50 protein-coding genes (2 of these 50 running past the window's edge) are annotated in these 56460 nt (G+C 71.7%); 20 read left to right on the top strand and 30 right to left on the bottom strand.

All coding sequences use genetic code 11. The features are described from left to right. The 4 genes from ACNJ93_RS20975 to ACNJ93_RS20960 all read right to left on the bottom strand — a co-directional run. A protein-coding gene (locus ACNJ93_RS20975) for an NADP-dependent oxidoreductase (RefSeq protein WP_418958957.1) crosses the window boundary here: on the bottom strand, window positions 1-261 show its 5' end (the start). It extends 666 nt beyond the left edge of the window; only the first 261 of its 927 coding nucleotides appear in the window; the start codon lies at window positions 259-261; its stop codon lies off the left edge, out of view. Window positions 262-399: 138 nt separating this feature from the next. Continuing rightward, window positions 400-1029: a hypothetical protein gene (locus ACNJ93_RS20970; protein ID WP_418958956.1), complete on the bottom strand. Its 630-nt coding sequence runs from the start codon at window positions 1027-1029 to the stop codon at window positions 400-402. Next, complete coding sequence (locus tag ACNJ93_RS20965) at window positions 1026-1319, bottom strand: DUF397 domain-containing protein (RefSeq protein ID WP_418958955.1); 294 nt, start codon at window positions 1317-1319, stop codon at window positions 1026-1028. Before ACNJ93_RS20965 ends, ACNJ93_RS20970 begins: the two co-directional genes overlap by 4 nt. After that, window positions 1291-2130, bottom strand: coding sequence for a helix-turn-helix domain-containing protein (locus ACNJ93_RS20960; RefSeq protein WP_418958954.1), 840 nt, complete (start codon window positions 2128-2130; stop codon window positions 1291-1293). Before ACNJ93_RS20960 ends, ACNJ93_RS20965 begins: the two co-directional genes overlap by 29 nt. Window positions 2131-2590: 460 nt before the next feature. Between ACNJ93_RS20960 and ACNJ93_RS20955 the strand changes: the two genes are divergently transcribed. From ACNJ93_RS20955 to ACNJ93_RS20945, 3 genes are read left to right on the top strand one after another with little or no spacing between them, the layout of a single operon-like run. Then, window positions 2591-3577 (top strand): hypothetical protein, encoded by a 987-nt coding sequence (locus ACNJ93_RS20955; RefSeq protein ID WP_418958953.1) that lies wholly within the window; start codon window positions 2591-2593, stop codon window positions 3575-3577. A 21-nt stretch (window positions 3578-3598) separates the two neighbouring features. Next, window positions 3599-3871, top strand: coding sequence for a hypothetical protein (locus ACNJ93_RS20950; RefSeq protein ID WP_418958952.1), 273 nt, complete (start codon window positions 3599-3601; stop codon window positions 3869-3871). Window positions 3872-3907: 36 nt separating this feature from the next. Next, window positions 3908-4363 (top strand): hypothetical protein, encoded by a 456-nt coding sequence (locus ACNJ93_RS20945; RefSeq protein WP_418958951.1) that lies wholly within the window; start codon window positions 3908-3910, stop codon window positions 4361-4363. A 76-nt stretch (window positions 4364-4439) separates the two neighbouring features. Here the strand turns inward: ACNJ93_RS20945 and ACNJ93_RS20940 are convergent, their stop codons facing one another. The 4 genes from ACNJ93_RS20940 to ACNJ93_RS20925 form a co-directional block, all read right to left on the bottom strand. Then, window positions 4440-6542, bottom strand: coding sequence for a hypothetical protein (locus ACNJ93_RS20940; RefSeq protein ID WP_418958950.1), 2103 nt, complete (start codon window positions 6540-6542; stop codon window positions 4440-4442). Between the two features lie 174 nt (window positions 6543-6716). Then, on the bottom strand, window positions 6717-7103 hold the full coding sequence (locus ACNJ93_RS20935) for a DUF6113 family protein (protein WP_418958949.1): 387 nt from the start codon (window positions 7101-7103) through the stop codon (window positions 6717-6719). Beyond that, the gene (mshB, locus tag ACNJ93_RS20930) at window positions 7100-7987 is read right to left on the bottom strand and encodes an N-acetyl-1-D-myo-inositol-2-amino-2-deoxy-alpha-D-glucopyranoside deacetylase (RefSeq protein WP_418958948.1); all 888 of its coding nucleotides are present in this window, start codon (window positions 7985-7987) and stop codon (window positions 7100-7102) included. The genes ACNJ93_RS20935 and mshB overlap by 4 nt, the downstream gene beginning before the upstream one ends. A 25-nt stretch (window positions 7988-8012) precedes the next feature. Beyond that, complete coding sequence (locus ACNJ93_RS20925) at window positions 8013-8207, bottom strand: hypothetical protein (protein WP_418958947.1); 195 nt, start codon at window positions 8205-8207, stop codon at window positions 8013-8015. 130 nt (window positions 8208-8337) lie between these two features. Here ACNJ93_RS20925 and ACNJ93_RS20920 point away from each other — a divergent pair, with 130 nt between their 5' ends. Then, entirely contained in the window at window positions 8338-10503 is a 2166-nt protein-coding gene (locus ACNJ93_RS20920) for a prolyl oligopeptidase family serine peptidase (RefSeq protein ID WP_418958946.1), read from the top strand. A 129-nt stretch (window positions 10504-10632) separates the two neighbouring features. On the opposite strand, the gene ACNJ93_RS20915 is transcribed toward ACNJ93_RS20920, so the two are convergent. From ACNJ93_RS20915 to ACNJ93_RS20860, 12 genes are all read right to left on the bottom strand, one after another. Beyond that, entirely contained in the window at window positions 10633-11673 is a 1041-nt protein-coding gene (locus tag ACNJ93_RS20915; RefSeq protein ID WP_418958945.1) for an ABC transporter ATP-binding protein, read from the bottom strand. Further along, window positions 11666-12649, bottom strand: coding sequence for an ABC transporter ATP-binding protein (locus tag ACNJ93_RS20910; RefSeq protein WP_418958944.1), 984 nt, complete (start codon window positions 12647-12649; stop codon window positions 11666-11668). The genes ACNJ93_RS20915 and ACNJ93_RS20910 overlap by 8 nt, the downstream gene beginning before the upstream one ends. Window positions 12650-12655: 6 nt before the next feature. Then, complete coding sequence (locus ACNJ93_RS20905) at window positions 12656-13645, bottom strand: ABC transporter permease (protein WP_418958943.1); 990 nt, start codon at window positions 13643-13645, stop codon at window positions 12656-12658. Further along, window positions 13638-14561, bottom strand: coding sequence for an ABC transporter permease (locus tag ACNJ93_RS20900; protein WP_418958942.1), 924 nt, complete (start codon window positions 14559-14561; stop codon window positions 13638-13640). Before ACNJ93_RS20900 ends, ACNJ93_RS20905 begins: the two co-directional genes overlap by 8 nt. 77 nt (window positions 14562-14638) lie before the next feature. Continuing rightward, the gene (locus ACNJ93_RS20895; RefSeq protein ID WP_418958941.1) at window positions 14639-16270 is read right to left on the bottom strand and encodes a peptide ABC transporter substrate-binding protein; all 1632 of its coding nucleotides are present in this window, start codon (window positions 16268-16270) and stop codon (window positions 14639-14641) included. Window positions 16271-16421: 151 nt separating this feature from the next. Further along, window positions 16422-17570 (bottom strand): ABC transporter ATP-binding protein, encoded by a 1149-nt coding sequence (locus ACNJ93_RS20890; protein ID WP_418958940.1) that lies wholly within the window; start codon window positions 17568-17570, stop codon window positions 16422-16424. Next, the gene (locus ACNJ93_RS20885; RefSeq protein WP_418958939.1) at window positions 17563-18621 is read right to left on the bottom strand and encodes an ABC transporter ATP-binding protein; all 1059 of its coding nucleotides are present in this window, start codon (window positions 18619-18621) and stop codon (window positions 17563-17565) included. Before ACNJ93_RS20885 ends, ACNJ93_RS20890 begins: the two co-directional genes overlap by 8 nt. 11 nt (window positions 18622-18632) lie before the next feature. Continuing rightward, window positions 18633-19595 (bottom strand): ABC transporter permease, encoded by a 963-nt coding sequence (locus tag ACNJ93_RS20880; RefSeq protein WP_418958938.1) that lies wholly within the window; start codon window positions 19593-19595, stop codon window positions 18633-18635. Beyond that, window positions 19588-20517 (bottom strand): ABC transporter permease, encoded by a 930-nt coding sequence (locus ACNJ93_RS20875; protein ID WP_418958937.1) that lies wholly within the window; start codon window positions 20515-20517, stop codon window positions 19588-19590. Before ACNJ93_RS20875 ends, ACNJ93_RS20880 begins: the two co-directional genes overlap by 8 nt. A gap of 132 nt (window positions 20518-20649) precedes the next feature. Continuing rightward, a complete protein-coding gene (locus ACNJ93_RS20870; RefSeq protein ID WP_418958936.1) occupies window positions 20650-22269 on the bottom strand; it encodes a peptide ABC transporter substrate-binding protein in 1620 nt (539 codons plus the stop codon). Between the two features lie 429 nt (window positions 22270-22698). Next, the gene (typA, locus tag ACNJ93_RS20865) at window positions 22699-24600 is read right to left on the bottom strand and encodes a translational GTPase TypA (protein WP_418958935.1); all 1902 of its coding nucleotides are present in this window, start codon (window positions 24598-24600) and stop codon (window positions 22699-22701) included. A gap of 231 nt (window positions 24601-24831) precedes the next feature. Continuing rightward, entirely contained in the window at window positions 24832-27117 is a 2286-nt protein-coding gene (locus ACNJ93_RS20860) for an ABC transporter family substrate-binding protein (protein ID WP_418958934.1), read from the bottom strand. Window positions 27118-27368: 251 nt separating this feature from the next. Between ACNJ93_RS20860 and ACNJ93_RS20855 the strand changes: the two genes are divergently transcribed. The 5 genes from ACNJ93_RS20855 to ACNJ93_RS20835 all read left to right on the top strand — a co-directional run bounded on the left by ACNJ93_RS20855 (window position 27369) and on the right by ACNJ93_RS20835 (window position 31842). Continuing rightward, a complete protein-coding gene (locus ACNJ93_RS20855; protein WP_418958933.1) occupies window positions 27369-27596 on the top strand; it encodes a hypothetical protein in 228 nt (75 codons plus the stop codon). 102 nt (window positions 27597-27698) lie between these two features. Further along, the gene (locus ACNJ93_RS20850; protein ID WP_418958932.1) at window positions 27699-28526 is read left to right on the top strand and encodes a hypothetical protein; all 828 of its coding nucleotides are present in this window, start codon (window positions 27699-27701) and stop codon (window positions 28524-28526) included. A 1-nt stretch (window position 28527) separates the two neighbouring features. After that, a complete protein-coding gene (locus tag ACNJ93_RS20845; RefSeq protein WP_418958931.1) occupies window positions 28528-30417 on the top strand; it encodes a fumarate reductase/succinate dehydrogenase flavoprotein subunit in 1890 nt (629 codons plus the stop codon). After that, window positions 30414-31193 carry a succinate dehydrogenase/fumarate reductase iron-sulfur subunit gene (locus ACNJ93_RS20840; protein ID WP_418958930.1) on the top strand — a complete coding sequence of 260 codons (780 nt, stop codon included), beginning with the start codon at window positions 30414-30416 and terminating at the stop codon, window positions 31191-31193. The genes ACNJ93_RS20845 and ACNJ93_RS20840 overlap by 4 nt, the downstream gene beginning before the upstream one ends. A 91-nt stretch (window positions 31194-31284) precedes the next feature. After that, the gene (locus ACNJ93_RS20835) at window positions 31285-31842 is read left to right on the top strand and encodes a Uma2 family endonuclease (RefSeq protein ID WP_418958929.1); all 558 of its coding nucleotides are present in this window, start codon (window positions 31285-31287) and stop codon (window positions 31840-31842) included. A gap of 29 nt (window positions 31843-31871) precedes the next feature. On the opposite strand, the gene ACNJ93_RS20830 is transcribed toward ACNJ93_RS20835, so the two are convergent. Continuing rightward, window positions 31872-32891: a hypothetical protein gene (locus ACNJ93_RS20830; protein WP_418958928.1), complete on the bottom strand. Its 1020-nt coding sequence runs from the start codon at window positions 32889-32891 to the stop codon at window positions 31872-31874. A gap of 113 nt (window positions 32892-33004) precedes the next feature. Between ACNJ93_RS20830 and ACNJ93_RS20825 the strand changes: the two genes are divergently transcribed. Both ACNJ93_RS20825 and ACNJ93_RS20820 read left to right on the top strand, forming a co-directional pair. Continuing rightward, window positions 33005-35086, top strand: coding sequence for a TPM domain-containing protein (locus ACNJ93_RS20825; protein WP_418958927.1), 2082 nt, complete (start codon window positions 33005-33007; stop codon window positions 35084-35086). Between the two features lie 64 nt (window positions 35087-35150). After that, window positions 35151-35858, top strand: coding sequence for a PspA/IM30 family protein (locus ACNJ93_RS20820; protein ID WP_418958926.1), 708 nt, complete (start codon window positions 35151-35153; stop codon window positions 35856-35858). 33 nt (window positions 35859-35891) lie between these two features. Here ACNJ93_RS20820 and ACNJ93_RS20815 read toward each other — a convergent pair whose 3' ends face one another. The 5 genes from ACNJ93_RS20815 to ACNJ93_RS20795 all read right to left on the bottom strand — a co-directional run bounded on the left by ACNJ93_RS20815 (window position 35892) and on the right by ACNJ93_RS20795 (window position 40920). After that, a complete protein-coding gene (locus tag ACNJ93_RS20815) occupies window positions 35892-38453 on the bottom strand; it encodes a SpoIIE family protein phosphatase (protein ID WP_418958925.1) in 2562 nt (853 codons plus the stop codon). 147 nt (window positions 38454-38600) lie between these two features. Then, window positions 38601-39032: an ATP-binding protein gene (locus ACNJ93_RS20810; RefSeq protein ID WP_418958924.1), complete on the bottom strand. Its 432-nt coding sequence runs from the start codon at window positions 39030-39032 to the stop codon at window positions 38601-38603. A 232-nt stretch (window positions 39033-39264) separates the two neighbouring features. Continuing rightward, window positions 39265-39690 (bottom strand): (deoxy)nucleoside triphosphate pyrophosphohydrolase, encoded by a 426-nt coding sequence (locus ACNJ93_RS20805; RefSeq protein WP_418958923.1) that lies wholly within the window; start codon window positions 39688-39690, stop codon window positions 39265-39267. Between the two features lie 43 nt (window positions 39691-39733). After that, window positions 39734-39913, bottom strand: a complete 180-nt coding sequence (locus ACNJ93_RS20800) for an SPOR domain-containing protein (protein ID WP_418958922.1) — start codon at window positions 39911-39913, stop codon at window positions 39734-39736. A gap of 254 nt (window positions 39914-40167) precedes the next feature. Further along, window positions 40168-40920: a GntR family transcriptional regulator gene (locus ACNJ93_RS20795; RefSeq protein ID WP_418958921.1), complete on the bottom strand. Its 753-nt coding sequence runs from the start codon at window positions 40918-40920 to the stop codon at window positions 40168-40170. 247 nt (window positions 40921-41167) lie between these two features. Here ACNJ93_RS20795 and ACNJ93_RS20790 point away from each other — a divergent pair, with 247 nt between their 5' ends. Continuing rightward, complete coding sequence (locus ACNJ93_RS20790; RefSeq protein ID WP_418958920.1) at window positions 41168-42343, top strand: serpin family protein; 1176 nt, start codon at window positions 41168-41170, stop codon at window positions 42341-42343. Between the two features lie 103 nt (window positions 42344-42446). Here ACNJ93_RS20790 and ACNJ93_RS20785 read toward each other — a convergent pair whose 3' ends face one another. Beyond that, window positions 42447-44021: a S8 family peptidase gene (locus ACNJ93_RS20785; RefSeq protein ID WP_418958919.1), complete on the bottom strand. Its 1575-nt coding sequence runs from the start codon at window positions 44019-44021 to the stop codon at window positions 42447-42449. Window positions 44022-44199: 178 nt separating this feature from the next. Between ACNJ93_RS20785 and ACNJ93_RS20780 the strand changes: the two genes are divergently transcribed. After that, window positions 44200-45315 (top strand): pyridoxal-phosphate dependent enzyme, encoded by a 1116-nt coding sequence (locus ACNJ93_RS20780; RefSeq protein ID WP_418958918.1) that lies wholly within the window; start codon window positions 44200-44202, stop codon window positions 45313-45315. A gap of 1 nt (window position 45316) precedes the next feature. Here the strand turns inward: ACNJ93_RS20780 and ACNJ93_RS20775 are convergent, their stop codons facing one another. Both ACNJ93_RS20775 and ACNJ93_RS20770 read right to left on the bottom strand, forming a co-directional pair. After that, window positions 45317-45799, bottom strand: a complete 483-nt coding sequence (locus ACNJ93_RS20775; protein ID WP_418958917.1) for a cupin domain-containing protein — start codon at window positions 45797-45799, stop codon at window positions 45317-45319. 32 nt (window positions 45800-45831) lie between these two features. Beyond that, the gene (locus tag ACNJ93_RS20770) at window positions 45832-47697 is read right to left on the bottom strand and encodes a DUF4132 domain-containing protein (RefSeq protein WP_418958916.1); all 1866 of its coding nucleotides are present in this window, start codon (window positions 47695-47697) and stop codon (window positions 45832-45834) included. A 297-nt stretch (window positions 47698-47994) separates the two neighbouring features. On the opposite strand from ACNJ93_RS20770, the gene ACNJ93_RS20765 reads away from it, so the two are divergent. The 6 genes from ACNJ93_RS20765 (at window position 47995) to ACNJ93_RS20740 (ending at window position 53288) form a co-directional block, all read left to right on the top strand. After that, the gene (locus tag ACNJ93_RS20765; RefSeq protein WP_418958915.1) at window positions 47995-49224 is read left to right on the top strand and encodes a sensor histidine kinase; all 1230 of its coding nucleotides are present in this window, start codon (window positions 47995-47997) and stop codon (window positions 49222-49224) included. Beyond that, on the top strand, window positions 49221-49622 hold the full coding sequence (locus ACNJ93_RS20760; RefSeq protein WP_418958914.1) for a roadblock/LC7 domain-containing protein: 402 nt from the start codon (window positions 49221-49223) through the stop codon (window positions 49620-49622). The genes ACNJ93_RS20765 and ACNJ93_RS20760 overlap by 4 nt, the downstream gene beginning before the upstream one ends. Continuing rightward, a complete protein-coding gene (locus tag ACNJ93_RS20755; protein ID WP_418958913.1) occupies window positions 49619-49999 on the top strand; it encodes a DUF742 domain-containing protein in 381 nt (126 codons plus the stop codon). The genes ACNJ93_RS20760 and ACNJ93_RS20755 overlap by 4 nt, the downstream gene beginning before the upstream one ends. After that, window positions 49974-50576, top strand: a complete 603-nt coding sequence (locus tag ACNJ93_RS20750) for a GTP-binding protein (protein ID WP_418958912.1) — start codon at window positions 49974-49976, stop codon at window positions 50574-50576. Before ACNJ93_RS20755 ends, ACNJ93_RS20750 begins: the two co-directional genes overlap by 26 nt. 6 nt (window positions 50577-50582) lie before the next feature. Further along, window positions 50583-51926, top strand: a complete 1344-nt coding sequence (locus ACNJ93_RS20745) for a cytochrome P450 (protein ID WP_418958911.1) — start codon at window positions 50583-50585, stop codon at window positions 51924-51926. A 237-nt stretch (window positions 51927-52163) separates the two neighbouring features. Next, on the top strand, window positions 52164-53288 hold the full coding sequence (locus ACNJ93_RS20740) for a tryptophan dimethylallyltransferase family protein (protein ID WP_418958910.1): 1125 nt from the start codon (window positions 52164-52166) through the stop codon (window positions 53286-53288). 78 nt (window positions 53289-53366) lie between these two features. Here ACNJ93_RS20740 and ACNJ93_RS20735 read toward each other — a convergent pair whose 3' ends face one another. After that, complete coding sequence (locus tag ACNJ93_RS20735) at window positions 53367-54668, bottom strand: flavin-containing monooxygenase (protein WP_418958909.1); 1302 nt, start codon at window positions 54666-54668, stop codon at window positions 53367-53369. 643 nt (window positions 54669-55311) lie between these two features. On the opposite strand from ACNJ93_RS20735, the gene ACNJ93_RS20730 reads away from it, so the two are divergent. After that, a protein-coding gene (locus ACNJ93_RS20730; protein ID WP_418958908.1) for an ATP-grasp domain-containing protein crosses the window boundary here: on the top strand, window positions 55312-56460 show its 5' portion. The gene runs 96 nt beyond the window's last position; 1149 of the gene's 1245 nt are visible here — the first part of the coding sequence; it begins with the start codon at window positions 55312-55314; the stop codon falls past the right edge of the window.

The following is a 56460-nucleotide window of genomic DNA, read 5'->3' as shown; positions in this document are numbered from 1 at the left end:
CATGCCGAAGACCTCGTCGCCCACCTTGAACCGGGCACCGGGTCCGACCTCCTCGACGACACCGGAGATGTCCCAGCCCACCCCGAACGGCGGCTCGCCGAGCAGCGGGTAGTCGCCGGAGCGCACCGCCACGTCGACCGGGTTGACGCCGCTCGCGTGCACGCGGACGAGGACCTCGCCGCCGAGCGGGGCGGGCTTGTCGGTCTCGGCGAGCTGGAGGACCTCGGGGCCGCCGAAGGACTTCTGGATGACAGCACGCATGGTGAACTCCCTTTTGCAGTCGTGGAATCGGGGCGAGCGCCCCTCGTCTGCGTCCACATTAGGAAGATCGAACGAGCCGCTGAATGTCCTCCAGTCTTCGAAAGATGTCCCAGCGTCCACGGGGACGCCTCGACGGGCTCATGCCCGTACGCGGGCCAGTGCGCGGCGCATCGCCGGGAGGTCGCGCGGTTCGCCGTCCCGGCGGCCGCCCAGGCGCTCCAGCAGGTCCGGGGTGAGCGCGCCCGCCTCGGCGGCGTGCACCAGCTCCTCGGGGCCGGGGCCCTCGCCCTTCCCGACGCAGTCGAACATCATCAACTGCAGCTCCGCGCGCTCCACGAAGCGGCTCATCCCGCAGTCCAGGCCGTCGTCGTCCAGGTCGTCCGGGTACGCCGCCCGGGCCCAGGACCCGTTCTCGTACCAGTACACGCAGCCCAGCTCGTTGCCCTTCAGCCGGTCGCGCAGCTCCTCGTACGGGAGCCAGTCCGGGCCGCCGGCCAGCATGTCGATCTCCGGCTCGTACCACTTCACGCCGCTCGACTCGTCCTCGCCGTACAGCACGTACCGCCCGTCGCCGAGCCGCGAGAACGTCCACCACGTGCAGCCGCAGTCGTCGAGGTGCAGTCCCTCGTCGTCGATCCAGACGCCGACGGGGTACCGCTCGGTCTCCTTGGCGCTCGTCGCCTCCAGCACGGCGATCAGACCCCACCGCGCCCACAGCAGTTCGGCGGGCGGCAGGTCCCCCGGCCGCCCCGGCCTCTCGATCGTCACAGCGCCGCGAACCCGTCCCGCTTGACCGCGTCCACGAACGGCGCCCACGCGGCGACGCCGATCAGCAGCGCGGGACCGGTGGGGTTCTTGCTGTCCCGGACGGGGACGTGGGCGGGGCAGGCGGCGTCGTTCACTTCGAGGCACGCGCCGCTTTCGCCTCCGCTGTACGACGACTTGCGCCAGGCGTCGCTGACTTCGAGACAGTCACCGCTGTTCCCACCGCTGTAGGAGGACTTGCGCCATGCGGGAAGGACCGAAGCGTCAGGGATGCTGGTCGTGACGTGCTGCATGCTCGTAAACCTCCGCTGCGGACCTGATCAGGGCAAGCGACTCGCGATGGGAGAGCGCGTCGCCGAGAGCATGATCGTAGGCCAGCTGACATTCCCGTACTACGGACGGAGTCTCCCAGACACGGCCGGACTTGAGACCCTCGACGTAGGCGATTGGCGGCATGTCCTCAAACCACATCAGCTTGACCTCGCCCTCCAACAGGGCGTGGTAGCCGACCGAGAACGGCAGGACGTGCACGCGAATCCGGCGGCTCTCCCCGAGCGCGAGGATGTGACGGAGCTGTTCGCACATCACAGCAGGCCCGCCGACGTGACGCCGTACGACCGCCTCGTCCAACAGGATCCAGACCACGGGGGAGTCGAAATTCCCTAGGATTCTGGCTCGCTCCAGGCGTGTGACAAGGAGCTTGTCACGTTCCTCGTCACTCTTGGGCGACGAGCCCGAACTCAGCACTTCCCTCGCGTACGCCTCTGTCTGGACGATGCCGGGAACCATCTTCGGCGCGTACTCGCGGATCACCGTCGCCACGCCCTCGAACTCCAGCGCCTCCGCGAAGTGTTCCGCCACCGCCTTGCCGTCCAGGGTCGGCAGGAAGCGCTCGAAGAAGTCGTCGGGGCCCAGCGCCTTGTCCAGGCGTCTGGCGTCGTCGACGCTCGGGCGGCGGCGGCCCGCTTCCATGTGGGCGATGTGGGTGCGCGAGATGATCGTGATCTCGCTCAGCTGCTCCTGCGTGAGGCCGGCCGCCTCGCGGCGGCGGCGGAGTTCCTCGCCGTACTTGCGGCGGGTTTCCGGGTTGTCCTCGATCGCCATCGCGCCCCACCCCTTTGTGACTTCTGCGTTGTCACACGCGACCCCCTACCGAGCGTAGCGCCGTTCGTCTCAGTCTGTAGCCGGTTCGGTACAGAAAGCGAAAGGAGCCGAATCCATGGAACAGGGTGACTTCGTCGCTCACACCGGGACGGACGTGTACGGACCCGGCAAGGTCATCGGTGTGGACGGCGAGCTGCGGCGGGTGCGGTTCGTGCACTTCGTCGCGACCATTCAAGGCCGCCGACCTGCGGAAAGCCTCGCAGGCGGAGACCGAGGTCATCGAGCACTGGCTTCGCATGAAGCAGGAACGGTACGGAGGCACGTGGTGATGAAGCGGCCGTCACATGAAGTGACCACGCGAACACGGAAGTTGCTGTACGGTGAGCACAAATCGGCCCCCGACGCGGCTGCAACCGACGTCGAGGGCCTTCACTCCGAGTGTCGTAAAGGGGCACCCGAAATGCTTCCGCATGCTACCGCGCCGGCTGCGCGGTTCATCCAGATCCCGCACGACATCGTCCGCCACCCTCGGCTCAACGCCGAAGCCGTGCGGCTTCTCGTCTGGCAGCTCTCGCTTCCCGAGGGCGTGTACGAACCCCTGTGGAAGACCGCCGAACGGGCGGGGGTGAAGAACTCCGCGTTCACCCGGGCCAAGAAGCAGCTGAAGGAAGCCGGTTACGTCCACGAGTGGCGCGAACAGGGCGCGCGGGGGCGGTGGCAGACCGTCCAGCTCGCGTCCAACGTGCCGCTGTCGCCGGAGGAGGCCGTCGTGGCCCGGGCCGTCCAGGAGGCGAAGAGGAACGGGGGCGAACCCCCGGAGCCCCCGGCTCCTCCCGCGCCGCCCACACCCCCCGCGCCGCCCGCCCCACCCACTCCCCCGGCTCCCCCCGCTCCCCCGACACCCGCCTCTCCGGCTGCCCGCACCCTGGCTGTCGGTGATCCAGAGGACCGGTCGGTCGGCGACTATCCCAAGAACACCCTTGAGAACACCTCCAACCATCCCGCCCCCGAGGCACGCCGCGTCCTGGACGCGGTGACCGCGCTGGACCCGCGGCTGCGGGTGCCGCGGGGGATGGTTCCCGAGCTGGTGCGGCTCGTGGGGCGCTGGCTGGAGGGAGGGCACAGCGCCGAGTCCGTACGGGAGGAGGTCCGGCGCTGCCTGCCGGGGCGGGACACGGTGATCCACCGGCCCGGCGGCCTGCTGCGGTACGTGCTGCGCGAGGTCGCGCCCGTACCGGTCGCGCCGGAGCCGCCGCGGCCGCCACGGGTGGCCTCGATGCGGGAGTGCGAGGGCGGCGGGCACATCCAGCCGCTGCTGTTCACGCCCGTCGGCGACGAGGTGCTGTGCCGCGACTGCCGCAGCGAGCGGGCCGCCGTGGCGACGCCTCCGGCGGCGGCCGCGGCGCTGCGCGGAGTGGCGCTGCTGCGGGCCAGTCTGGCGCGCTGAGGGCGGCAGTACGCTGGCTGTATGGCCAAGACGCACATCTCGATCAGCCTTGATCCGGAGGATGCGGAACTGATCCGCAACGTGGCCAAGGAGAACGGTCTCGGGGTCTCGGCGTTCCTCGCCCTGGCCGGCCGCAAGGAAGCCGCCCGGCTGGAGCGCGTGGCGGCGGCCTTCTCCGACCTGGACGCGGCGATCGCCGCGGCGGAGGCCGAGGCCGAGGTCATGCCGTGGCCGAACGATCCGGAACCGGTGAAGCCGGAGCGGACGAAGGACGCCCCCGCACCGCCCGGCTGACCGATCTGCCCCGGCCTCCCGCCCCGGCGGACGCCTATGATCACGGCGGACGTCGACGTGGGGGTGGGCATGGCGGACGGACGTGCGGGGCCGCGCAAGTGGTCGCTGGACGAGGAGAACTGGTCGCGGGCCTGGTGGGTTCCCCTGGTGGTCGTCGTCATGGCGGCCCTGACGTGGGGGCTCCTGGGGTACGTCGAGGGCGGCTGCGAGCGCGGGCCCCGGGGCGGCTGCGTGGCCGCCGACGGGTACGAGCTGCGGGGCTGGGTGTTCTTCCTCGCGGCGATGCCCGCGTACTTCGTGGTCGTCACGGGCCTGACCGCCGACCGGTGGCCGCCCGCCCTGGGCGTGGCCGCCGGGGGCGTGGTCTGCGGGCTCGGCACGCTCACGCAGGGCCGGACGACGGGGCATCTCGTCGTCGCCGGCGTGCTGCTCGCCCTGGCCGTCACCGCGCCGGTCCTGGCGCACCGACGGCGGCGGGCTGCTCGCGCCTAGGTGACGGGCTCCGTACGGCGACGCGCCCGCCTCCGACCCTGAGGTCGAGGGCGGGCGCGTCGTACGCGAGGGCGGGTCAGCCGTTGCCGTCGAGGTCGATCGTCTTCGTCCGCTCGGCCTTGGTCTTGCCCAGCAGCGCGTCCTTCATCACGAAGGCCACGTCGTCGGCGGAGACCTGGTGCTTCTTGCCGTCCGCCTTCGTGATCATGATGCCGTCGAAGACGCCGTCCAGGAGCTCGTCGATGGCCTTCTTGTCGTAGACCTCGACCAGGCGGCCGTCGACGGCCTTCATGGACAGGATCTTCGGCAGCGAGCGGGCCGGGCCGAAGTCGATCTTCTTCGGGCCCGCCTTGATCGTGATCAGGCCGGACATCGCGGGCTTGGCGAACTCCTTCATCGCCCGGTCCAGCTCGGCCTGGGTGATCGTGGGCTCGACGGTGGTGACCGGGAGCTCGACCACGTTGGACTTGCCGGTCTCGACCTGCGCCCGGTACGCGTCCTTGACGGAGACGACCGAGCGCGCCACGTCCAGACCCTTGCCCGCCTTGCCCGGTACGGCGACCGCGCGGTTGGGCTCGAACTTGATCGTGCCCTCCTTGACGGAGCCCGAGGTGCCGGCGAGGTCCGCGAGGGCCACGGCCAGCTTCTCCTCGTCGACCGGGATGACCGGGTCGGCCTCGCGGACGCCGCCGAAGAGGGAGCCGATGACGGAGACCGGGTTGTAGTCGGTGCCGGCCGCGTTGCGGACGGTGGTCTGGCTGTCCAGGCTCAGTCCGGCCTTGTCCGGGGCGAGCTGCTGCGTGCGGCCCTCGACGGCCAGCTGCAGCGGCTTCACGGCGCGGGCGCCGAAGGCGGCGTCGAGCTTGCCGACGGCCTCCTCCTTGGTGCCGCCGCCGATGTCCACGCCGAGGACCGTGGTGCCCTTCGGCACCTCGGAGTGGTTGAGCAGCAGGCCCGCGCCGTACGCGACGCCCGCCAGGCCGACGAGGCCGAACGCGGCCATCGCCAGCTTGGAGCGGCCCTTCTTCGCCGGGGCGGCGGAGGCCGGGGCGGCCGGGCGGGGCGCCGGGGCGGGGGCGGGGGTCGCCGGGCCGGCGGGGCCGGGGTAGTCGGGGGCCGAGAACTGCATCGGCTCCGGGCCGTCGAGGCGCGGGGCCAGCGGGTTCGGGCCGCGGCTCTCCGGGGTGACGACGGGGATGCCGCTGGTCAGGGTGTCGCCGGAGACGTGGCCGCTCGGGGCGGGCGGCGGGGTGTCGTCGGTGATCGGGGTCAGCTGGAAGGTGTCGTCGGCCATGCGCGGCGCGGGCGCGCCGCCGCCGAGGGAGGCGGTGCCGGTGACGCCGGTGGTGGGTCCGCTCGGGCCGGGGAGGCCCGGCGGGCGCAGGCCGAGGGACGGGGTCGGGCGGTCGGACGTGCCGGGCTGTCCGACGCCGGGGGCGAAGGGGTCGGCGGGCGCGCCGCCGGGCTTCTGCAGGCCCGGGCCGCCGAGGCCGGCCCGGGGGCCGGAGGCGTCGGGGCGCTGCGTGCCGCCGGGGGCGCCGGTCGTCGCGCCGAGGCCGCCGGCGACACCGCCGGGCATGCCGGGCGCGGCCGGGGCTCCGGGCTCGGAGCCGTACGACGGGCCGGGCTGTCCGTTCGCGCCGGGGCCGGAGTCGGAGCCGTACGACGGGCCGCCGTTCGCGCCGGGGCCGGGCTCGGAGCCGTACGCCGAGCCGGGCTGCCCGTTCGCGCCGGGCGGCGTCGGGGCGGGCTCGGGGGCCGCCTTCTTGCGGGGGGCGAACCACGAGCTGGTCGGCTTGTCCTCGTCGCGGGCCGGCGGCTCCGCCGCCTCGGGCTCCGCGGGCGGCGCGGCGGCGGGCTCCGGTGCGGAGGCGGACTCACGCTGCGCCTTCTCCGCCTCGGAGACCGGCTTGCGCACGACGACCGGCGGGATCGGCCGCGAACCCGGGATGTTGATCCGGATGCGCGTGGTCAGCGTGGTCTCGGTCCTGGGCTCGTCCGGCTGCTGCGGCCGGCTGCCGCCGTCGGCGGCGTCGGCCGGGCCGTCCTGCGTGGGGTGGAGCGACGGATACTGGCGGGATCCGTACGGCGGCGTCCCGGAGGGGTACGCGGCTCCCCCACGCCCCTGAGCGGCGCCGGAGGACGAAGTGTCGGTCTCTCGACCAGTTTCACGACTCAAAGCAGGCTCTCCCGGTTGGCTCCGCCGCCCGCTCTTGCTGGTGCACCTGTGCCCGGGCGGCTCGGCGGCGCGCACCACCATACTGGCCGCGGCCGACGCGTACCCGGCGGCCGGGTCGACGGGACCGGGCAATCCGGCCGAAGTCCGGGCAGGTCACGCACGAAGTAGGCGAGTTCAGGACGTCCGGGCCACAGCCCTTGACTTCGTGGCGCAGATCACAGCCAGGGCGAGTCCGCCCAGCAGATAGACCGCTTCGCCCAGCGCGCCGGCGAACGCACCGTCACCTTCCGGGCGGCCGACGCCCAGCAGGACGATCGAATACAGCCAGCCCACGCCCGAGGCGGCGACGGCGAACTGACTGCCCGTGGCGCGGACCCCGCCGTAGAAGAGCGCGGCGGTCGCGAGCAGCGCGAGGAACAACCCGGCCGGGAGCCAGGCGGCTTGGACGAGGACGCCGGCGATGCCGACCACGAAGCCGAGGACGGCGAGGAGGAGGTGCGCGGCGATGCGCCCGGCCGTGCCGAGCGCGCCCCGGCCGCCGCCGTCCGCCCGGGTGCTCATGCGTGGACTCCCGCGAACAGGTCCGTCTCGCGCGCGCCGGCCGGCGCGCCGGGGACGCCCCTGACCAACTCGTAGTACTCGGTGGTGAAGAGCGGCTGCCCGAGGTTGTTGGAGAGGGCGAAGTAGGGGCCCTCGACGGCGATCTGGGTGGCGTGGGCGCGCATCGCGGCGGCCTTGCGGGCGGCGTAGGCCGTGCCGTCGATCTCGGTGGTGATCAGGGCCTCGTCGACGACGCCGGGGACGTCGTCCACCTCGGCGACGCCGGGGAACCCGGGGTCCTCGGCGCGGAGTCGGTCGAAGGCGGCCTCGGCGACGGGGCGGGGCACCCGGTTCCAGTAGATCTTGGCGATCGTGTGGGCGGGGCCGAGGTCGGGGCGGTACGCGGGGTCCGCGGCCAGGTCGGCGGCGCGCATGGCGACGCGGTGGGTCTGGATGTGGTCGGGGTGCCCGTAGCCGCCGTCGGGGTCGTAGGTGACGAGGACCTGCGGGCGGGTCTCGCGGATCACCTCGACGAGGTGCGGGGCGGCGTCGTCGACGTCGGTGTTCCAGAAGGCGCCGGGTCGGTGGTTCTGCTCGACGCCCATCATCCCGGAGTCGCGGAACCGGCCGGGGCCGCCGAGGAAGCGGTGGTCGGTGACCCCCAGCTCCTTCATCGCGGCGGCCAGTTCGGCGACGCGGTGCTCGCCGAGCCGGTCCTCCCGGTCGGGGGCCAGGTGCGCCAGCTCGGGCGGGATGACCTCGCCCTCCTCGCCGAGGGTGCAGGTCACCAGGGTCACCCCGGCGCCCTCCGCCGCGTACCTGGCCATGGTGGCGCCGTTGTTGATCGACTCGTCGTCCGGGTGCGCGTGCACCAGGAGCAGACGACGGCCCGGGAGTTCCGTCATGCCCCCCACCCTACGAGAGGGCCGGTCAGAACTTGATGCCGCCGATCATGCTGGCCACGTTCGTGGTGAAGGTGCTGATCGTCGGGGCGACCGTGGAGCTCGCCAGAAAGAATCCGAGCAGCATGCAGACCGCCGCGTGTCCCCCCTTGAGACCTGATTTCTTGATCAGCAGGAAGACGACGATCCCCAGCAGCAGCACCACCGAGATCGAGAGTGCCACGGCGGTTCACCTCCACACGTCATCGGAGCCATCGGAACGGGACCCAGCGCTACCGATCCTAACTGTGGGTGGCCATGCATCCTTCGGTGTACGGGGGCACGGGGGGCGCACGCACCGCTAGGTTCGGCGCATGACCACGAACGAGCCTTCTCCGAACGAGTCCTCTCCGAACGAGACTTCCGCCCCGCTGTCGTTCCCGCGCCAGTACGCCCGGACGCAGAGGTTCACGCTGGGCGCCCCGCGCGGATTCACCGTCTCTCCCGACGGGGAGCGGGTGGTGTTCCTGCGGTCGTCGTCCGGCACGCATCGGGAGCAGTTGCTGTGGGTCCTGGACCTGGCGGAGGGGGCCGCGCCGCGCGAGCGGGTGGCGGCCGATCCGCGGGAGCTGCTCGGCGGTGCCGCGGAGCGGCTGTCGGCCGAGGAGCGGGCGCGGCGGGAGCGGAGCCGGGAGGGCTCGGCGGGGATCGTGTCGTACGCGGTGGACCGGGCGGTGGAGCTCGCGGCGTTCGCGCTGTCGGGGCGGCTGTTCACGGCGGAGCTGCGGGCCGGGACGGCGCGCGAGCTGGCGGTGCCGGGTCCGGTGATCGACCCCCGGCCATCGCCGGACGGGCGGCACGTGGCGTACGTGGCGCGGGGGACGCTGCGGGTCGTCGGCGCGGACGGCGACGGGGACCGGGCGGTGGCCGAGCCGGAGGAGGCGGAGACGGCGTACGGGCTCGCGGAGTTCGTGGCGGCCGAGGAGATGGGGCGCGGCCGCGGGTTCTGGTGGTCGCCGGAGTCGGACCGGCTGCTTGTGGCGCGGGTGGACGAGTCGCCGGTGGCGCGCTGGTGGATCGCGGATCCGGCGCGGCCGGAGGCGGAGCCGCAGCGCGTGGCGTACCCGGCGGCGGGCACGGCCAACGCGGACGTGGGGCTGTTCCTGGTGGGGCTGGACGGGGACCGGGAGGAGGTGCTGTGGGACCGGGCCCGGTACCCGTACCTGGCGCGGGTGCACTGGTCGGCCGACGGGCCGCCGCTGCTGCTGGTGCAGGCGCGCGACCAGCGGACGCAGGTGCATCTGGCGGTGGACGCGGCGACCGGGGAGACCCGGACGGTGCACGTGGACGAGGATCCCGTGTGGCTGGACCTGCATCCGGGGACGCCGGCGTGGGATCCGCAGGGGCGGCTCGTGCGGATCGCGGACGAGGGTGGGGCGCGGGTGCTGGCGGTCGGGGACCGGGCGCTGACGGGCGCCTCGCTGCAGCTGCGGGCGGTGCTGGACGTGGGCGCGAACGACGTGCTGGTCGCGGCCGCCGCCGGGGCGGAGGCGAAGGATCCGGAGCTGGGCGAGACCCATGTGTACCGGGTGAACGAGCTGGGCGTGGAGCGGGTGTCCGAGGGGCCCGGAGTTCACTCGGCCGTGCGAGGCGGCGCGGTGACGGTGCTGTCCTCCGCGCGGGTGAACGTGCCCGGGAGCGTGACCCGGGTGCTGCGGGACGGGCGGGAGCTCGCGGTGATCGCCTCGTCGGCGGAGCAGCCGCTGATCTCGGCGCGGGTGCGCCTCGTGGAGGGGGGCGCACGGCGGATTCCGTGCGCCGTCCTGCTCCCCTCCGGCTACGAGGAAGGTGACGGACCGCTCCCCGTGCTCATGGACCCGTACGGCGGTCCGCACGGGCAGCGGGTGGTGGCCGCGCACAACGCGCACGTCACCTCGCAGTGGTTCGCGGACCAGGGCTTCGCGGTGGTGGTGGCGGACGGGCGGGGCACGCCGGGCCGGTCGCCCGCGTGGGAGAAGGAGATCGCCGGGGATCTGTCGAAGACCCTGGAGGACCAGGTCGAGGCGCTGCGGTCGCTGGCCGGCTCGTTCCCGCTGGACCTGGGGCGGGTGGCGATCCGGGGCTGGTCGTACGGCGGGTTCCTGGCGGCGATGGCGGTGCTGCGGCGCCCGGACGTGTTCCACGCGGCGGTGGTCGGCGCGCCGGTGACGGACCATCGGCTGTACGACACCCACTACACGGAGCGGTACCAGGGCGGGACGCCGCAGGACCTGCCGGAGGTGTACCGGGCGAACTCGCTGGTGTGGGACGGGGAGCTGACGGAGGCGCGGGAGCCGGCCCGGCCGATGATGATCATCCACGGGCTCGCGGACGACAACGTGGTGGTCGCCCATTCCCTGCTGCTGTCCTCCGCCCTGCTGGCGGCCGGACGGCCCCATGAGGTGCTGCCGCTGACGGGGGTGACGCACATGACCCCGCAGGAGCAGGTCGCGGAGAACCTGCTGCGGCTGCAGGTGGACTTCCTCAGGCGCTCGCTGTGAGCGGCGGCCGGCCGGAGCGCCTTGGCGCGCTCCGGCCGGCCCACGGCACCCGCACGGCCGCACGTCGACAGCGTGGCCGGTCCGTATATCGGAGCCGGGTCGGCGGAGTTGCCTGCGGGTAAATCCGGTTCAGCCGAGCTCGCCCTCCGCGGGGACGACGTGCTTCTCCTCGGCGAAGTGGCAGGCCGAGTCGTGCGCGGCCGGGCCCTGCGTGTCGCGGAAGACGGCGGGCACCGCGAGCAGGGGCACCTCCAGTTCGCAGCGCTTCTGGGCCTTCCAGCAGCGGGTGCGGAAGCGGCAGCCGGAGGGGATGTTCGCCGGGGAGGGCACGTCGCCGGTGAGGATGATCCGCTCGCGGTGCTCGCGCGCCTCCGGGTCGGGCACGGGGACGGCGGAGAGCAGCGCCTGCGTGTAGGGGTGCGTGGGGTGCTCGTAGATCTCGGTGCCCGTGCCGATCTCCACGATCCGGCCCAGGTACATCACGCCGACGCGGTCGGAGATGTGCCGGACGATCGACAGGTCGTGGGCGATGAACACGTACGACAGGGCGAACTCGTCCTGCAGCTTCTCCAGGAGGTTGATCACCTGGGCCTGCACGGAGACGTCGAGGGCGGAGACCGGTTCGTCGGCGACGATGACCTCCGGCCGCAGCGCGAGGCCGCGGGCGATGCCGATGCGCTGGCGCTGGCCGCCGGAGAACTGGTGCGGGTAGCGGTTGATGTACTCCGGGTTCAGGCCGACGACGTCCAGCAGTTCCTGCACGCGGCGCCGGCGGTCGCCCTTCGGGGCGACCTCGGGGTGGATGTCGAAGGGCTCGCCGATGATGTCGCCGACGGTCATGCGCGGGTTCAGCGAGGTGTACGGGTCCTGGAACACCATCTGGATGTTGCGGCGCACGGCCTTCAGGGCCCGCGGGGAGAGCTTGGTGAGGTCCTCGCCCTTGTAGAGGATCGAGCCGGACGTCGGCCGCTCCAGGTTGACCAGCATCTTCGCGACCGTCGACTTCCCGCAGCCGGACTCGCCGACGATGCCGAGGGTCTCCCCCGCGTGCAGTTCGAAGTCGACCCCGTCGACGGCCTTCACCGCGCCGACCTGCTTCTTGAACAGGACGCCGCGGGTGAGCGGGTAGTGCTTGTGCAGGTCCCGGACCTGGATGATCGGCTCAGCCATGCAGGCACTCCTTCCAGAAGTGGCAGGCGCTGGAGCGCGGCACGGGCGACTCGGTCACCTCGTACAGCGGCGGCTCGTCGGTCCGGCAGACGTCCTGGGCGAGCGGGCAGCGCGGGTGGAAGGCGCAGCCCGGCGGGATGGCCAGCAGGTTGGGCGGCAGGCCCTTGATCGCGTACAGCTCCTGGCCCTTCTGGTCCAGGCGCGGGATCGATTCGAGCAGGCCCCGGGTGTAGGGGTGGGCGGGCGCCTTGTAGATCTCGTGGACGGGGGCCTGTTCGACGATCCGGCCCGCGTACATGACGGCGATCTTGTCGGCCACGTCGGCGACCACGCCGAGGTCGTGGGTGATCAGGATGAGCCCCATGTTGTACTCGCGCTGGAGCTCGGCGAGCAGGTCCATCACCTGGGCCTGCACGGTGACGTCCAGGGCGGTGGTCGGCTCGTCGGCGATGATCAGCTCGGGCTCCAGGGCCAGCGCCATGGCGATCATGATGCGCTGGCGCATGCCGCCGGAGAACTGGTGCGGGTACTGGCCGACGCGTTCCTTGGCAGCGGGGATGCGGACCCGGTCCATCAGTTCGACGGCCTTGGCGCGGGCGTCCTTGCGGGACATCCCGCGGTGCACCCGGAACATCTCGCCGAGCTGGTCGCCGACGGTCAGGACGGGGTTGAGGGAGGACAGCGCGTCCTGGAAGATCATCGCCATCTTGGCGCCGCGGATCTTCCGACGCTCGTCCTCCTTGAGGGTGAGCAGGTCCTGCCCCTGGAAGACGATCTCGCCGCCGGTGATCCGCCCGGGCGGGATGTCGAGGATGCCCATGACGGCCTGGGCGGTGACGGACTTGCCGGAGCCGGACTCGCCGAGCACGGCGAGGGTCTCGCCCGCGTCCACCGCGTAGTTGACGCCGTTGACCGCCTTGGCCACGCCGTCCCGGGTGTGGAACTCCACGTGCAGGTCGCGCACTTCGAGCAGCATGGGCGGCTACCTCAGCTTCGGGTCGAGGGCGTCGCGCACCGCGTCGCCGAGCATGATGAAGGCGAGCACGGTGATCGCGAGCGCGCCGGCCGGCCAGAGCAGCATGTGCGGGGCGTTGCGGATGTACTGCGAGGCCGAGGAGATGTCGATGCCCCAGGAGACGGAGGGCGGCTTCAGTCCGACGCCGAGGTAGGACAGGGTCGCCTCCAGGGCGATGTACGTGCCGAGCGCGATGGTGGCGACGACGATGACCGGGGCGACGGCGTTGGGCGTGATGTGCCGCAGCAGCATCCGGGAGTTGGAGGCGCCGAGGGCGCGGGCGGCCTGCACGTAGTCGTTCTGCTTGGCGGTGATGACCGAGCCGCGGGCGATCCGGGAGATCTGCGGCCAGCCGAGCAGCACCATGAAGCCGATGACGGGCCAGACCGTGTTGCTGGTGACCACGGACAGCAGCACCAGGCCGCCGAGGACGACGGGGATGGCGAAGAAGACGTCGGTGATCCGGGAGAGCACCGAGTCCCAGACGCCGCCGAAGAAGCCGGCGAGTCCGCCGAGGACGCTGCCGAGGACCGCCACGCCGAGGGTGGCGAGCACGCCGACGGCGACGGAGGTGCGGGCGCCGTAGACGGTGCGGGTGTAGACGTCGCAGCCCTGGCCGTTGAAGCCGAAGGGGTGGCCGGGCTGGGAGCCCTCCTGCGCCTTGGCGAGGTCGCAGTCGAGCGGGTCGCCGGAGGCGATCAGCGAGGGCCAGATCGAGATGACGACGAGGAAGAGGATGATCAGGCCGGAGACGATGAAGACCGGGTTGCGGCGCAGGTCCCGCCAGGCGTCGGACCACAGCGAGCGGGGCTTCTTGTCGGGGCCGGTGCCTTCGGGGCCGCCCGGCGTCTTCTCCAGGGTCTCGGCCTCGTCCATGGCGAGGTCGGTCGCGCCACCGGCTCCCGTCGCGGCGATGGCGGCCCCCTCGTCGTGGTAGGGATCGGGCTGCTCAGGCATAGCGGATCCTCGGGTCGAGTACGGCGTACAGGAGGTCGACGAGCAGGTTGGCCAGCAGGAACACCAGGACGAGGACGGTCACGAAGCCGACGACGGTCTGGGTGCTCTGGCGGACGATGCCCTGGTAGAGCTGGTAGCCGACGCCGTGGATGTTGAAGATCCGCTCGGTGACGATGGCGCCGCCCATGAGCGCGCCGACGTCCGCGCCGATGAACGTGACCACCGGGATGAGGCTGTTGCGCAGCAGGTGCTTGGTGATCACCCGGCGACGCGGCAGGCCCTTGGCGACGGCGGTGCGGACGTAGTCGGCGCGCTTGTTCTCGGCGATCGAGGTACGGGTGAGCCGGGTGACGTACGCCAGGGAGACGGAGGCGAGCACCAGGCCGGGGACGATCAGCTCGTCGATGGGGGCCTCGGAGGAGACCGCCGGGGAGATCCAGCCCCACTTCACGCCCAGCAGCAGCTGGACCAGCAGACCGGTGACGAAGGTCGGCACGGACAGCACGACCAGGGTGAGCAGCAGGACGCCGGTGTCGACGGGGCGGCCGCGGCGCAGACCGGTGATCACGCCGAGCGTGATGCCGATGACGATCTCGAAGAAGATCGCGACGAGGGTGAGCCGGATGGTCACCGGGAAGGCCGTCCCCATCAGTTCGGTGACCGGCTGGCCGTTGAAGGCGGTGCCGAAGTCGCCGGTGAAGAGGTTGCCCATGTAGGTCAGGTATTGCTGCCAGACCGGCTTGTCGAGGCCGAACTCCTTGCGCAGCTGGGCGGCGGTCGCCGGGTCGCAGGCGCGGTCGCCGCACAGGCCGGCGATGGGGTCGCCCATCACGTTCACCATGAGGAAGATCAGCAGCGTGGCGCCGACGAAGACGGGGATCATCTGCAGCAGACGCCGGATCACATATCGACCCATGAGGGGCTCCTGGGGTTCGAGGAAGCCGTACGGCCCGGCGCGGATGCCTCGCCGGGCCGTACGTCACCGCATGGACGTCACTTGACCTTGATCTCGTCGTAGACGGGGACGCTGAAGGGGTTCAGGGCCACGTTCTCGATCCGGTCCGAGTAGCCGGCGCTGCCGTTCTGGTACCAGAGCGGGATGGCGCCCATCTGGTCGCGCAGCACCTCCTCGGCCTTCTGGAAGGTCTCGACGGCCTTCTTGATGTCGGTCTCGGCGTTCGCCTGGTCGACCAGCTGGTCGAACTGCTTGTTCGTCCACTTGCCGTCGTTGGACGAGGCGCCGGTGTAGTACAGCGGCTGGAGGAAGTTCTGGATCAGCGGGTAGTCCATCTGCCAGCCGGCCCGGAACGGCCCCGGCATCTTGGACTGGGTGATCTGGTTGCGGAAGTCGGCGAAGGTGCCGATGGGGTTGCCGACGCAGGCCTTGGTGTTGCCGAGGGCCCGGTTGATGGAGTTGCAGACGGCGTCCACCCACTCCTTGTGGGAGCCGGTGTCGGCGTTGTACGAGATCTTCATCGTGCCGCCCGGGATGCCGCCCCCCTCGGCGACCAGCTTCTTCGCCTCGGCCGCGTCGTACTCGCAGGCCTTGCCGCAGAGCGTCTTGCTGTAGCCGCCGTCCTCGCCGAGCACCGGCGAGGTCCAGTCGGTGGCGGGGGTGCGGGTCTTCTGGAAGATCGTCTCGGTGATCTGCTTGCGGTCGATGGCCATCGACAGGCCCTGGCGGAGCTTCTCCTGACCGGGCTTGTTCCAGGCCGGGTCGTAGAAGGGGAAGGCGAGGGTCTGGATGATGCCGGCGGGCTGGTTGATGTAGCGGTCGCCGAGGTCGGCCGAGACGTTCTTCAGCTGGGAGGCGGGCACGTCGTCGACGAGGTCGAGGTTGCCGGCCGTCAGGTCGGTGTAGGCGGTGTTGTTGTCCGTGTACACCTTGAGGGTGACGCCGCCGTTCTGGGCCTTGTCGGGGCCGGGGTACGCGTCCCACTTGCGCAGCTCCATCTGGGAGCCCTTGGCGTAGGACTGGATGGTGTACGGGCCGTTGCCGACGGGCTTGGCGACCCAGGCGTCATGGTCGTCGAAGAATGCTTTCGGCAGCGGGGCGAAGGCCGCGTAGCCGAGGGTGTCGGGCCAGGTGGAGAACTTCTGGGTGAGCTTCACCGTGAAGGTCTTGTCGTTGACGAGCTTGAGGCCGGACATCGTCTGGGCCTTGGGCTGGCCGGACTCGGGGTGGACCTGGTCGTAGCCCTCGATCTGGGCGAAGAAGAAGGCGTTGCGCTGGTTGTTCTTCAGGTTCGCGCCGTAGTTCCAGGCGTCCACGAAGGACTTGGCGGTGACCTTCTCGCCGTTGGAGAACGTCCAGCCGTCCTTGACGGTGATGGTGAAGGTGGTCGAGTCGGTGGTCTCGATCTTCTCGGCGAGCATGTCCTCCGCCGCGCCCGTCTTCGGGTTGTAGCGCTTGAGGCCGCGGAAGATCATGGACAGCACCTTGCCGCCCTGGACCTCGTTGGTGTTGGCCGGCTCCAGCGGGTTCTGCGGGTCGCCCCAGGAGGAGCTGACGATCCCTTCGGCGCCGCCACCACCGCCGCCGTCTCCCCCGCCGCCGCAGCCGGTCGCCGCCAGGGCGACGACCGTGGCCACTGCGGCCCACTTGGCGTGCGTGGCTCCGCGCATGGAGTGCCTCCTGAGTGTCCTGATGCTCACGTAGGCCCCAATATCACCCCATATCGCACGCTGTGCACGTCCGCCTCGCCCGGACGCGCGAAGGCCCCGGCACCCACTCGGGTGCCGGGGCCTCGGGCCGCCGGGGGCGTCGTACCGCGGGTCAGCCCGCGTGCACGACGTCCTTCTCCTCGGCGAAGTGGCACGCGGACTCGTGCGCGGCCGGGGTGTCCTGGCCCTGGTAGCGCTCCGGGACCGCCAGCAGCGGGACCTCGGTGGAGCACTTGTCCTGCGCCTTCCAGCAGCGGGTGCGGAAGCGGCAGCCCGACGGCGGGTTGGCCGGCGAGGGGACGTCGCCGGTGAGGATGATCCGCTCGCGGTGCTCGCGGGCCTCCGGGTCCGGGACGGGGACCGCCGACAGCAGCGCCTGGGTGTAGGGGTGCGTCGGGTGGTCGTAGATCTGCGCGTCCGTGCCGATCTCGGCCATCTTGCCGAGGTACATCACGCCGACCCGGTCCGAGATGTGCCGGACGATCGACAGGTCGTGCGCGATGAAGACGTAGGACAGGTTGAACTCGTCCTGCAGCTTCTCCATCAGGTTGATCACCTGCGCCTGGACCGACACGTCCAGCGCCGACACCGGCTCGTCGCAGATGATGATCTCGGGGTTGAGCGCGAGACCGCGGGCGATGCCGATGCGCTGGCGCTGACCGCCGGAGAACTGGTGCGGGTAGCGGTTGATGTACTCCGGGTTCAGACCGACGACGTCCAGGAGCTCCTGCACGCGGCGCCGGCGGTCGCCCTTCGGGGCCACCTCGGGGTGGATGTCGAAGGTCTCCCCGATGATGTCGCCGACCGTCATGCGCGGGTTCAGCGAGGTGTACGGGTCCTGGAACACCATCTGGATGTTGCGGCGCACGGCCTTCAGCGCGCGGCCGGACAGCTTGGTGATGTCCTGGCCCTTGTAGAAGACCTCACCGGCGGTGGCCTTCTCCAGGCTCATCAGGAGCTTGGCGACGGTGGACTTGCCACAGCCGGACTCGCCCACGATGCCCAGGGTCTCGCCCTGGTACAGGTCGAAGGAGACCCCGTCGACGGCCTTGACCGCGCCGACCTGCTTCTTGAAGAGGATGCCCTGGGTCAGCGGGAAGTGCTTGACCAGGTTGCGCACCTGGAGGATCGGCTCGCCCCGCTCGACGGGCGCCTCGATGGCGGCCACGGCCTCCGCCTCGTCGTGCGCGTCGACCGTGTGCACCTCGGTGACGTTCGGAGTCTCGTCCGTGGCGTCGTCCTTCTTGCTGAGCTCAGCCATGGATCGTCTCCTTCCAGAAGTGGCACGCGCTTCCGCGGCCGGGCAACTCGGTGCCGTCCTGCTCGGTCACCGGGTGCAGGGCCGGGATCTCCGTACGGCAGATGTCGTCCGCCTTCGGGCAGCGCGGGTTGAACGCGCAGCCGGTGGGGATGCGCGTCAGGTTGGGCGGCAGGCCCTTGATCGCGTAGAGCTCCTGGCCCTTCTGGTCCAGGCGCGGGATCGAGTCGAGCAGACCCCGGGTGTACGGGTGCGCGGGGCGCTTGTACAGCTCGTGCACGGGCGCCGTCTCGACGATGCGGCCGGCGTACATGACCGCGATCTTGTCCGCGACGTCGGCGACCACGCCGAGGTCGTGGGTGATCAGGATCAGACCCATGTTGTATTCCTGCTGGAGCTCCGCGAGGAGGTCCATGACCTGGGCCTGCACGGTCACGTCGAGCGCGGTGGTCGGCTCGTCCGCGATGATCAGGTCCGGCTCCAGGGCCAGCGCCATGGCGATCATGATGCGCTGGCGCATACCGCCGGAGAACTGGTGCGGGTAGTCCGAGACCCGGGCCGCGGCGGCCGGGATCTTGACCTTGTCCATCAGCTCGATGGCCTTGGCCTTGGCCTCCTTCTTGGAGAGGCCCTGGTGCACCCGGAACATCTCGCCGAGCTGGTAGCCGACGGAGAGCACCGGGTTGAGGGAGGACAGCGCGTCCTGGAAGATCATCGCGATCTTCCGGCCGCGGATGCGGCGGCGCTCCTCGGCGGACATCTTGAGCATGTCCTCGCCGCGGAAGAAGATCTCGCCCTGCGGGATGCGGCCGGGGGGCATGTCGAGGATGCCCATGATGGCCTGCGCGGTGACGGACTTGCCGGAGCCGGACTCGCCGAGCACGGCGAGCGTCTCGCCGGCCTTGACCGAGTAGTTCACTCCGTTGACGGCCTTGGCCACGCCGTCGCGGGTGTGGAACTCCACGTGCAGATCGCGGACTTCAAGGAGCAGGTCGTCGCCGTCGGAGGCGTCACGCGGCGCGGGTACGTCCGCGGTCCTGTCGATGATGGTCATGTACGCCTCCCTCAGCGCAGCTTGGGGTCGAGGGCGTTGCGCACCGCATCGCCGAACATGAGGAACGAGAGCACCGTGATCGACACCATGATCGACGGGATGATCAGGACGTACGGAGCGTTCCGGATCTGCTGGAAGCCGTCGGAGACGTCGATGCCCCACGAGACCGTCGGCTCGGCCAGACCGATGCCGAGGAAGGACAGCGTCGCCTCGGCGCCGATGTAACCGCCGAGGGCGATCGTCGCGACGACGATGACCGGCGCGAGGGCGTTGGGCAGGATGTGCTTGAGCATGATCCGCGAGGTGGAGGCGCCGAGCGCACGGGCCGCCACCACGTAGTCGGCCTGCTTGACGGTGATCACCGCGCCGCGGGCGACACGGGCGATCTGCGTCCAGCCGAGGAAGGCCAGGGCCAGGATGACGACCCAGACCTCGCGCTTCTCGAAGCTGGTCAGGATGACCATCGCGCCGAGCAGGAACGGGATGCCGAAGAAGATGTCGGTGATCCGGGACAGCAGGCTGTCGATGAGGCCGCCGTAGTAGCCGGCCAGCATGCCGAGGAAGCCGCCGATGATGGTGACCAGGATGGTGACCGTGATGCCGACGGTGATCGACGCCCGGGCGCCGTGGATGACGCGGGCGTAGATGGAGCGGCCCTGGATGTCGTAGCCGAACCAGTCGGGGGCGAAGAAGTGGCCCCAGTTGGGCTTCTGCAGGTAGTGGTTCACCAGGTCGCCGTCACGCGGCGAGGCGCTGGTGAACAGACCCGGAGCGGCGGCCATGACGACCAGCAGCAGGATCAGCACCGACGAGATGATGAACAGCGGGTTGCGCCGCAGGTCGTGCCAGGCGTCGGACCAGAGGCTGCGCGCCTTCGCGGGCGACGGACCCGCCTCGGTCACCGTGACGCCGTCGACGACCTCCGCGGTCGCGACCACGGTGCCCTCCGCGGTCTCTGCGATCTTCTCAGGCATAACGGATCCTCGGGTCCAGAACCGCGTAAAGCAGGTCGACGAGCAGGCTGGCGATGAGGTAGACGAGCACGATCAGCGTGACGACGCCGACGACCGTCGCGCCCTCACGGTGCCGCAGCGCATCGAAGATGAGGCTGCCGACGCCCTTGATGTTGAAGATGCCCTCGGTGACGACGGCGCCGGCCATGAGCGTGCCGAGGTCGGTGCCGAGGAAGGTGACGACCGGGATCATCGAGTTGCGCAGCAGGTGCACGCTGACGATCCGGCGGCGCGGCAGGCCCTTGGCGACCGCGGTGCGGATGTAGTCGGCGCGCAGGTTCTCGGCGATGGAGGTGCGCGTCAGACGGGCCACGTAGGCCAGCGACAGCGCGGCCAGCACCGAGGCGGGCAGCAGGAGTTCGCTGAGGTTCTCGTCGAGCGACACGTTGGGCTCGACGAGGCCGAGCTCGAACGCGAAGAAGTACTGGGACATGCGGCCCAGGACGAACGAGGGGACCGAGATCAGCAGCAGCGTGAGAATCAGCAGTCCGCGGTCGCGCAGCGTGTCGGGCTTCAGGCCCGCGATCACGCCGAGGCTGATGCCGGCGACCACCGTGAAGGTGAACGCGAACAGAGTCAGCTGAATGGTGACCGGGTACGCGTTCGCGATGACTTCGGAGATGGGCAGACCGCTGGCGATCTGGGTGCCGAAGTCACCCTGGAGCAGATTGCCCAGATAGATCGCGTACTGCACCAGCAGCGGCTTGTCGAGTCCGAGGTCGCTTCTCAGAGCTGCGATCTGCGCCGGGTCCACGTTCTGTTCGCCGGCGAGCGCGCGCACGGGGTCGCCGGGCAGCACGTACATCATCGAGAAGATCAGCAGGGTTGACCCGATGAAGACCGGGATCATCTGGAGCAGTCGTCGTGCGACGTAGCGCCCCATGGGTGCCTCCGTGAGGGGTGAACGACGGTCAGGGGGCCGCCCGTGCCGGACGGCCCCCTGACCTCCGCCGCCGTCGGAGCTCCGACGGCGGCGGGATGACGGCCGAGTGGGGGGTTGAGGCCCGCAGGCTGGTTACTTGACGGTGACGCCGGTCAGCTCGAGGTCACCGTGGAAGTCGACCTGGACGTTGTCGACGCCCTTACCGTGGCCGCCGTTGATGCGGTAGTACCAGAGCGGGATGGCCGGCATCTTCTCGAGAAGCTTCTTCTCGACCGTCTGGTAGGCCTTGACCGACTCGTCGAGGGAGTTGGCCTTGTCGCCCGCCGCCATCAGCGCGTCGATCTCCGGGTCGTTGAAGCGACCGTTGTTGCTCTCCGCCTTGGAGTGGTAGAGCTCCTTCAGGAAGTTGACGTTGACCGGGTAGTCGGCAACCCAACCACCGCGGTACATCGACTTGACCTGGTTGTTGTCGCGCGCCTCGAGGTCCGTCGGGAAGTCGGGCTTCGCGTCCGGGATGCAGTCCACACCGGTGGCCTTGCGGATCGACTCGCAGACCGCGGTCACCCACTCCTTGTGGCCACCGTCGGTGTTGTACTGGATGTACAGCTTGTTCTCCGGGACGCCGCCGCCCTCGGTGACGAGCTGCTTGGCCTTGGCCGGGTTGTACGTGAAGACGTCCGTGCCCAGGTCCTGGTTGCCCTTGACCGACGGCGGGGTGAAGCTCTTCGCCGGGGTACGGGTGTTGTTCAGGACGGTCTTGGTGATCGTGTCACGGTCGATCGCCATGGACAGACCCTGCAGGACCTTCGGGTTGATGTCCTTGAAGGTCTTGCTGTAGAAGGCCGGGACCAGCGACTGGATGGCCGCGTACGACTGCTCGATGGCGCCGTTGCCCAGGTCCTGCTTGTACTTCGGCAGGTCCGTCGGGCCGACCTGACGGATGATGTCCAGGTTGCCGGACAGGACGTCCTGGTACGCCGCCTCGACGGTGGCGTAGTTCTTGAACTGGATGCCCTTGTTCTTGGCCTTGTTCGGACCCTTGTAGTCCTCGTAGGCCGCGACCTGGATGAGCTTCTTGTGGGTCCAGGACTCGAACTTGTACGGGCCGTTGCCGATCGGCTTCTGGCCGAACGCCTTCGGGTTGTCGTAGAAGACCTTCGGGAGCGGCGCGAACGTCGCGTAGCCGAGCTTGTAGTTGAAGTACGGCACCTTGTCCTTCAGCGTGATCGTGAAGGTGGTGTCGTCGACGACCTTGAGGCCCGACATCGCGGTGGCCTTCGGCTCGCCCTTCTCCGGGTGGACCTCGTCGTAGCCGGCGATGTCCGAGAACCAGAAGGCGTTCTGCTGGTTGTTCTTGACGTTGGCGTACCAGTTCCAGGCGTCCACGTAGGACTTCGCGGTGACGGCCTCGCCGTTGTGGAACTTCCAGCCGGACTTCAGCTTGACGGTCCACACCTTGGAGTCGGTCGTCGAGACGGACTCGGCGTTGGTGTAGACGATCTCGCCCTTGGCGTCGAAGTCCAGCAGCTGGGTGAAGACCGACTGGATGACGTAGGAGCCGAGGCTCTCGTTGGTGTCGGCCGGGATCAGCGGCTTCTGCGGCTCGCCGACGTCGATCGAGACGTAGCCCTCGGGCTTGCCCGAGGTGTTCTTCTTGCCCTTGTCCTCGCCATTGCCACCGCCACAGGCCGTGGCCGCCAGGGCGACGACGATCGCACCCGCTACCCACTTGGCGCTCTTGGCACCGCGCATGGGTTCCTCCTCATGAGTCCACTTGTCACTACAAGAGGGGCACCCCGAGTTCGCCGACACCCCTGACGGCGAGGACTCATGTACCCCGAGTGTGCTCGTGAGTCGGCACTCCCCACAGTGCGTGACCCATTGACCCGAGCTCAATGGAGCCAACTATTAAGTACGTCAGGGCCGTAAACCACACTTAAGTGGTCTCGGTTTGACAACATCAGGACCGGCCATGAGACCGAAATCCGGACAAAGCGAGCACAGACAGACACCCCCGAAACGGACCGTTAACACACGTTCCGGAGAGCGACGATCGATTACCGGACACCCGGCCTCGCCAAATGATTTGACGAAGGGCCCGGTTCCCCGCAATGTCTGGCGGGAAACCGGGCCCTTCGCTGATGCACCGTCAAGAGGCGGTGACCTACGTCACATCAGAGGTCAGCCGTTCTTGGCGCGGGAGGCGGCGCGGGCACGCTCGCGCTGGTCGAGGTTCACCTTGCGGATGCGCACGGCCTCCGGGGTGACCTCCACGCACTCGTCGTCGCGGCAGAACTCCAGCGACTGCTCCAGGGAGAGCTTGCGCGGCGGGACGATGGCCTCGAAGGAGTCGGCCGACGAGGAACGCATGTTCGTCAGCTTCTTCTCCTTGGTGATGTTCACGTCCATGTCGTCGGAGCGCGAGTTCTCACCGACGATCATGCCCTCGTAGACCTCGGTGCCCGGCTCCACGAAGAGGACGCCGCGCTCCTGCAGGTTGGTCATCGCGAAGGCGGTGACCGCGCCGGCGCGGTCGGCGACCAGGGAGCCGTTGTTCCGGGTCTGCAGCGGGCCGAACCACGGCTCGTGGCCCTCGTGGATCGAGTGGGCGATGCCGGTGCCGCGGGTCTGGGTCAGGAACTCCGTACGGAAGCCGATGAGGCCACGGGACGGAACGACGAACTCCATGCGGACCCAGCCGGAGCCGTGGTTCGACATGTTGTCCATGCGGCCCTTGCGAACGCCCATGAGCTGGGTGACGGCGCCCATGTGCTCCTCGGGCACGTCGATCGTCATGCGCTCGACCGGCTCGTGGACCTTGCCGTCGACCTCCTTGGTGACGACCTGCGGCTTGCCGATGGTCAGCTCGAAGCCCTCGCGGCGCATCTGCTCGACCAGGATGGCGAGCGCGAGCTCACCACGGCCCTGGACCTCCCAGGCGTCCGGGCGCTCGGTCTCCAGGACGCGGAGCGAGACGTTGCCGATCAGCTCGCGGTCCAGGCGGTCCTTCACCTGGCGGGCCGTGACCTTGCGGTCCTTGACCGCGGCCTTGGCGTCGGCGCCCTTGCCGGTGCCGCCCCGGCCGACCAGCGGCGAGGTGTTCGTACCGATCACCATGGAGATGGCCGGCTCGTCGACCGTGATCAGCGGCAGCGCGATCGGGTTCTCCGGGTCGGCCAGCGTCTCGCCGATCATGATGTCGGGGATGCCGGCGACGGCGCAGATGTCACCGGGGCCCGCCACCTCGGCCGGCTTGCGGGTGAGCGCCTCGGTCATCATCAGCTCGGTGATGCGGACGTTCTGGATCGAGCCGTCCCGCTTGATCCACGCGACCGTCTGGCCCTTGCGCAGTTCGCCCTGCTCGACGCGGAGCAGCGCGATGCGGCCGAGGAAGTTGTCGGCGTCGAGGTTGGTGACGTGGGCCTGGAGCGGCGCGTCCTCCTCGTACGTCGGGGCCGGGACGTGCTCCAGGATCGTGGAGAAGAAGGGCTCCAGGTTGGTGGAGTCCGCCGGGACGGTTCCGTCCTCCGGCTTGGTCAGCGAGGCGATGCCGTCACGACCGCAGGCGTAGACGATCGGGAACTCGATCTGGTCCTCGTCGGCGTCCAGGTCCAGGAACAGGTCGTAGGTCTCGTTGACGACCTCGTCGATCCGGGAGTCCGGGCGGTCCGTCTTGTTGATGCAGAGGATGACCGGCATCCGGGCCTGCAGTGCCTTGCGCAGCACGAAGCGGGTCTGCGGCAGCGGGCCCTCGGAGGCGTCGACCAGGAGGACGACGGCGTCGACCATCGACAGACCGCGCTCGACCTCGCCGCCGAAGTCGGCGTGGCCGGGGGTGTCGATGATGTTGATCGTGATCGGGGCCCCGCCGTCCTTGGGGTGATACTTCACCGCCGTGTTCTTGGCGAGGATCGTGATGCCCTTCTCACGCTCCAGGTCGTTCGAGTCCATCATCCGGTCGTCGAGCTGCTGGTGGGCGGCGAAGGCGCCGGCCTGCTTGAGCATGGCGTCGACGATGGTCGTCTTGCCGTGGTCGACGTGGGCGACGATGGCGACATTGCGGATGTCGTGGCGCGTGGGCATGAGTGGCTTGCGCTTCTCTCAGGATCGTGGGTCAGGCGTCGCAGAGCGTCTCGGTCCTCGTACGCCCGCCGGGCGGGGACGCGCCACGGCTCCTCCCATGGTACGGGAGGAGCCTGGGGGAGCCATTCGAAGGTGGGGGTGGGTGGCCCGGGTCAGGGCGAGTGTGATGTTGCCCGCCGGGGGGACCGGCGGGCAAGGGAATTGAGCCGATTCTGAGCTTGCGCGGGGCCGTCAGTTCCGCCGGGCGCCCGCGCCCTTCGCGGAGTCGGCCTTCTTCCAGCCGATGTCCTGGTAGCGCGGGGCGGCGAAACCGAAGGCCCCGGCGTTCACCAGGTCGTGGCGGGCGGCCACCAGCTGGGGGCGCTGGTAGAGCGGAATCGATCCGGCAGCCGCCCAGATGCGGGCGTCGGCCTGCTGGACCAGCTCGCGGGCCTGCTCCTCGTCCAGCTCCGCCACCGCCTGGTCGAACAGCTGGTCGATACGGTCGGTGCCGACCCGGGCGTAGTTCTGCTCCACCAGCAGCGAGCCGTCGGAGGCGGGCTGCGGCTTGGCGAAGATCGGCCGGGCGTCCGTGGCCGGGAAGGCCGAGGCCGGCCAGGAGTACAGGGCGAGGTCGTACTCGCCCGCGGCCACGTGGTCCTTGAAGAAACTCTCGTCCGGGACCTTGGTGATCTCGGTGCGGATGCCGATCCGGTCCAGCATCTCGGCGATCCGGTCGCCGACCTGGCGCAGCGGCTCCGAGCCCGGGCCGGACGGGAGCACGAAGCGCAGCGAGAGCGCCTTGCCGTCCTTGCCGAGCGGTCCGGCGGCCTTGCCGCCCCGCGCGGCCGGGGCCGCGGTCCCGCGCGGGGCGTACGCGCCGGCCACGGCGTCCTGGTCGCGCCGGGCGGCGTCCCCGGCGGGGACGCGGCCTCCGGGCAGGACGGTGCCGGGCGGGATCTCGCCGGGCTTGTCGTCGCCGACGATGTAGAGGCCCTCGTCGGAGGCGGAGTCGCCGCTGTTCTTCCCGGACGTCTTCTTCTCCGCCGCCTTCTCGTCGGCGGCCTTCTTGTCGGCGGCCTTCTTGTCGGCGGCCTTCTTCTCCGCCGACTCCGCGCCCGCCTTCGTCCCGGCCGGCTCGGTGTTCGCGCCGCCCGGCACCCAGCCGGCGTCCGCGAGCAGCGCGCGGGCCTCCTGGGCGTCCTGCTTGCCGAGGGCGTCGCTGCTGTCGGCGTACGCGGCCTGTCCGGCCAGTGCGAGGTGGCTGCCGGGCGGCTCGGCGGGCAGGCCGAGCGGGGCCAGCACGGTGCGGGCCAGCTCGTGGCGGTCGAGCGCGCGGGCGACGGCCCGGCGGACCCGCTCGTCGGCCAGCGGCCCGGACTCGCCGTTCAGCGAGAGCTGCGTGTACGCGGGCTCCAGGGACTTGCGGACGCGGTACTTCTTCAGGGCGCTCTGCTCGGCCGCGTACGCGGCGACGGCCTCCTGGTTCCTGCGCCGCGCCGCCTGGACCTCCTCGGCCCGCTCCTCGTCGGAGCCGTGGGCCAGCGCCCAGGACTTCAGGGCCGCCGAAGGGGTGATCTGCGCGCCGGGGCCGTGGGTGAGCGGCCGGCCGTGCGCCCCCTCGTCCCGTACGGCCAGCGCGATGCGGTCGGCCGTGCGCCGGTCGATGTCCGCCAGGTCGACGGTGCCCTTGGTCAGCGCGGCGGCCCGTTCGGCGCGGGGCACGGCGGTCAGGACCAGGGAGTCCAGCTTGGCGGGGCGGCCCCACCAGCGCGGATCGCGGTCGAGGGTGACCGTGCCGGACTTCTTGTCGACGGCCTTGAGCCGGAAGGGTCCGGCGGTCGCCTTGAGCGCGGTGCGCGCGCCCTCGTTGAAGGCGGCCGGGGTGCCCATCACCTCCTTCGGGTAGAGGGGGGTGAACAGGGACTGCCAGTCGGCGTAGGGCTTGGCGAAGGTGACCCGCACCTCCAGGTCGTTCTTGCCCTTCTCGATCTTCTCGATGCGCTCGTAGCCCGCGTTGCGGGCGGTCCAGTACGCGGTGTCCCGGCCGCTCAGCGCCCGCCACTGGGCCACGAAGTCCGCGGCGCCGATCTCGCGGCCGTCGCTCCACACGGCCTGCTGGTTGAGCTTGTAGAGCACGACCTGCCGGGGCTCGCGCTCCACGATCTGCGCGGACTCGAGGTAGTCCGGGTTGAGCACCGGCCGGCCGCGGCCGTCGAGCGTGTACAGCGAGGGCAGCACGGCCCCGGCGACGCGCGAGGTCGCCGCGTCGGCGTCGGCCTGGAAGGCGTTGAGCGTGGTGGGCAGGGCGTCCACGGCCCAGCGGACCGTGCCGCCGTCGGCGACCTTGTCGCGGACGGCCGGCGCCACGTCCTGGGCGGCGAGCGGGGCGCCGCCGTCGCGCGAGTCCGAGCTGCAGCCGGTGAGCAGGGAGACGGCGAGCACCCCGCCGGAGACCAGCGCGACCGAGCGGAGGGTGCGGAAGCGGGGGCTCAGGGAGCCGGTCCTCCCACGAAGAGCGGCGCCGACCTGGGACATGGCTTGTACCTCTTCGTCCTGTTTGGTGGAATTTGGAGATGATCACACCTAATGCCCATACACTGAAGAGGACGGAGAGCGCCCGACGACGGCGACACGGCGGAGCGCCCGGGAAGCCCACCCGTGCGGCTCAACCACCGCCGCCCCGGATGAGTGGAATCCCGGCACACGACTTCCGATCAAGAATGTGACGCGCGACACTTCAGGCGCGTCTGTGCCACCCCGCCGACCGCGGAAGCGAGGGCTATGCCATGTCCCTGCAGGACGAGCTGAACGCCGTACGACGCAGCCTCGACGAGCTCAACCGCAAGGTGGAGGAGCTGGAGAAGCGGTCCGGGACAACGGTCCCGACGCGCGGCTCCCGGACCCCGGCGGACACGTCCGGTCTGGTGACCATCCCGGACACGCCGTACGACGACAAGCTGTGGACGGACTCCGACGACGAGGGCCTCGGCGCCCGGGACCGCCGCGCGCCCTGACGTCCTGACCCGCGGGCCCGGCCTTTCGGCTCCGGCCCCGGGCCCCGCCCCCAGGTACGTCCCGGCACTCCTCCGAGCACGGCGGACCCCTAGGAGACCTCCTTGGCCACCGGCACCGAACCACCGCACGTCACGCCGGGCCGCGGTGTCCACGACGCCTCACGCGCCGCCATCGCCGCCCGGCACCTCCGTACCGACCGCTGGTGGCTCGCGCCCGCCGCCACCGCCGCCGGACTGCTCGCCTTCGTCGTCTACTCGACCTGGCGGGCCTTCGCGAACGCCGACTACTACGCCGCCCCCTACGTCTCGCCGTTCTACTCGCCCTGTCTGGCGGAGAACTGCGTGCCGATGAAGGACGGGCCCAACTGGGAGATCTTCGGCAGCTGGTGGGGCCTGTCGCCCGCGCTGCTGATCCTGGTCTTCCCGCTCGGCTTCCGTCTGACCTGCTACTACTACCGCAAGGCGTACTACCGGGGCTTCTGGGCCTCTCCCCCGGCCTGCGCGGTCGCCGAGCCGCACCGCGCGTACTCCGGCGAGACCCGCTTCCCGCTGATCCTGCAGAACGTGCACCGGTACTTCTTCTACGCCGCGCTGCCGGTCGCCGGGATCCTCACGTACGACACCGTGCTCGCCTTCCGCGACGAGACCTACGCCTGGGGCCACGCCGGGCTCGGCACCGTCGTCTTCCTCGTCAACATCGTGCTGATCTGGGCGTACACGCTGTCCTGCCACTCCTGCCGGCACATCGTCGGCGGCCGGCTCAAGCACTTCTCGAAGCACCCCGTGCGGTACCGGCTGTGGACCTGGGTGGGGGAGCTCAACGCCCGTCACATGCAGCTCGCCTGGGCCTCGCTGCTCAGCGTCGCGCTCGCCGACCTGTACGTGTACCTGCTCGCCACCGGCGCCTTCGACGACCCGAGGATCTTCTGACATGGCACAGGCCGACCGACAGCAGTGGGACGTCGTCGTGGTGGGAGCGGGGGGCGCCGGGCTGCGCGCCGCCATCGAGGCGCGCGAGCGGGGCGCCCGTACGGCGGTGATCTGCAAGTCCCTGTTCGGCAAGGCGCACACGGTGATGGCGGAGGGCGGCATCGCCGCCGCCATGGCCAACGCGAACGCCCACGACACCTGGCAGATCCACTTCCGCGACACGATGCGCGGCGGGAAGTTCCTCAACCAGTGGCGGATGGCCGAGCTGCACGCGCAGGAGGCCCCGCAGCGGGTCTGGGAGCTGGAGACCTGGGGCGCGCTGTTCGACCGGACGGCGGACGGGCGGATCTCGCAGCGGAACTTCGGCGGGCACGAGTACCCGCGGCTCGCGCACGTCGGGGACCGCACCGGTCTGGAGCTGATCCGGACGCTGCAGCAGAAGATCGTGGTGCTCCAGCAGAAGGACGCCGCGGAGACCGGGGACTTCGAGTCCGGGCTGAAGATCTTCCAGGAGTGCACGGTCACGCGGGTCCTGCAGGACGAGTCGGGGCGGGTGACCGGGGTCTTCTGCTACGAGCGCGAGACGGGCCGCTTCTTCGTCCTGGAGGCGCCGGCGGTGGTGCTGGCCACGGGCGGGATCGGCAAGTCCTTCAAGGTGACCTCGAACTCCTGGGAGTACACAGGAGACGGGCACGCGCTGGCGCTGCTGGCCGGGGCGCCGCTGCTGAACATGGAGTTCGTTCAGTTCCATCCGACGGGCATGGTCTGGCCGCCGTCGGTGAAGGGCATCCTCGTCACCGAGTCGGTGCGCGGCGACGGCGGGGTACTGCGGAACTCCGAGGGCCGGCGGTTCATGTTCGACTACGTCCCCGACGTCTTCAAGGACAAGTACGCGGAGACGGAGGAGGAGGGCGACCGCTGGTACGAGGACCCGGACCACAACCGGCGGCCGCCGGAACTGCTGCCGCGCGACGAGGTGGCTCGGGCGATCAACGCCGAGGTGAAGGCCGGCCGGGGCTCGCCGCACGGCGGGGTGTTCCTCGACGTGTCGACGCGGATGCCGGCGGACGTGATCCGGCGGCGGCTGCCGTCCATGTACCACCAGTTCAAGGAGCTGGCGGACGTGGACATCACGGCGGAGGCGATGGAGGTCGGGCCGACCTGCCACTACGTGATGGGCGGCGTCGCCGTGGACTCGGAGTCGTGCGCCGCGGTCGGGGTGCCCGGGCTGTACGCCGCGGGCGAGGTCGCCGGCGGGATGCACGGCTCGAACCGGCTGGGCGGCAACTCGCTGTCGGACCTGCTGGTCTTCGGGCGGCGGGCGGGCCTGCACGCGGCGGAGCACGCGGCCGGCACGGCGGTACGGGCCGGGGCGTCGCAGGCCGCGGTGGACGCGGCGGCCGCCGAGGCGCTGGCGCCGTTCGGGGCGGAGGCCACCGGCGAGGGGCCGGTGGAGAACCCGTACGCGCTCCACCAGGAGCTGCAGCAGACCATGAACGACCTCGTCGGGATCATCCGGCGGGAGGCCGAGATGGCCGAGGCGCTGGAACGGCTCGCGGGGCTGCGGGAGCGGGCCCGGCGGGTCGGGGTCGAGGGGCACCGGCAGTTCAACCCCGGCTGGCACCTGGCCCTGGACCTGCGGAACATGCTGCTGGTCAGCGAGTGCGTGGCCCGGGCGGCCCTGGAGCGCACGGAGAGCCGGGGCGGGCACACCCGGGAGGACTACCCGGCGATGGACCGGGCCTGGCGCGCGGTGAACCTGCTGTGCCGGCTGGACGGCGACGGGGTGGCGCTCGAACGGGTCGTCACGGAGCCCGTCCGCGCGGATCTGCTCGCGCTCTTCGAGAAGGACGAACTGGCGAAGTACCTGGCGGAGGAGGAGCTGTCGTGAGCACCTACGACGCGCACTTCAGGATCTGGCGGGGCGACGCCGACGGCGGGGAGCTGCGGGACTTCCGGGTGGCGGTGCACGACGGCGAGGTGGTCCTCGACATCGTGCACCGGCTGCAGGCCACGCAGACGCCGGACCTCGCGGTGCGATGGAACTGCAAGGCGGGCAAGTGCGGTTCGTGCTCGGCGGAGATCAACGGGCGGCCGCGGCTGATGTGCATGACGCGGATGTCGGTCTTCGACCGGGACGAGACGGTCACCCTCACCCCGCTGCGGGCCTTCCCCGTGGTGCGGGACCTGGTGACGGACGTGTCCTTCAACTACGAGAAGGCGCGCGAGATCCCGTCCTTCGTGCCCCCGGCGGGCCTGGAGCCGGGCGAGTACCGGATGGCGCAGGAGGACGTGGAGCGCTCGCAGGAGTTCCGCAAGTGCATCGAGTGCTTCCTGTGCCAGGACACCTGCCATGTGGTCCGCGACCACGAGGAGAACAAGCCCGCCTTCGCCGGCCCCCGCTTCCTGATGCGCATCGCGGAACTGGACATGCACCCCCTGGACGCGGCCGAGGAAACCGGCCTCGACCGCAAGCGCACGGCACAGGACGACCACGGCCTCGGCTACTGCAACATCACCAAGTGCTGCACGGAGGTCTGCCCGGAAGGCATCCACATCACCGACAACGCCCTCATCCCCCTGAAGGAACGCGCCGTCGACCGCAAGTACGACCCCCTGGTCTGGCTCGGCAACAAGATCACCCGCCGCAAGAACCAGACACCCTGACCCGTTCGGGTGACACGCCCGCCGCCCGGTCCGACGCGCGGTAGCGTCGGACCGAGCACCCCCCAGCCCGCACCACGGCGCAGGACGGACGATGAGCACTGCCCCCGACTACGACGGCATCGACGACCCCGAACGCGCGCTCAAATACGCCGTGCAGCACATCCGAGGCGACCGCGCCCAGATCATCGAGGGAATCATCGAACCGGTGTCGCCGACCTGGGACCACGAAGCCGCCGCCGAGATCATCCGCGATCAGATCCGGCCCCGCGCCCGGGAACTCGGCTGCGTCACGGGCTCCGGCAACCTGGACCTGCCGGGCTCCTCGAACTGGTACGTCCCCGACATCGCCGTCGTCCCCGCCGCCCAGGCCAAGGGGGCCACGGCGCTGCTCCCGGAGGACACCTTCCTGATCGTCGAAGTCACCTCGGAGTCCAACCGGGACACCGACCGCGTCGTGAAGCGGAAGCGGTACGCCGAATACCACGCCCCGCTCTACCTTGTAGTGGACCGGCAGGAGCAGAGCGTCACTCTGTACTCGGAACCCGGCCGCCTCGGCTACACGCGCGTCGACGGCCCGCACCCCTTCGGAACCCGGATCCGGCTGCCCGAGCCCTTCGACCTGGAGCTCGACACCGGCGACCTGGCCTGACGGGCGATGCCGCAGGCTCCGACCCCACGTCAGTGCCAGTCCTCGCGGTAGGCCGTCCAGTCCTCCTCCTTCGCGGCGAAGTCGACGTACAGGGCGACGCCGAAGCGTTGGCGGTGCGGGGCGGTGGAGCCCAGGCCCAGGCGGACGCCGCGGACGGCGGCGGCGACCGTCTCGGCGGACTCGTGGTGGCCGAGGTCGTCCTCGTGGAAGAAGGGCAGGCCCATCAGCAGGTCGGTGCTCTCGGGGGTCACCTCCAGGGCCAGTTCGGTCTGCTGGGCCACGTAGCCGCCGTACATGGTCTCCAGCGGCATCCACGTGTCGTACGACATGACGGCGATCTGGTCGACCCGGCGGGCGACCTGGCCGAAGAACTCCTGCGACCACCACTTCTCGCTGCCGGTCAGCGCGCCCACCCCCGTGTGCGCCGCCGGCAGCGGGTCTATCTGGTGGGCCGCCACCGAGAGCTGCGCCCCGCGGGCGCGGGTCAGCTCGCGGAGGTCGTCCAGGAGCGAGAGGTAGTGCGCGTCGTCGGAGTGCAGGGGTTCGAGGTCGAAGTGGACGCCCTGGAAGCCCGCGTCCAGGATCTGGCGGGCCGAGGCCACGACCGCCGCCCGGGACTCCCCTCTCTCCAGACGCAGGCCGTCCGGGCCCTCCGTCGCGAGGATGTCGCCGAGCCACGCCTGCACGCGGACGCCCGGCATCGTGCGGCGCACGGCGTCGAGCAGCCATTTCGCGCGCGGGTACCGGTCGGCGGGCAGCGTGCCGTCGTGCTCCAGCGGGCCCGCGTGCACGTACAGGTCACGTATCCCGGTGCCCTTGATCCGCGCGGCGAAGGCCGCGAGATCGGCGTCCTTCTTCCGGCCGTCCACCCACGCGTGGCCCAGCCAGATCGCGTCCCTGCCCCGGGACGCGGTCCCCTCGGCCACGTCCCCCGCGTAGTTCACCCGCAGCGCGGCGTACGCGCCCAGCGGCGGCAGCACGAGCAGCAGGACCAGGGCGAGGACGAGCCGGCGGAGCCACCGCCACCGCTTCCGTACACGTTCTTGCACCGGACCCCCCGGGTGTCGTGCCTGCGAGACGATCACCACCCTAGAGGCCGCTACTGACAGTGACCGGCGATCGTCCGGTCGCGAGGGGACGGCTCCTGACATACCGTCCCCATGTGACGCGACGCGCCCGAGCCCTTGCCGTGCTGCTGGCGGCGGCGTGGTGGGTGAGCGTGCCCGCCGCCCCCGGCGCCCTCGCCGAGGACCCCGTCGTGCTCGCCCGGGACGGGCAGATCACCGACCGGGTGAACGCCCTCGGCCCGCGCCGCGCCTCCGTCGCCACCGCCCTCGACCGGCTCTACGACGCACAGCGGCTGCAGCTCTTCGTCGTCTACGTCCGCGACTTCTCCGGCCGCTCCGCCCAGGACTGGGCCGACGCCACCGCCGACCGCAACGGCCTCGGCCGCGACGACGTGCTGCTCGCCGTCGCCACCCACGGCCGCCAGTACGCCTACTCCGTCGACACCGCCTCCCCGCTCACCGACCCGCAGCTCGACGAGGTGGCGCGGACCGCGATCGAGCCGCCGCTGCGCCGCAACGACTGGGCCGGCGCGGCGATCGGCGCGGCCGACGGCTACGACGCCGTGCTCGACGGGCGCCCCGTGCCCGTCCCCCGCATCAGCCCCGGCCCCGCGGACCCGGCCGACCCCGCCGGCGACCCGGACCCCGTCGAGGCGAGCGACTACGTGCTGCCCGCCGCCGTCCTCGCCGGGGCGGCGGGCGTCGGCGCGTACCTGCTCGCCCGCCGCAGGAAGCGCGGCGGCGGCACCCCGGCCGGGCGGACCCGGCAGGGCTGGGGCTCCGCCGTGGAGCACGCCCCGCCCGCGGCGCCCCCGGCGGCCGAGCTTGACGGGCAGGCCCGGCGGGCGCTGGTCGCCGCCGACGACGCCGTCCGCACCAGCCGGGAGGAACTGGGCTTCGCCACCGCCCAGTTCGGCGAGGAGGCGGTCGCGCCCTTCACGGAGGCCGTGCGCTACGCGCAGGACGAGCTGACGGCCGCCTTCCGGCTGCGCCAGGCACTCGACGACGCCTACCCGGAGGACGAGGCGACCCGGCGCTCCATGCTCGACGAGATCCTGCGCCGCTGCGCCGGCGCCGAGGCCCGGCTCGACGAGGTCGCCGCGGACTTCGACCGGCTGCGCGACCTGGAGCGGGAGGCGCCGAGGGCCCTGGAGACGGCCGACGCCGCGTACCGCGAGCAGGTCGCCCGGATCGGCACGGCCGAGGCGGCCCTGGAGGCGATGCGGCAGCGGTACGCGCCGTCCGCCGCCGCGCCGGTCGCGAGCGACGCCGCCCAGGCCAAGGATCGCTTGGTGTTCGCCATCACGAACCTCGACCGGGCCCGCGAGGCGGTGGCGGCGGGCGACAACGGCGTGGCGGCCGTGCACATCCGCGCCGCCGAGGGCGCGGTCGACCAGGCCGCCCGGCTGATCGAGGCCGTCGACCGGCGGGCCCGGGAGCTCGCGGAGGCGGTGGGCAAGCTGTCGGTGGCGCTCGGCGAGACCGAGGCCGATCTCGCCGAGGCGCACGGCGTGCTGCAGGGCGCCGAGGGCTCCTCGGCCGAACTGCGGGGCCGGGTGGCCCGCGCGGAGTCCGTCGTGGCGGACGTGCGGCGGGTCGTCGACGCGGGCCGGTACGACCCGCTCGACGCGCTGCGCCGGGTCGAGGAGGCCGACGCGGCCCTGGACGACGCGCTGGCCGGCGTGCGCGAGCGCGAGACGGCGGCCGGGCGGGCCCGGCTCCTGCTCGACCAGGCGCTGCTGACGGCCCGGTCGGCGGTCGGCGCGGCGGCGGACTACGTGACGACGCACCGCGGCGCGGTCGGCAGCGAGGCCCGCACCCGGCTCGCCGAGGCGCAGCGGCGGCTCGACCGGGCCGGGGAGCTGACGGAGGCCGGCGACCCGCAGGGCGCGCTGGCGGAGGCCCGGCAGGCGGACGCACTGGCCCGGCAGGCCCAGGACCTGGCGGAGCAGGACGTACGCGGCTACGGCTACCCGGGCCCGTCCCGTACCGCGGGCGGCTCGGGCCTCGGCGGCGCGGTGCTCGGCGGCATCATCCTCGGCGGCCTGTTCGGCGGCGGGTCCGGCGGCTTCGGCGGCGGGGGCTTCGGCGGCGGTTTCGGCGGAGGCGGACCCGGCCCCGGCAGCTTCGGCGGCGGAGGCACCCGCGGCCGGCGCGGAGGCGGCGGCCGATTCTGACGGCAGACCGCCGGTTCCGGCGCCGGGGCTGCCGGTACGGACACCATGTGAAGGAGCAGCACCGATGAGCAAGCAGACGATCCTCGGCCGGGTCACCCAGTTGGCGAAGGCCAACATTCACGCCCTGCTCGACCAGGCCGAGGATCCGCAGCGGATGCTGGACCAGCTGATCCGCGACTACACGGACAACATCCGCGAGGCGGAGGAGGCGGTGGCGGCGACCATCGGCAATCTCCGGCTGATGGAGCAGGACCACCGGGAGGACGTGGACGCGGCGCGGGAGTGGGGCGCGAAGGCCCTGGCCGCCAGCCGGAAGGGCGACGAACTGCGGGCCGCCGGGCAGACCGCGGAGGCGGACCGCTTCGACAACCTCGCGAAGGTGGCGCTCGGCCGTCAGCTCCGGTCGGAGAAGGAGGCGAGCACGGCCGAGCCGGCGATCGCCGCCCAGACCGAGGTGGTGCAGCAGCTCAGGACGGGCCTGGACCGGATGAAGGACAAGCTGACGGAGCTGCGGGCCAAGCGCGACGAACTCGTGGCCCGCGCCCGTACGGCCCACGCGCAGAACACCATGCTCGACGCGGTGAAGAGCATCGACGTGCTCGACCCGACCAGTGAGCTCGCCCGCTTCGAGGAGAAGGTCCGCCGCGAGGAGGCCCGCGCCCTGGGCAAGCAGGAGCTCGCCGCGTCCTCGCTGGACGCCCAATTCGAGCAGCTGGAGACGCTGACCGACTCCGCGGAGATCGAGGCGCGCCTCGCGGCCCTGAAGGGCTGAGGGCCGGGCGCCCAGCCCCGGCCCCCTCCGGCCTCAGAACATGCTCAGCAGCTGCTCCACCGTCGGTTCCGCGCTGTTCTCCCCGTCCGGCAGCGGGAGTTCGAACCAGACCGTCTTGCCACGATGGGTCCGGCGGGAGCCCCACGCGGCGCTCAGCAGGCCGACCAGCTGCAGGCCCCGGCCGCCCTCGTCCGTGTCGCGGGCGCGACGGCGGCGGGGCTGGACCAGGCCGGAGTCCCAGACCTCGCAGACCAGGGTCCGGTCGCGCAGCAGCCGGAGGCGGATGTCGCCCTCGCCGTACCGGAGCGCGTTGGTGACCAGTTCGCTGACGAGCAGTTCGACGGTGTCCACCAGCGGTTCGAGGTCCCAGGCGACGAGCTGGCCGCGGGCCAGCTCGCGGGCCCGGCCCACCGAGCGGGGCTCGCGGGGCAGGCTCCAGTCGCCGACGGCCTCGGCCGGCAGCCCGCGGACCCGGGCCATCAGCAGGGCGATGTCGTCCTGGCCGTGGCCGGTGTCCAGGGTGCTCAGGACGTGGTCGCAGACGTCCTCCAGGGCCGGGCGCCCGGGCTCGCCGAGGGCCCGCTTGAACGCGCTCATGCCCTCGTCGAGCGGATGGTTCCGGGACTCGACCAGCCCGTCGGTGTAGAGCGCGAGCAGCGCGCCCTCGGGGAGCTCGACCTCGACCTCCTCGAAGGGCTCCCCGCCGACGCCGAGCGGCATCCCCGGCGGCACGTCGAGCAGCATCGCGCCGTCGCCGGGCTCGACCAGCACCGGCGGCAGGTGGCCGGCGTTGGCGAAGGTGCAGCGCCGGGTGACCGGGTCGTAGACCGCGTACACGCAGGTGGCGAGGTACACCTCGGCGAGCTCGGGGCCGCGGGCCTTGTGCGCCCGGCCGCTCTGCTGCGCGCCGGCGGGCGCGCCGAGGCCGCGGGCGATCTCGTCGAGGTGCGAGAGCACCTCCGCGGGCTCCAGGTCGAGCTGGGCCAGCGTGCGCACGGCGGTGCGCAGTTCGCCCATGGCGACGGCGGCCCGCAGTCCGCGGCCCATGACGTCGCCGATGACCAGGGCGGTGCGGTGGCCGGGGAGTTCGATGACGTCGAACCAGTCGCCGCCGACCTCGGTGGCCGCGTTGCCGGGCAGGTAGCGGCAGGCGATGTCGAGGCCGGACGCCTCGGGGTCGCCGGGCGGGAGCAGGCTGCGCTGCAGGATCAGGGCCCGCTCGTGCTCGCGCCGGTACAGGCGGGCGTTGTCGATGCAGACGGCGGCGCGGGCGGCGAGTTCGACGGCCAGCGCCCGGTCCCGCTCGCCGAAGGGCTCGCTGCCCTTGGCGCGGGAGAACTGGACCAGGCCGACGACGGTGTCGTGGGCGACCATCGGCACGGCGAGCGTGGACTGGACGAGCCCGCCGTCGCCGCCGGGCACGCTGTGCACCCGGCCGGTGCGCAGGGCGCTCGCGCAGGCGGAGTTGAACGGGTAGCGGTGGACGGAGCCGACCTCGACCGGCCCGTCCTCGCAACAGCCCGGCACGGAGCGCAGCTCCACCGGGGCGTCGGACACGGCGCTGGCGAAGGCGACCCGGCGCAGTTCGGCGCTGCCCGCGCCGTAGCCGACGTCCTGGGGCGAGCCCCAGCGGCCGGGCGGCGCCTCGTCGCCGGTGAGCAGCCCCTGGTACAGGTCGACCGAGGCGAGGTCGCAGAAGCCGGGGACGGCCACGTCGAGCAGTTCCCGGGCGGTGGACTCCAGGTCCAGCGAGTTGCCGATGCGCGCGCCGGCCTCGTTGAGCAGGGCCAGGTTGCGGCGGGCGCTGGCGGCCTCGCGGGCGGCGTTGTGCCGGCGGGTGACGTCGACGCCGAGGCCGGCGACGCCGATGGGGCGGCCTGAACCGCTGTGCACCCGGTAGAGGTTGATCGACCAGTGGCGGCGGTCGGTGCTGCCGGGCGGGGCGCCGATGATCTGGAGCTCGGTGACGGCCTCGCCGGTGTCCAGGACGCGCCGGAGCGCGGCGGTCATCCGCTCGGCTTCGGGGCGGGCGAGGTAGTCGTGGACGGTCCGGCCGCGGTGGTCGTCGGCGGAGCCGCCGAAGACGGCGGCGAAGCGCTGGTTGGCGCGCTTCACGGTGAGGTCGGTGCCGAACAGAAGGAAGCCGAACGGCGATTGACCGAAAATCGCCTGCGAGGCCGCGAGGTCGGTCTCGATCTGCCGCAGGGCGCGGACGTCGACGACGATGCACAGCGCGGCGCGTTCGCCGTTCCGCGTCTCACTGGGCATCACATACATCTCGGCGATGCCGTGCGGGCGGCCCCGGCCGGGGATCCGGAACGGGACGAGTCCGGTCCACTCCTTGCCGTCGAGGATCTCCGCCACCCGGCGGTGACCGCGCTGGCGCAGCTCACGGGGCAGGAAGGCCTCGACCGGGTCCTTGCCCATGGCCTCTTCGACGGGCACGCCGAACAGGTCGACGGCGCGTCGGCTCCACTGGTCGACGAGGCCGTCGGGCCCGATCGAGAAAGAGGCGACCCTGATGTAGTCGTAGATCGAGCCAGGCGGGCTGCTCTGCCACAAGACGCCGCTCGCCGTCCCAGGTATCTCGCTCACGCGACCGTCCCCTCCAGCTCACCGCACCGGACCGGCCATGCACGCAGTATTCAGCACTACGGCCCCCGACGGCACGACGTTCACGATCACAGGGTGGTCTCGTTCATTTCAAGCCGGTCCCCCGTGATCGCAAGTCCCTCCTGTCTTCTAACCAGGCAGGGCCAGCTCGAACCACACGGTCTTGCCCGTCCTGCCCTTGCGGGTCCCCCAGCGACGGGCGGAACAGGCCACCAGCTGCAGGCCGCGGCCCCCTTCGTCGTCGGGTCCCGCGCTGCGTTCCAGGGGCGGATCCGGAAGCGGATCGGAGACCTCCACGAGCAAACCGGGCTTCGGGGCGTCCGGGCCGTGGGGTCCGTCGCCGTTCGAGCGCTGCCGGACGATGCGGACGCCGATGGGGCCGGAGGCGTGCTGCAGGGAGTTCGTGACCAGCTCGGAGACCAGCAGGACGGTCACGTCGCGGACGGACGGGTCGATGCGCCAGGAGCGCAGGGTGTCGCGGACGAGATGACGGGCCGCGCGCACCGCGTCCGCCTCCGCGGGGAAGTTCCACTCGGCGCAGTGGCCCTCGTTGTCGATCACGCGACCACTTCCCCAGACCCGGCGGCAGACCTGTCCCTTTTCAGAGGGTCAAAGGGGACATACCCGATATTCGGGGCGGGATATCGCGGCTTTCACGGGCATGGATGCACCCCGACACGAACGGCGTACGCGCCCGGCCGCGCGCCGGGCGCGGGCCGGACCGCCCGCGCGCCCCGGCCTGCGCGTACGCCGCGGGGCTACGCGTCCCGCGGCGTACGCGTCCCGCGCGGGCCTACGCGTCCCGCGCGGGCGCGGGCCACAGCCGGGCCGCGACGGCGTCGACCGCGGGGCGGTCGACGTCGAGCCAGTCCACCGACCCCAGCTCGTCCCGGCCCAGCCAGCGCAGCTCGTCGTGGTCCTCCAGCGGCGCGGGCTCGCCGGAGACCAGCCGGGCCGTCCACACGCGGAGCACGTACCCCGGCTTGAGCAACCACTCGCCGGGGATCCGCTCGCCGGGCTCGGTCTCCACGCCCAGCTCCTCGCGCAGCTCGCGCACCAGCGCCTTCTCGGCGCTCTCCCCCGGTTCGAGCTTGCCGCCCGGGAGTTCCCAGCGGCCGGCCAGCTCGGGCGGGGCGCTGCGGCGCGCGGCCAGCAGGCGCCCCCGGTCGTACAGGGCTCCGGCGACCACCACGACGTGGTCGGCGTTGTGAAGGGTCATGCGCCGGAGCGTAGCCCGGTGGTCCGGGCGGGGAAGGCGGAGGTCAGAGCGCGGGCTGCTCGATGCGCTCGACCCAGTAGAGCTGCTTGTGGCCCCGGTCGTCGAGGCTGTCGGCGATCTTCTGCGCCTCGTCCTTCGTGGCGTATCTGCCCACGCGGTAGCGGTTGCCGTTGTCGTCCTGGCGTATGACCAGCCAGGGCAGGACAGCGTTGGCCTCGCTCACAGGAGCCCTCCCTCCACCGGTCCGCTCACCGTCGTCGATCCCCAGGAAACCGCAATCCGCATATGCCCGAGCTTACGCCTGACCTTTACTCAGCGGATCGGGGTTTTCACAAAGAGATACGGATCCGGCCAGCGGAGGGAGAGCCCGGGGGAACGCGCGGGTGACGGGCGGTCAGCCGGGCGCGGGTGGAGGCCTTTTCGGGTGCGGGAGGGTGCGGAGGGACAGCCGCCGGGAGGGTCAGCGGACCAGGAGGGTCAGCGGACCGGGAGGTGATAGGCGATGCGGTAGCGGTCGGCGGGGACCACCACGTCGGCGGTCTCCACCGCGCGGCCGGAGGCGTAGAAGGTGCGCTCCAGGACGAGGACCACATGGCCGGGGACGCCGCCCAGGGTGAGCAGTTCCTCCGCGAGGCCCGGACGGGCCCCGACCTCCTCCACCACGTTGTCCACGACGACGTCGATCGCCGCCATCCGCTCGACCACCCCGCAGCCGCCCAACGGCCCCTCCTCGGGGAGCATCACGGGCGTCCGGCCGGTGACGCACAGGGGCTCCCAGGAGGTGGAGAGCATCATCGCCTCGCCCGCGTCCCGGTACACGTACCGCGTGCGCATCACGCGCTCGCCGGGCTCGACGCCGAGCCGGGCGGCCACCGCGGCGCTCGCCGGCTCCTGCTCGCTGCTGGACTCCCAGGTGCCGCGGCACCCCTCCTCGGCCTGCTCCTGCCGGAACGGGTTGGCCCCGCACGGCGGCCGGTCGCCGGAGCGGCGGATCCGGCGCGGCACGGGCCGCTCGCGCACGTACGTCCCCGAGCCGGAGCGGCCCTCCACCAGGCCCTCCGCCATCAGGACCTTGCGGGCCTCCAGGGCGACCGTGTCCGAGACCCCGTACTCCTCGCGGATGCGGGCCTGCGAGGGAAGCCGGGCGTGCGGGGGCAGCGAACCGTTCGCGATCTTCTCCCGCAGATCGCTCGCCACGCGGAGATAGGCCGGCTGCTCACCGAACGTCACAGGACACTCCCCTCAGGTTGACGGACAGCTACAGACTGACAACCGTCGGTCGAGCCCCGCAAGCATGGGCCAAGGTTTCACCCGAAGTGATGATCTTCGTCTGTGCTGGGGTTTACCCGCGGTACGAGGACCAACGGTTACGGTGCTGCCTCACACACAGGTGCGACGACGGGGGGCGGCCGTGCGGGCGACAGCGGGAACGGTCAGAGCGGTCAACGGACTCACCGCGCGATGGGCGTCCCAGGGCTTGGCGCCCGAGGCCCTCGGCGCGGGCACGGCGATCTCCGCCACGGGCGTGTGGCCGTTGCTGGCCCTCCTCGCGGAGGGCGCGGGCGGCCCCGCGCGCGGCGAACTGGAGGACGCCCTCGGCATGGACGCCGTGGAGGCCGCCGCGGGCGCCCGCGGGCTGCTGGGCGCCCTGGAGGGCATCCGAGGCTGCTCGTCCGCGCTCGGGCTGTGGGCCCGGCCGGACCTGGCGCTGCACGACCGGTGGCTCGCGGGGCTCCCGGACGCCGCGTTCGGCCGGTTCAGCGGTGACGCCGAGGCCGACAAGAAGGCGCTGGACGCCTGGGCCGCGGAGCGGACCGGCGGGCTGATCCCGCGGATGCCGGTGGAGCTCGGCCCGGGGGTGCTGCTGGTCCTCGCCGCCGCGCAGGCCGTGCGGACCCAGTGGCTCAGCCCCTTCTGGGAGGGCGAACTCGTCCCGGAGAGCGGCCCCTGGGCGGGCCGGTACCTCGTCGGGCTCCGGCGGCGCACCAGCCTCCTGGACCGGGTCGGCCTCGCGGAGACGGCCGCCGGCCCGCTGACGGTTCTTCATGTGCTCGGCGACACGGGGGTGGACGTGCACCTCCTGCTCGGCGAGGAAGAGGCCGCGCCGGGCGCGGTGCTCGCCGCCGGGATCGACGTGCTGCAGCGGACGCACCGCGCCGTGCCGGGGAGCCTGCTGCCGCTCGGGGAGCCCGGACCGGGGCTGGAGGTGCGCAACGTGCGCAGCCTCACCCGTGACCCGCAGCTCGACGTGACCACCTCGCCGTTCTCGCTCACCGCCGAGCACGACCTGCTGGCGACTCCGGAGATCTTCGGCCTGGCCACCGCCTCGGACAGCAGCCGCGGTCACTTCCCCGGCGTCGGCGACGTCCCGCTGGCGATCGAACAGGCCCGGCAGTCCGCCCTCGCCCGGTTCACGGAGAAGGGCTTCGAGTCGGCGTCCGTGACGGCCTTCGCCGCCGCCGCGGGCTGCGCCCCGGACCCGAGGCCGACGTACGTCGTGCGCCAGGTCCGGCTGACCCACGACCGGCCCTTCGGCTTCCTCACCGTCCACCGCACCTCGCGCCTGGTCCTGACGGCCGGCTGGGTCGCCGAGCCGGTGGACCACGTCTTCGAGGAGTACGAGGACGAGTACGAGGACGAAGACGAGGCGTAGGACGCGTTTCAGGGCCCCGCGCACGACGAAGGGGCAGCCGCCCGCCGACGGCCGCCCCCTCGCACGTTCAGTGCCTCACGCTCGTTCCGTCACTCGCGGACGCTCAGAACTGCAGCGCCCAGGAGTCGATGCGGCCGGTGTCGTAGGACGCGTTGTCCGTGACCCGCAGCTTCCACGTGCCGTTCGCGACCTCGGAGGAGGCGTTGACCGTGTACGTGGTGTTGATGTTGTCCGCGCTGCCGCCGGTGCCGAAGCCCTTCAGGGTGTAGGCGGTGCCGTCGGGGGCGATCAGCTGGACCTGGAGGTCACCGATGTAGGTGTGCACGATGTTCACCGGAACCTGCAGGGCGGACGGGGCGTTGCCGGTCACACCGGAGACGGTGACCGGGGACTCGACCGTCGCGTGGTCGTTGATCGCGTAGTCCGCGGTGTTCTCGAATCGCTTGCCCGGAGGCGGCGTGGTGCCGCCGCCGCCCACGTACAGCAGGCGGTTCGGGGAGCCGGTGCCCGGGTTGCCGACCACGTTCGGGGTGGCGTTGGTGGTCAGCGCGGACGCCACCTGGGCCGGGGTCGCCGACGGGTTGTCGCCGAGGTAGACGGCGGCGGCGCCGGCCACGTGCGGGGTCGCCATCGACGTGCCGGAGATGGTGTTGGTGGCGGTGTCGCTGCTGTTCCAGGCCGAGGTGATGGAGGAGCCCGGGGCGAAGATGTCCAGCACGCTGCCGTAGTTGGAGAAGCTGGAGCGGGCGTCGCTGCTGGTCGTGGAGCCGACCGTGATCGCCTCGGTCACGCGGGCCGGGGAGTAGTTCGACGCGTTGGAGTTGTCGTTGCCCGCCGCGATGGCGTACGTGACGCCGGACGCGATCGAGTTGCGGACGGCCGCGTCGAGCGTCGCGTCCGCGCCGCCGCCGAGGCTCATGTTGGCGACGGCCGGCTTGACGGCGTTGCGCGTCACCCAGTCGATGCCTGCGACGACGCCGGCGGTGGTGCCGGAGCCGTTGTTGTCGAGCACGCGGACGCCGACGATCTTGGCCTTCTTGGCCACGCCGTAGGCGTTGCCCGCGACGGTGCCGGCGACGTGGGTGCCGTGGCCGTGACCGTCCTGGGCCACGTTGTCGTTGTCGACGGCGTCGTAGCCGTTGAAGGCCCGGCCGCCGAAGTCGCTGTGGGAGATCCGCACACCGGTGTCGATGATGTACGCCGTGACGCCCGTGCCCGCGGTGTCCGGGTAGGTGTAGCTCTGGTTCAGCGGGAGGGCCCGCTGGTCGAGGCGGTCCAGACCCCAGGACGGCGGGGAGGGCTGGGTGCCGGAGATCGTGAAGACGCGGTTCTGCGCGACGGACTTCACCGCCGGGTCGGCGGCGAGCTTCTTCGCCTGCGCCTCGGAGAGCTCGACGCTGTAGCCGTTGAGCGCGGAGGTGTACGTCTTCTTGATCTTGGCGCCGTACTCGGCGGCGACCGCGCGGCCCTTCGCCGTCTCGGCCTGCGCGGACTCGTGCAGGGTGACGATGTAGCTGCCCGAGATGGCGCCGGGGGCGCCCGCGTTCTGGATCACGCCTTCCGGGGCGGCCGCGGCCGCGTTGGCCGGGAGGGCGGAGGCGGTGCCGAGCGCGAGGGCGGCGACGGCTATGGCGCTGGCCGCGGCGAGTCTGCGCCGCGAGTCACGCATCACTGACATGTGAGGGATCCTCCTCATAGGTGGTGCGCTGCTGTGGGGGTACGGCAGGGACATGACAAACACTGGTCGGGTGGCCCCTGGTGTTCGCCTTGTCGTCCGCCGAGCGAAAGATTGGCGGATCCATAGGAATCGCACAAGGGCCCCGGGCGCCCTGCAACGAGCCCGCCACACAGCTGACATGCTGGCCCCCATGACCGCCTACGTGTGCCCCCGGTGCCGGTCCCGCGCCGCCGCAGACGCGCTCACCTGGTGTTGTCCGCAGTGCCGCGGCCCCTGGGACCTCGCCTTCGACGCCGCTCCCGTGTCCCTCCCGACCCTCGCGTCACGTGTGAATTCCTTGTGGCGATACGCCGAGGCGCTTCCCCTGGCGACCACCGCGCCCGAGGTGAGCCTCGGCGAGGGCCGGACGCCCGTCGTCCCCCTCAGTGACACCGTTTCGGCCAAACTCGACTTCCTCACGCCGACGTTGTCCTTCAAGGACCGCGGCGCGGTCATGCTCGCCGAGCTGGCCCGCCGGCTGGGCCCCCGCCTCGTCGTCGCCGACAGCAGCGGCAACGCGGGCACGGCGATCGCCGCGTACACGGCGCGGGCCGGGGTGCCCTGCGCGGTGTACGTCCCCGAGGGCACCTCCGCGAAGAAGCTGGAGCAGATCCGGGCGCACGGCGCGCGGCTCGCCGTCGTCCCCGGCGGCCGGGACGCGGCCGCGCGAGCCGCGCAGGAGGAGGCAGGGGCGCCGGGCGTCCTGTACGCCTCGCACGTCTTCAACCCGCACTTCCTGCACGGCACCAAGACCTACGTGTACGAGCTCTGGGAGGACGGCGGCGGCACGCTCCCCGACACCCTCGTCGTCCCGGTCGGCAACGGCACCCTGCTCCTCGGCGCGGCCCTCGCCCTCGACGAACTCCACGGCCACGGGCTGATCGACCGCCGCCCCGCGCTCGTCGCGGTCCAGGCGGCGGCCGTCTCCCCGCTGGCCACGGCGTACCGCGCGGGAGCACGGGAGCTGACGGAACCGGCGCCCGCCGGGACCACGCTCGCCGAGGGCATCGCCATCCCGCGCCCGCCGCGGGCCGCGCAGATCCTGCGCGCGGTCCGCGACACCGGCGGCGACTTCGTCACCGTGACCGACGATCAGATCCGCGCCGCCCAGGCCGACCTGGCCCGCCGCGGCCTGTACGTCGAGACGACGGCCGCCGCCTGCTGGGCGGCCGTGCGCGAGGCGCCGCCGCGTCCGGGCACGACGGTGCTGCCCCTGTGCGGGGCCGGCGCCAAGACGGGACTCGCGCCGGCGTGACCTAGTCGGTCCAGTACGTGTCGTGCTTCAGGAAGAACGCGGCGCGCTCCTCCTCCGTCATCTGCGCGACCGTCCCCACCTTCTCGAAGTACTCCTCGCGGGGCGCGCCCGGCGCGAACAGCAGCAGCATGGAAGCCGGTTCGTCGGCCTCGTTGCGGAAGGCGTGCAGCCCGCCGGTCGGCACGTACACGCAGTCGCCCCGGCGCGCGTCGACCCACCGCGCCCCGTCGAAGATCCGGACCGTGCCGTCGAGGACGTAGAAGGTCTCCGAGATCGTCCGGTGGAAGTGGGTGGAGGGTCCGCCCGCCCTCGGCGTCATGTCCACCTGGTACAGCCCGAACTCCCCGCCCGTGGAGGCGGTGGTGGCGAGGTACCGGGTCTGGGTGCCGTTGCCGGAGACCAGCTCCGGCGGGGCGCCGGCCGGGCGGTAGGTCGCGGTGATCTCGCCCGTCTCGCCGTGGTAGCGGGGCTCGGGGTACGACATCGGTGAACTCCGTTCGTCTCGCCGGTCGTTGCTCAGCCGGCGCGTCTGATCTGCTGCAGGATCGAATCGTCCGTGATTCCCGCGTCGTCCGCGAGCAGAAACGCCTTGCTGAGGATCAGCGAGAGGCGCTCGTCCTCGAACGGCAGGAACACCTTCCCGTCGGTCTTCCGTGCCGCCGGCACCACGCACAGGTACGCGTCGTCCGGCGCCATCCGGACGTTCGCCGAGCCCAGGTGGATCCGGTACGTGGTCAGTTCGCCGCGGACGACCAGGCAGCGGTCCTCCAGGTCGCAGCGGTCGGCGATCCGCAGCATCGGCAGGATGCGCGCCAGGACGTCCCGGCGGGTCTGCGCGGTCCCGTTCAGCTCGCCGAAGCCCGCGGACTCCCAGTACGGCCGCCGCCCGTCCTCCCGCCAGTCCGGGTCGGCGGCGATCGAGGTCACTCCCACGAACAGGTCCACGTCGCGCAGCCCCTCGCTGAGCACCAGCGGCGGCACCTCGGCGAGCGGGACCGGCCGCACGCCCTGCGCCGTGCGGCGCCGGAAGCACACCCGGTCGGTGGAGGCGACGAGGTCCTCGTCCGACCAGTCCGCGAGGACGTGCCGGAAGCCCACCTCCCACTCCCCCGCCCCGAGCGTGCGGCACGCCTCGTCCTCGTCGCCGGAGTCCCAGGGGCCGAGGAGCCGGCTCGTCCACGCACGGGCCCGGAAGAGCGCGAACATCCGCCGGTAATGGACGAGATGGCCCGCGAAGCGGTGGGAGTGGTCCCGGGTCTCCTCCTCGGCCGGGGTGAGCCGGTAGATCTCCCGGAACGCCTGCTTGAACGGCTGGCGCAGCCGCCGCTCGGTGACCAGCGCGCGCCAGGACTCCACCGTCTCCGGGTCGGAGCGCAGCGGGTGCCAGAGGCGTACGGCCGCGTCCTCGGGCGCCTCGGGCAGTTCCTCGGCCTCCGGCAGCACGGCCCGCCACCGGCCCGGCGCGACCTCGATCTCCCAGACGAGGCGGCGCACCACGGCCCGGGCCACCGGGTGCTCGGCCAGTTCGGCGCGCCAGCGCCCGTACGGGGGGATCATGTCGGCGGTCCAGCCGGCCTCCAGCGCCCGCGCGAGGGTGCCGAGCTGGATGTCGACCCGCTTCACCAGGGCGCGCAGCTCCTTGACCGCGTCCGGGTGGTCGCGGCGGGCGGGCGCGGGCAGGGTGCGCAGCGGGCGGCCGTCCTTCGACCAGGTCAGCACGGCGGTGTCGGCGAGGGTGACGACGGCCTCGTACGGGCCGACCGCGCGGCGCAGCACGCCGTCCGGTCCGAAGCCGAGCGTCGGCTGGCGCAGGGCCACGTCGACGCGCTCGACGAGCGCCGCCTCGACCTTCTTCAGGTTCTTGTCGAGCTGCTTGGGCACCCCGGCGTGCCGGGTGGCCGCGCGGGCGGCGCGGACGGCGGTGACCAGCTCGGGGGTGGGGAGGTCCCGCCCGGCCCGGACCAGTTCGAACAGCAGCGCCTGGGAGGGCAGGGTCTTCGCGGCCGTCGGGGCGACCGCGACGGCCGGCAGCAGCCGGTCGAGCAGGGCGGGCAGCCACGGCTCGTCGCGCGCCAGCGCCGTACGGGCGGCCCGCCCGAGGACGGCGACCTCGTCCGGGGTGAACGCCTTCTCCGCCACGTACGGCAGTTCGCCCCGGTGGATCGCCTCCATACGGGCCGCGGCCGTCTCCAGCGCCCGCCGGGCGAAGGCCGCGTAGGCGGGTATCGCGGCGATCTGCCGCCACCGTTCCGTGTACCAGGCCGGCGGATCGTACGTGTCGGACGGCTGCAGCGACCGGAACAGCGACCGCTCGGCCGTGGTGAGGCCCTTCAGGACCGCCGTCTCTTCGGATGCGACTGCGAAGTCGTTCTCGTCTGGCATGGGGCCGGATGCTGCCATGCGGCACTGACAGTGACGGCCCCTTGAGCGCTCCTGCGCAGGTCAGCGGGAGGGTCCAACGCGACGCCGACTCTTTTACGTCTCCCGTCTATTGACTGACCGTCATCAAATCGCACAGTGATACGATCTGCGCGCAAGCGGGGCGGGCGGATGAGCGCAGGACAGCACCTCCAACGACGTGGGCGGTCCGAGCGAGCGTCCCGATGCGGGCGGTTCCGCCGGTTCACCCGCATTGAGGGGAATTCAGCTACTGGCCGTCGGTCGCCTGAAGAGAGTCTTATGACGGAATACATACAGAACCCTGTGCTCTGGGTTTTGTTGGTCCTCGTCCTTGCCGCTGTCGCCGTCATCGTCCGCCTGCGCGGTACGGGCCGGGCCCTGCGGCAGGAGATCGACGGGCTCAGGACCCACTACTCCGACCTGGAGAACCGCTACACCCAGTCCGTGGAGGCGGCGCAGGAGGAGGCCGAGGAGGGCACCAAGACCGTCCTCAAGTCCGCCATGCGGACGCTCCAGGGTCTCGCCGCCGAACAGCAGCTGATCATCTCCCGGCTGCAGAACAAGTACGGCGAGTCCGCCATGCTCCAGGACCTCCTGGAGATCGACCACACCAACTCGCAGTTCGGCCGGCGCGCCCAGTCCATCGCCGTCCTCTGCGACGGCTGGCTGGGCCGGCACCGCGACGTCGCCTCCGTGTACGACGTGGTCCGCAGCGCCCAGGGCCGCATCCGGCACTTCCGGCGCGTGGAGATCCTCTCCCGCGTCGACTTCGGCATCACCAGCCGGGCCGTCGAGCCGGTGGCCCTGGCGCTCGCCGAGCTGCTCGACAACGCCACCAGCTACTCCAGCCCGGACACGGTCGTCGAGATCAACACCCGCACCGTGCCCAAGGGCGTCTGCATCGTCGTCGACGACGCCGGCGTCGGCATGAGCGACGAGGAGCGGGCCCGCGCCGAGCGGCTGCTCAGCAGCAACCGCGTCTCCGGCGTCTCCGGGCTCGGCAACCCGCCGCAGTTCGGCTTCGCCGTCATCGGCGTGCTCTGCGAGCGCTTCGGCTTCGAGGTGTCCGTGGACTCCTCGTCCCCGTACGGCGGTGTGCGCGCGGTCGTCCTGCTCCCGCACGACCTGCTGACCAGCATGCCGGACCAGCGGCCCGCCGCGGCCCCGGCCGTGCCGGCCGGCCTTCCGCAGCCCGGACTGCCGCAGAACAGCCTCCAGCACACCGGCCTGCCGCACACCGGTCTGCCGCAGACCGGCGGTCCCGAGGCCGCACCGGTCCTCGGCGCCACCGCCGACGGCCTGCCCCGTCGCCGCCGCAAGCGGCCGATGGCCATCGTGCCGAACAGCTCCCCCGCCGCACGCACCACCGGCCGCTCCGGCGCGGAGACGGCGGCGATCATGGGCGCCTTCCAGCGGGGCACCCAGTCAGGCCGGGCCACCCAACCGGAGGTAGTGGACCCGACGAGCAGCACCCGTGGTGCAAGCAGCGAAGGACATGAGGTCTCGTGAACGACGATCTGTCATGGATGCTCGACAGCGCCCTGGAGATTCCCGGGGCCCTGCACGCGGTCCTGATATCCGCCGACGGGCTGCTGATGGCCCGGACGAAGGACTTCGACAAGGACAACGCCGACCGCGTCGCCGCCGCGATGAGCGGCGTGCAGTCGCTCAGCCGCTCGCTCGGCTTCTTCTGTGAGGACCCGAACGCCGGCTGGCGGCAGACCCTCGTCGAGTTCGACGGCGGCTGGGTCTTCCTGATCTCCGCCGGCGAAGGCGCCTACCTCGGCGTCTCGGCCGGCCCGGACGTCGACATGGCGGACATCACCTTCCGCATGCAGCAGCTCGTCGGCCAGCTCGGCAAGGTGCTCATGACCCCGCCGCGCGAGAACCTCGGCGCGCGCTCATGACCGGGTCCGAGATGTGGGAGACGGAAGCCGCCGAGCTGGTGCGGCCCTACGTCATCACCAAGGGCCGCGGCCTGCCGGACGACACGCAGCTCTCGCTGATCACCCTGGTGACGGCGGCGCCGGAGGAGGGCACGCAGCGGCCGACCCGGCTGTCCCCCGAGGAGCAGCGGCTGCTCGACATCTGCTCGGCCGGCTACCTGTCGGTGGCCGAGATCGCCGGGCACACCCGGCTGCCGCTGGGCGTGGTGAAGATCCTGCTCGCCTCGCTGACCGAGGGCGGCTACCTCCTCACCCGCGCCCCCGTCGCCCGGGCGCCGCTCGCCGACCGGGAGATCCTGGAGGAGGTGCTCAATGGTCTCCGCCGCAAGTTTGGATGAGCACGCCTATGTGCGCGGCGGCGCGACGCAGATCCCGGTGAAGATCCTCGTCGTCGGCCACTTCGCCGTCGGCAAGACCACCTTCATCGGCGCGATCTCCGAGATCGAGCCGCTGTCCACCGAGGAGCGGATGACCCGCGCCTCGGAGCAGGTGGACGACCTCAAGGGCGTCCGGAGCAAGACCACCACCACGGTGGCCATGGACTTCGGCCGGCTGACGATCAGCGACCGCGTCGTGCTGTACCTCTTCGGCACGCCCGGCCAGCAGCGGTTCGTCCAGGTCTGGGAGGACCTCGCGCGCGGCGCCCTCGGCGCGCTGGTCCTCGTCGACCCCGAGCGGCTCGCCGACTCCTTCGAGGTCATCGACCTGATCGAGCAGTACGGCCTCGACTACGCCATCGCCGTCAACCACTTCGACGGCTCCCCGGTGCGGGACGAGGCAGCGCTCCGTGAGGCACTGGACCTGCTCGACGACACCCCCGTCGTCACCTGCGACGCGCGCGACGAGGCGTCGTCCGCCGCAGCCCTCACCACTCTCGTCCGCTTTTTGCTGGACCGTGCCCAACAGGAGCAGTAAGCAGACATGGACGCACACACCCCCGCTCCGGTGCCCCCGCCCGGATGTCCCGCCCACGCCCTGGGCGGCCGCGTTCCGCTGTACGGCCCGGAGTTCGCGGCCGATCCGCAGGCGTACTACGCGTACCTGCGCCACTACGGACCCACCGCGCCCGTGGAGCTCGCGCCCGGCGTCGAGGCGACCCTCGTCACCGACTACCCGACGGCGCTCCAGCTGCTCCACGACAACGGCTCCTTCCGCAAGGACGCGCGCCGCTGGCGCGCCTTCCAGGAGGGCCTGGTCCCGCCGGACAGCCCGGTCGCCCCCCTGCTCGCGTACCGCCCCAACGCCATGTTCAGCGACGGGGCCGAGCACGCTCGGCTGCGCCAGGCCATCACCGACAGCATGGCCCGGATCGACACGACCCGGCTCAGCCGGCGCACCGAGCAGATCTCGGACTACCTGATCTCCCAGTTCGGCACCCGCGGTTCGGCCGACCTGCTCGGCGACTACGCCAAGCAGCTGCCGCTGTTCGTCTTCAACCAGCTCTTCGGCTGCCCGGCCGACATCGGCGACCGGGTCTGCTTCGGCATCAACGGCATGTTCGAGGGCGTGAACGCCGAGAAGGCGGCAGAGGTGCTGTACACGGCCGTCGGCGAGCTGGTGGTCCTGAAGCGGAACAACCCCGGCGACGACGTCACCTCCTGGCTGATGCAGCACGAAGTCCGGCTGACCGACCAGGAGATGGTCCACCAGCTCGCGCTGATGCTGGCCGCCGGCGCGGAGCCGCTGCGCAACCTCATCGGCAACACCCTGCACCGTCTGCTCACCCACGACGCGTACGCGCACCGGGGCGGGCTGATCGACGAGGCCCTGGACGACACGCTGTGGGAGAACCCCCCGATCGCCAACCTCGCGCCCCACTACCCGGCCGCCGACATGGAGTTCGCCGGGCAGAAGCTGCAGGCCGGCGACCTCGTCCTGATCAGCTTCGCGGCCGCCAACTCCGACCCGTCGCTGGCCGCCTCCCGCCGGTCCGGAAGCAACCGGGCCCACCTCGCCTGGAGCGCGGGGCCGCACGGCTGCCCGTCGAAGGACCCGGCGCGCCAGATCACGGTCACCGCCGTCGAGAACCTGCTCAACCGGCTGCCCGATGTCGAACTCGCCGTGCCCGAGGACAGCCTCTCGTGGCGCCCCGGCCCGTTCAGCCGTGGCCTGATATCGCTGCCGACCCGGTTCACCCCCACCACCGTGCAGCTGCGCCCCTCGGCGCGGGACGAGGCGGCGTCCCGGACCGAACAGCCCGCCGCGCCCCGCCCGTCCGAGCGCGCCGGCGTGTGGAGCTCGTTCCTCAGCTGGCTCAAGAAGTGAGCCACGCAACAGAGTTGACGCTCCTTCCCGGGCATGGCCGCCTGGCCTGACGGGTAGTGAGGCACGCGGTATGAGCCATTCCGCGTTACTCACGAGACCGAGGAGGTGTGTCGCGTTGGACCACATACCCATCGACGAGGCCCCCGCACAGCGCCCCGCTCCCGCAGCACCCACGGATACCCGCCCCACAACGGGCGGGTATCCGTCTGTCTGCACCGGCCGGCCCGGGGAGGGCCGGTGACCGCACCCCGGCGCCTCTCACCCGTCAGACCGGCCCCCACCCTCGGGGCCCACACCGCGGGCCAGCTGCTGCGGCTCTGCGAGACCGCGGGCCTGGGCGAGCACGAGGCCGCGAACCACGCGCGGACCCTGATCGCGGCGCTCGGCCCGGTGGCGGACCGGCCGCTGGACCTGCCCCCGGCCGACCGGTCCTTCCTCTCCGACGACCACACGCCCGTCGAGTTCTCGCTGTCCTTCGAAGGCAGCGCCCCGCCCACCCTGCGGCTGCTGCTCGAACCCGGCTGCGGCACCGGCGGCCTCGCGCGCAGCGGCCGCATCGGCCTGGAGGCCGTCCGCGCGATGGGCCGGCACTGGGGCTTCGGCACCGAGCGGCTCGACGAGCTGGAGGACCTGTTCCTCCCGGCCTCCCCCCAGGGCCCGTTCGCGCTGTGGTGCGCGCTGGAACTGCGGGCCGGCGCGGCTCCGAAGGTCAAGGTGTACCTGAACCCCGCCGCCAACGGGGCGGAACGTTCCGCCGCGACCGTCCGCGAGGCGCTGCGCCGGCTCGGCCACCGGCGCGCGTTCGACGCGCTGCCGCCCGGCGACCGGCACCTGTTCTTCGCCCTGGACCTCGGCGCCTGGGAGACCCCCCGGCTGAAGGTCTACCTGGCCCACCACGGGCTCACGGCCGCGCAGGCCGCGGGGCTGTCCCGCACACCCGGCGGCCTCGACCCCACGCTGGTACGGGACTTCTTCCGCACCACCACCGGCCGGGCGGCCGGGGGTGCGCGCGGGCCGCGCCCGTTCCAGTCCTGTCACGCCTTCACCGAGACGGAGAGCGGCCGGCCCAGCGGCTTCACCCTCTACGTCCCGGTCCGGGAGCACGCGGCGCACGACCGGGAGGCGCTCGACCGGGCGCTGACCGTCCTCGACGCCCTCGGCGCCGACCCCACCCCTCTCCTGAGGTCGCTGCCCGCCGTCACCTCCCGCCGCCTCGAGGACGGGGTCGGGCTCATCGCCTACCTGGGGCTCGCGCACCAGGAGGGCAGGCCGCCGCGGGTGACCGCGTACCTGTCCTCGGAGGCGTACGAGGTCAGACCCCCGCGCAGGGCACGGCACCGGCAGGCCGTGCCGGTGCACTGAGGCGCCGGACCACCGTGGAAGCGAAGCTCCCGGGCCGCCCGCCGGGAGCTTCGGCCGCCGAAACCTCGGGGGTCGTCCTCAGACGCTTTGGAGCAGCTCCTTCAGCTCCTTCAGGTACGAGCCGACGTCCACCTGCACGGAGGTGCCGCGGCTGCTGCCGTAGCGCTCGGCGATGCCGGCCAGGTACCCGGTGATCTCCTCCCGCATCTCGTCCCGCGAGGGGAGCCGCGCGTGTCCGGCCACGAGGTCCGCGACCCAGCGGGCCTGCGCCTCCACCAGGCGCGTGATCGAGCCCACGGGGCGGATGAGGCCGACGAAGTACAGCCCGGGCCGGTCGGCCGGGACGACCCGCTTGTACAGCTCGACCCTGCCGTCCGCGCCGACCGGGCACTTGTCCGGCAGGAAGGGGAAGTCCATCCGGAAGCCGGTGCAGTAGACGACGGCGTCGGCCCGGGCGGAGGTCCCGTCGGAGAAGACGACGCGGTCGCCCTCGAAGGAGCCGATGGCCGGCTTCGGGGTGACGGCGCCGTGGCGGATCCGGCTGAGGATCTCGTCGGAGATGGTCACGGCCGAGGAGAAGATCGCGTGGTCGGGCTCGGGCAGCCCGTAGTCCGAGAGCCGGCCGCGCGCCACGAGCAGCGCCTGCTCCACGAAGCGGCGCTGTTCGGCGAAGGACATGCGGGTGAACCAGGGCGCCTCGGCGATGAGGTCGACCGAGATGCCGAAGAGCTGCTTCGGCACGATGTGCAGACCGCGGCGGACGGAGAGCAGGGTCCGCTCCGCGTGCCGCGAGAGGTCCACGGCGATGTCCGCTCCGGACGCGCCCATGCCGACCACGACAACCCGCTGCCCGGCGAACTCGCGGCCGTGGCGGTAGTCCATGGAATGCAGAATCCTTCCCTCGAAGGACTCGGCCCCGGCGGGCAGCGGATCGGGCAGCGCGGGCACGGAGTGGTGTCCGGAGGCGACGACGACCCGGTCGAAGGCCCGCTCGCGGACGGCGCCCTCCGCGTCGCGGCTGCCGACGGTCCACCGGCCGTCCGCGTCCTGGCGCACGGAGAGCACCTCGGTGCCGCACTCGACGCGGGACCGCAGCCCCGCCCAGTCGGCGAACGACCGCAGGTAGGCCGCGACATCGGCGTGCCCGGGGTAGAGGGGCAGCTCGTCGGACATGGGGAAGTCCGCGTAACCGGTGAGCTGCCGCGCGCTGTTCAGGTGCAGCGCCTCGTACGCCGGCCCCCGCTCACCCGCTTCCGGTTGCCGCCAGATGCCGCCGACGTCCGGGGCCTTCTCCAGGCATACGAACTCGACACCGCGCAGGTTCAGAGCATGTGCCGCCGCCAGTCCGGACAGCCCCGCACCGATCACACACACGCTCACGCTTTCCCCCACAGGACAGACACGCTCCATTCCGCTTCTGGACGCCCTGTGACTTCCCAACCGCCCCGGCGCTCACACCGGCAACAGCGGTGCCGAGGCGCGCATCACACCGCCCCCCGGCGCGGCACCGCCCCGGGGGGCGGTGGACGACCCGCGGGATGGCGAGGAACCGGCACGCACAATTCGACGGATTCAGGCATTGCGGAAAGATGCGCGACGTGCTCCATTCACCGGCCTTACGGGCGGCGGACGGGAATGGCTCACTCCGGCCACTCCGCGTACTTCGAGACACGCGGAGCAAACCGGGTGAACCGCTCGCCATGCCTGATCAGGGACGGCGTCGACGGATCGACACACGGAATCTGTTGACCCTGCGGCGCGCCAACCATTAGTGTCTTGGCGATCACACGGGAAATTTGTCGACATGAAACGGCACGGGGGAGCCGGATTGTTGATTCTTTCGTCGTCCTGGGGTTAGCAGCGCAAAAGCCCGACTGGGTGGGCACGCGCACAATCCCATGACTTTCTCCTCATCACTCGCGCTCACGTCCGGTGGCGAATATCGCCATGCCCGGACACGGCTGCGAGTGCTCTCCATGCGAACTTTCGCAGCACTTCAGAGCCAGGTATCGAGGGAACTTCTGTGTCTTATCGCGTCTTAGTCGTTCAGCCCGCGTTCTCCGCGAACGCCTATGTCGCTCATGCCCGTTCTCTCGGCTGGGACGTCGTGGTCGCCTCCCTCGAGGACGAGGGCCGCCGAGTCGCCGACGTCGTACGCGAACTCGCCACCGAGATCATCACCGTCGACACCAACGACAACACGGCCCTCGAAGCGGCCGTCGTCGAAGCCCACCGCCGCCACCCCATCCACGCCGTGGTCGCCGGCGGCGAGTACTACGTCCCGGCCGCCGCGCTGCTCTCCGCCCGGCTGGGACTGCCCGGCCTGAACCCCGCCGCCGTCGACAAAGTCCGGCACAAGGCGCGGATGCGCGAGGCGGTGGCGGAGGCCGGACTCGAGGTCCCGAGGTTCACCGTCGTCCGCGACCCCGCGGACCTCGACGACGCCTGCGCGTACGTGCGGTTCCCCGCCGTGATCAAGCCCGTCGACTCCGGCGGCAGCGTCCACGTCTCCCGGGTCGACTCCGTGGCCGAGGCGCGCGCGGCGATGGACGCGATGCACGCCGAGGAAGGGCTCGAGTTCGACCGCCCCCTGACCACCGACGCGATCCTCGAGCAGTACGTGCCGGGCACGGAGTACAGCGCCGACGGCTACGTCCACGACGGAAAAGCCGTCGTCGTGGCCGTGACGCGCAAGCTCCTCGGCCCCGAGCCGCGCTTCCTGGAACTGGGCCACCTCACCCCCGCGCCGCTCGACGAGGCCACCCGCGAGGACATCACCGCGTACGCCCTGCGGGTCGTCGAGGCCGTGGGCATCACGACGGGCCCCTTCCACTGCGAGCTGCGGCTCAGCGAGGGCCGGCCGGTCCTCATGGAGATCGCCGCCCGGCTGCCCGGCGACAAGATCACCGAACTCATGGAGCTGGCCACCGGCCTGGTGCTCCCCGGCCGGGTCCTCGCGGACATCACCGGCGCCGACCCGGTGGCCGCCCAGGCCCACCGCGAGCCCGTCGCCAAGGCCGCCGGCATCCGCTTCCTGACCGCCAGCGGAGCCGGCTCGTACGCGCGGCTCGACGGCTGGGACGAGCTCACGGCCGAGCCGTGGGTGCTCGCGGGGCACGTCCTCGTGCAGCCGGGCGCCGGGATCAAGACCGACGAGGCGGACTACAGCTGC

Source organism: Streptomyces tritici (genome assembly GCF_048500665.1).
GTDB classification, from domain to species: Bacteria; Actinomycetota; Actinomycetes; order Streptomycetales; family Streptomycetaceae; genus Streptomyces; species Streptomyces tritici.
The sequence above is the reverse complement of the archived record's forward strand: the minus strand, read 5'-3'. Positions and strand labels throughout refer to the sequence as shown.

What these genes read in the sequence shown, in the direction of transcription:
- ACNJ93_RS20965 (WP_418958955.1), bottom strand. Translation starts at nt 1,319, where the DNA reads ATGCAGCACGTCACGACCAGCATCCCTGACGCTTCGGTCCTTCCCGCA.
- ACNJ93_RS20960 (WP_418958954.1), bottom strand. Translation starts at nt 2,130, where the DNA reads ATGGCGATCGAGGACAACCCGGAAACCCGCCGCAAGTACGGCGAGGAA.
- ACNJ93_RS20955 (WP_418958953.1), top strand. Translation starts at nt 2,591, where the DNA reads ATGCTTCCGCATGCTACCGCGCCGGCTGCGCGGTTCATCCAGATCCCG.
- ACNJ93_RS20950 (WP_418958952.1), top strand. Translation starts at nt 3,599, where the DNA reads ATGGCCAAGACGCACATCTCGATCAGCCTTGATCCGGAGGATGCGGAA.
- ACNJ93_RS20945 (WP_418958951.1), top strand. Translation starts at nt 3,908, where the DNA reads ATGATCACGGCGGACGTCGACGTGGGGGTGGGCATGGCGGACGGACGT.
- ACNJ93_RS20935 (WP_418958949.1), bottom strand. Translation starts at nt 7,103, where the DNA reads ATGAGCACCCGGGCGGACGGCGGCGGCCGGGGCGCGCTCGGCACGGCC.
- mshB (WP_418958948.1), bottom strand. Translation starts at nt 7,987, where the DNA reads ATGACGGAACTCCCGGGCCGTCGTCTGCTCCTGGTGCACGCGCACCCG.
- ACNJ93_RS20920 (WP_418958946.1), top strand. Translation starts at nt 8,338, where the DNA reads ATGACCACGAACGAGCCTTCTCCGAACGAGTCCTCTCCGAACGAGACT.
- ACNJ93_RS20915 (WP_418958945.1), bottom strand. Translation starts at nt 11,673, where the DNA reads ATGGCTGAGCCGATCATCCAGGTCCGGGACCTGCACAAGCACTACCCG.
- ACNJ93_RS20910 (WP_418958944.1), bottom strand. Translation starts at nt 12,649, where the DNA reads ATGCTGCTCGAAGTGCGCGACCTGCACGTGGAGTTCCACACCCGGGAC.
- ACNJ93_RS20905 (WP_418958943.1), bottom strand. Translation starts at nt 13,645, where the DNA reads ATGCCTGAGCAGCCCGATCCCTACCACGACGAGGGGGCCGCCATCGCC.
- ACNJ93_RS20900 (WP_418958942.1), bottom strand. Translation starts at nt 14,561, where the DNA reads ATGGGTCGATATGTGATCCGGCGTCTGCTGCAGATGATCCCCGTCTTC.
- ACNJ93_RS20895 (WP_418958941.1), bottom strand. Translation starts at nt 16,270, where the DNA reads ATGCGCGGAGCCACGCACGCCAAGTGGGCCGCAGTGGCCACGGTCGTC.
- ACNJ93_RS20890 (WP_418958940.1), bottom strand. Translation starts at nt 17,570, where the DNA reads ATGGCTGAGCTCAGCAAGAAGGACGACGCCACGGACGAGACTCCGAAC.
- ACNJ93_RS20885 (WP_418958939.1), bottom strand. Translation starts at nt 18,621, where the DNA reads ATGACCATCATCGACAGGACCGCGGACGTACCCGCGCCGCGTGACGCC.
- ACNJ93_RS20880 (WP_418958938.1), bottom strand. Translation starts at nt 19,595, where the DNA reads ATGCCTGAGAAGATCGCAGAGACCGCGGAGGGCACCGTGGTCGCGACC.
- ACNJ93_RS20875 (WP_418958937.1), bottom strand. Translation starts at nt 20,517, where the DNA reads ATGGGGCGCTACGTCGCACGACGACTGCTCCAGATGATCCCGGTCTTC.
- ACNJ93_RS20870 (WP_418958936.1), bottom strand. Translation starts at nt 22,269, where the DNA reads ATGCGCGGTGCCAAGAGCGCCAAGTGGGTAGCGGGTGCGATCGTCGTC.
- typA (WP_418958935.1), bottom strand. Translation starts at nt 24,600, where the DNA reads ATGCCCACGCGCCACGACATCCGCAATGTCGCCATCGTCGCCCACGTC.
- ACNJ93_RS20860 (WP_418958934.1), bottom strand. Translation starts at nt 27,117, where the DNA reads ATGTCCCAGGTCGGCGCCGCTCTTCGTGGGAGGACCGGCTCCCTGAGC.
- ACNJ93_RS20855 (WP_418958933.1), top strand. Translation starts at nt 27,369, where the DNA reads ATGTCCCTGCAGGACGAGCTGAACGCCGTACGACGCAGCCTCGACGAG.
- ACNJ93_RS20845 (WP_418958931.1), top strand. Translation starts at nt 28,528, where the DNA reads ATGGCACAGGCCGACCGACAGCAGTGGGACGTCGTCGTGGTGGGAGCG.
- ACNJ93_RS20835 (WP_418958929.1), top strand. Translation starts at nt 31,285, where the DNA reads ATGAGCACTGCCCCCGACTACGACGGCATCGACGACCCCGAACGCGCG.
- ACNJ93_RS20820 (WP_418958926.1), top strand. Translation starts at nt 35,151, where the DNA reads ATGAGCAAGCAGACGATCCTCGGCCGGGTCACCCAGTTGGCGAAGGCC.
- ACNJ93_RS20805 (WP_418958923.1), bottom strand. Translation starts at nt 39,690, where the DNA reads ATGACCCTTCACAACGCCGACCACGTCGTGGTGGTCGCCGGAGCCCTG.
- ACNJ93_RS20785 (WP_418958919.1), bottom strand. Translation starts at nt 44,021, where the DNA reads ATGTCAGTGATGCGTGACTCGCGGCGCAGACTCGCCGCGGCCAGCGCC.
- ACNJ93_RS20780 (WP_418958918.1), top strand. Translation starts at nt 44,200, where the DNA reads ATGCTGGCCCCCATGACCGCCTACGTGTGCCCCCGGTGCCGGTCCCGC.
- ACNJ93_RS20775 (WP_418958917.1), bottom strand. Translation starts at nt 45,799, where the DNA reads ATGTCGTACCCCGAGCCCCGCTACCACGGCGAGACGGGCGAGATCACC.
- ACNJ93_RS20770 (WP_418958916.1), bottom strand. Translation starts at nt 47,697, where the DNA reads ATGCCAGACGAGAACGACTTCGCAGTCGCATCCGAAGAGACGGCGGTC.
- ACNJ93_RS20765 (WP_418958915.1), top strand. Translation starts at nt 47,995, where the DNA reads ATGACGGAATACATACAGAACCCTGTGCTCTGGGTTTTGTTGGTCCTC.
- ACNJ93_RS20755 (WP_418958913.1), top strand. Translation starts at nt 49,619, where the DNA reads ATGACCGGGTCCGAGATGTGGGAGACGGAAGCCGCCGAGCTGGTGCGG.
- ACNJ93_RS20750 (WP_418958912.1), top strand. Translation starts at nt 49,974, where the DNA reads ATGGTCTCCGCCGCAAGTTTGGATGAGCACGCCTATGTGCGCGGCGGC.
- ACNJ93_RS20745 (WP_418958911.1), top strand. Translation starts at nt 50,583, where the DNA reads ATGGACGCACACACCCCCGCTCCGGTGCCCCCGCCCGGATGTCCCGCC.